The organism is Aeromonas aquatilis, assembly GCF_054052405.1.
On record NZ_JBSTYP010000009.1, the window covers coordinates 1 to 57,049 of the forward strand.

Consider the following 57,049-nt stretch of genomic DNA (forward strand, 5'->3'; position numbering starts at 1 on the left):
GTGTTGAAAGGCTGGGGTATCCATGATGGTAGACCTCAAGGTGATGGCCTACTTCAAGCTTAGCCTTTCAACACGTAATTGGGACATAGCCTTATTTATCGGTCGATAACTGACCAGATGTATAGCGCCGAGGGCGAAGATATGCGCATCGATCACTACGACCTCCAGGGGGAGGTGCAATACCGGCAACAACAGGCCCAGAGCCGCAAGGTGCGTAACCTTGGGCCCGTGCCACCCGTCGTCAATCCACCGGAAGGCAACAACACGGCAGCGGCCGGCGAACGCCGCAGCACCCTGACCCTCACCAGCGCCCTGACGCTGCAAACCGCAAGGCAATCCGCCGCCAGCCAGCAAGCGACAACACCTCCCGCCCCGCCCGCAGCGGACCTCGGCAAAGAGCAGGATGGCATTCCCGACGATGGGCTGGATAACCGCCAGCGGCTGATCAAGCTGATGATCGAGGCAATGCTGGGCCACGAAATCGAGCTGCCCAAGCCGATCAACCCCTCCGAAGAGGGGGGCGAAGGGGTGACCCAAGGAGAAGCCGCAGCTCAGGCCGCCGAGCCGGATCAACTGGTGGAGGTGACAGACACCCTGCTGCAACAGGAGCAGCTCAACGTGGTGGCATCGGCCAGCGTAGCGACTCGGGATGGTCAGACTATTCAGCTCGATCTCGGCTTTGTGCTCGACTGGCGCCAGCTGGAGGTGAGCCAGCGGCGCACCACCCTCAATGCCCTCAAGGATCCGCTGGTGCTCAGTCTGGATGGCAAGATTGCAGGTCTCACCGAGGCACGGGTCAACTTCGATATCGATCAGGATGGCAAAGAGGACAGCCTGCCGGGCCTGCGCGAAGGAAGCGGCTTTGTGGCGCTGGATCGCAACGGCAACGGCACTATAGACGATGGCGGCGAGCTGTTCGGGGCCCGCTCCGGCAACGGTTTTGGTGAGCTGGCGACGTTGGATGAGGATGGCAACGGTGTGCTGGATGAGGGGGATAGCCAGTTTTCAGCCCTGCAGTTCTGGCATCCCGAGCACGCCCCCATCGCGCTGGTCGAACTGGGGATCGGCGCCATCCTGCTACGCCCCCTCGACACCCCCTTCAACCATCTGGGGGAGAGCGGCAATCAGGGGGTGCTGCGCCAATCCGGCCTCTATCTCACCGAACAGGGTAAAGGAGGCTGGGTGCAGCAGATCGATCTGCGGGTCTGAGCCTTGAAATGAAATCACCCATCGGTCGCTGACGATAACTGCCAGCGACCGGCTCCGGTGCCACCATCAACTCAGCTCGGTGGGGTCGATATCCAGACTCCAGCGCACCTTTTTGGTCTCGGGCCAGCCTTCCAGCTCCTTCACCGCCCAATCCAGCAGTTGGGCCAGCGGTGCCCGATTCGGCCCCTGCACCAGCAACTGCATGCGAAACTTGCCCGCCTTGCGCTCCATAAAGCCGCTGATGGGCCCGAGCACCTGAACGTGGGGATAGCGGGCGCTGCGCAGGGTATCGGCGAGGCGGGCGAGGAACAGCTGCACCTCGTCACGACCGTTGGCCTCGGCGCGGAACAACCCCTGATAGCTGAAGGGCGGCAACCCCAGCAGGCGGCGCTCTTTCAACGCCGTATCGGCGAAGTGGCCGTAACCGTTCTGGGTCAGATCCTGCAGCAGGGCATGCTCGGGATGGTGGCTCTGCAGCACTACCAACCCGGGTTTGCTGGCGCGACCGGCGCGGCCCGCCACCTGGGTGTAGAGCTGGGCCAGTTTCTCGGCGGCGCGAAAATCGGCGCTGAACAGGGCACCATCCACATCCAGCAGACCCACCAGGGTCACATCCGGGAAGTGGTGGCCCTTGGCCAGCATCTGGGTGCCGATCAGGATCTTGTACTTGCCTGCCTTGATGTCGCCGAGATGGGTCTCCAGCTCCCCCTTGCGGCGGGTGTTGTCCCGATCGATGCGTACTACCGGATATTGCGGGAACACCGTCGTGAGCAGCTGCTCCAGCTGCTCGGTGCCCACTCCCGACCCGATCAGTTCGTTGCTGCCACATTCGGGGCAGTGGTGGGGCAACGGGCGCACGCTGTCACAGTGGTGGCAGTGCAGCCGTCGTCCGGCCTGATGCCAGGTGTACCAGGCATCACAGCGCTCACAGGCGGCGCTCCAGCCACACTGGTGGCAGATAAGAGCCGGGGCATAGCCACGGCGGTTGAGAAACAGCATCACCTGATTGCCCGCCGCCAGATGCTCCGCCATCAGCTGCTCCAGTTGAGGGGAGAGCCCGGCCTGCAACCGCACGTTCTTGATATCCAGGATCACCTGACGGGCGGTCTGGGCGTTACCGGCGCGCCGCGTCAGGCTGAGGTGGTGATACTTGCCGGTTCTGGCGTTGTGCAGCGTCTCCAGCGACGGGGTAGCCGAGCCAAGCAGGATGGGAATGCCGGCACGATGGGCCCGCATCACCGCCAGATCCCGCGAGTGGTAGCGAAAACCGTCCTGCTGCTTGAAGGAGCCGTCGTGCTCTTCGTCGATGATGATGATGCCGAGGTTGTGAAACGGGGTGAACACCGCGGAGCGGGTGCCGATCAGGATGGCGGCGCCGCCGTCGCGGCAGGCGAGCCAAGCGTCGAGCCGCTCCCGATCATTCATGGCGGAGTTCATCGCCACCACCGGCACGTTGAAGCGGCGTCGGAAGCGGTTGATGGTCTGCGGAGTGAGGCCGATCTCCGGTACCATCACCAGCGCCTGCTTGCCCGCCTTGAGCAGCGGCTCGAGGATGCTCAGGTAAACCTCGGTCTTGCCGGAACCTGTGATGCCGTCCAGCAGGAAGGCACCGAACTTGTCGCTCTGACTGGTAATGGCAGAGACGGCCAATGCCTGCTCGCCGTTGAGGCGCAGCCCCTCCCCCGGTTCAAAACGGGCAGCCCAGTCGCCGTCGTGACTCGGCTCCAGCGAGCGCTTCTCCAGCAATCCCTTCTTCTCCAGCGCGGTGAGGGCTGCGCTCTGGATCTCCTCCTGCTTGAGGGCGGAGGGGGTCTGCGGCCCCTTGCGCAGCAGAGCGAGCGCCTGCTGCTGCTTGGCTGCCCGCTTGAGTTCATTGAGATCGATGGCCATGCCGGCATCGGTCGCAAACCAGAACTCCAGCTCGCGATAGGCGGCCGGCTCCCCCTTGCGCACCAGCACTGGCAGGGCGTGCGGCAGCACCTCCCCCAGCGGGTGCTGGTAGTAGCTGGCGCTCCAGTTCATCAGCGCCAGAATATCGGGCCCCAGCACAGGCGTCCCATCGAGGACGCGCTTGATGGGTTTGAGCTTGTTGCGGGGCACCTGACTGTCGGCCGGGTGCTCCACCACCAGCCCGACCAGTGTCTGCGGGCCGAAAGGGATCTCGACCCGACAACCGGGAACAGGTAACGGCAGAGGGGAGAGATAGTCGAAATGACGGCGTAGCGGCACCGGTACAGCCACACGAACCAGATCCAGCGTTTGGGAAGAATTCACCAGAGGTTGCCTATTTTTTCTGCGAAGCCACTTGCCTGATCTCAGGCATTTCCTATATTATTCGCAGCCTTTGAAACTGTGTTCAACAATCGTGTGGTGTCCGACAAGAGATCGGATGGCGACACGGCCTATTACTTTGAGGTTGTCCATGAAAGCTGGTATCCATCCTGACTACGTAGCCATCACCGCCAAGTGCTCTTGCGGTAACGTCATCAACACTTTCTCTACCATCGGTAAAGATCTGAATCTGGACGTGTGCTCCGAGTGCCACCCGTTCTACACCGGCAAGCAGAAAGAAGTTTCTAGCGGCGGCCGCGTAGACAAGTTCAACAAGCGTTTCGGTGCGATGACCACCAAGAAGTAATTTTACTTCTGAAGAATTCTGAAAAAGGCGCCCAATGGGCGCCTTTTTTACGATCCCTGTTTTTCATCCTTCATGTTCCCGCAGCCAGACGCACTCTCCCCTACTGGCCAAACCCTTTGGAACGACGCAAATAGACATACCCCTCACCCGGGCTACCCCAGCGCGGGCTCCCTGCGTTGTCATAGGCGCGATCCAGCAATCTAACGCTGTCGGGGCCAATCCAGATATGCTGCACCAGCGTCGTGGCACCGCCAAAATCGGTGGAGCAGTGGCCCACCCGGGTGTGACCGGCATATTCGCCGGAGGGGGTACGTGTCAGCCAGATCTCGCAACCGTGGCGCAAGGAGAGCTGCTGCGGGGTCAGACTGTCGAGCAGGGCGGGATCATGCCAGGCACCGGCAAAATCGGTAGCCCGAGGCATGGTCAGTTCGGCCATCAGGATCCGCCCGTCAGGGGCGGGTGAGAAGCGATAAATGCGCTGACGAAAGGGGCGAATGGAGCGCATGCTCAGATACTGCTCGGCATAGACCCAGCGATAGCCCTGATAGCCGGGCCAGACCTCCATCAAGCGCAGCTCGGCACTGGTAAAGCGGCTGTCGTAACTGGCCTGCTCCCGGCTCGTAAAGGCCCCATTGAACCAGCTGAGTAGCGGCTCCATACCGGGCTTGAGTGGGGTAGCCTGAGGTGCCGATCCTGCCAACACCAGACAGGAACAGAGCAGCCCGAATACGGCCACCAGCAACTTTGCCATCGAATCCTTCCGAATCATCATAGTGGCGGCGATTATATGAGCGAATTACCCCAATAACAGCCATTACGATCAAATCATTGCCACTCTGGTGCAAAAACCTCACAAGGATGCCAGTCCGCTCACTAAACCCGATATTTTGCCACCGCCTTGTTGAGCAGCTGTGCCTGCTCGTTGAGACCCTCGCTGGATCTCGCATTTTCCTCTGCCATGATGCTCGACTCCTGGGCGATGTCGCGGATGTTGTTGACGTTGCGGTTCACCTCGTTGGCCACCAGACTCTGTTGCTCGATGGCTGCCGCAATCTGGGTGCTCATGTCCATGATGTGGGTAACATCCTGAGTGATCTGCCCCAGCAACTCCCCTGCGGTACTTGCCTGATCCGAGCTGCGGTTGCCCTGCTCGCGGCAGGTTGCCATCACCTCGACGATGCTGCCGGTCTGTTTCTGCAGCGAGCTGATGATGCCGGCGATCTCCTGGGTCGATTTCTGGGTACGGATGGCCAGATTGCGCACCTCATCGGCCACTACCGCAAAGCCGCGCCCCTGATCCCCTGCCCTGGCTGCTTCGATGGCTGCGTTGAGGGCCAGCAGGTTGGTCTGCTCGGCAATACCACGGATTACGTCAAGCACGGAGCCGATGATCTCGCTCTCTTTTTGCAGCTGGCTCACCTCGCGGGATGAACTCTCCAGATTGTCCGCCAGCAAGCGGATCTGCTCGACAGTGTTCTCGACCGCAGTCCGCCCCTCCATCGCCTTGTTGTTGGTCGCCTGCGCATTGTTGGCCGCCTGCTCGGTGTTGCGGGCGATCTCTTCGATGGTGGAGCCCATCTCGGTGGACGCGGTCGCCACCATGTCGGTCTCCTGCAGCTGGCGCGCCGCCCCTTCACTGGTGCGTTTGACGTTGGCCGAGAGGTGATCCGCCGCTTCAGTCAGGGTGTGCACGCTCTGCTTCACATCGCCGATCAGATCGCGAAACCCGCCCAGCATCACGTCGAGATTGCCTGCCAGCTGGGCCATTTCATCTGCCCCGCGCAGATCTATCTTCAGGCGCAGGTCATTATCCTTACGAATGCGGTTGACGGTATCATTCACCTGAGTAATGGGACGGTCGATGCTGCGCCCCAGCAACACGCTCATGATGCCGATCAGCACCACAATCACCCCGCCACAGACCAGCATCAGGCTGTTGAGGCGAGCGCTCTGTCGCTCCAGCTCAGCGACAATGTGCTGATCGACGGCGGCAAATCCCTGTTCGGTCTGATGCACCAGATCCCGCATCTGGTTGCGCAGCCCTTCATCCTCTTTCAGTCCCAGTACCTGCATCCCCTGCACCAGCGCCACAAAGTCCTGCCGGTACTGCTTGCTGGCCTGCTCCAACTTGCCGCGATCCGCCTCCGGCAAAGTGGCAAGACTATCCTGAAAAATCTTGTGCAAGGTCTCGAAACGCTCCAGATACTGGATATCGGAGCGCAGCATGAAGTCTTTCTCCGCCCGCCTCAGTTGCAGCATGGTGATGAGCAACCCTTGCTGATCCAGCTTTTTGAGGCCATCTTCCACTTCATGCACGGCAGTCCGCAGCTTGCCATAGAGCCCATCCTCCGGCCCCAAACCAATCTTCTGCTGCTGGGCAACCAGCTCCAGAAACGCCTTGCCGTAAGCCGCCATCTGCTGATCCAGCCTGGCCAGATCGGCATGTACCGCAGCCAGGTTGTCGTCACGGCCCAGGGTCTCGTCCAGCTGGTGGAACTGAGTCATGACCTCATTGAAATGGTTAACGAAACTCAGATCCTTGTGCAGCAGGAAATCCTTCTCGGCCCGCCGCAGGTTGAGCATGGCGATCTCCAACTGGTCGATATTGCGTCGGGCTTCGGTCAGGTGACGATGCACCTGGCTGGAGTAGAGAAACAGGCCGCTCAGTACCAGCATGGCAACGGCCACCAGCACAGTATTCAGAATCAATTTATGACGTATCAGCACGATGGACCTCTCGCAAACCAGGCAATGGACTGCATTGAGCTTATGCAGAAAAGCGGCGATGGATGATCTGTGCAAGGAATATTCATTGAAATGCCACACCCACTCCTTATACTGGTTGCACCTGTTTCCAGCCGTGGATTTGACACTATGGAATACAATACTTCTGAACTGTGCGACATCTATCAGGACATGGTTGATGTGCTTGAACCCATGCTCTGCTCCTTCGGCGGCCGCGCCTCTTTCGGCGGCGTCATCACCACCGTCAAATGCTTCGAATCGAATGGCCTGATCCGTGAACTCGTCAAAGAGAACGGGCTGGGACGCGTCTTGCTGATCGATGGCGGTGGCTCCATGCGCCGAGCTCTGATCGACAGCGACATCGCCACAACAGCAGCAGAGAACGATTGGGAAGGGATTGTCTGCTACGGCTGCGTCCGCGAGGTCGATATTCTGGAAGATCTGGATATCGGTATTCAGGCACTGGCAGCCATTCCGGTCGGTGCCGACAGCAAGGATGTAGGGGAGACCGATCTGCCGGTCAACTTCGGTGGGGTGACCTTCCTGCCTGACGACCACCTCTACGCCGATACCACAGGGGTGATCCTCTCCCCCGAGGCACTCGATATCGAGTAAGCCACAAACAGCGTGACGACGGGAGCCTTGGCTCCCGTTTTTTATGCCTGCAACTTGCTGAAAAATGACAAAAAAAGAGGGCCAGATAAACTGACCCTTAACTGGAAGCAATGTGAGCAATGTCGTGCCTTCACAAGAAGTCCATCACGTTGGAACGAATGAAGTCTTTCCCGGAAAACAAGTTAACAATAATCATTCTCATTTAACTAGGCAAGCGCTATTTGCAAAAAGTGCAAAAAAATTGACCACCGCGAAGGGTGGTCAATCTGGTCAGGCTTGCCGGGTGGCCGTGTGCAGGCTGGATAATCCGGCCTCGCCCACCAGCTTGCGGCTGAGGTAGCGCAACAAGACACCGTAGAGCGGCACGAACAAACCAAGACTTATCAGCAACTTGAATACGTAATCGACGGTTGCGATCTCGACCCAGTGCTCTGACATGAAAGGATCTGTGGTGCGCCAGAAGGCCACACTGAAGAAAGCGATGGTATCGACCAGATTACCGAACAGGGTGGAGGCCGCAGGTGCAATCCACCACTGCTTGAGCAGACGCAGGCGGTTGAACACCACCACATCCATGAACTGACCCACCAGATAGGCCATAAAACTGGCCAGCGCGATACGTGCCACAAACAGATTGAATTCGGCCAGATGACCAACGCCCTGGAAGCTCCCTTCGAAGAAGAGCACGGAGAGCGCATAGGAGACTGCCAGCGCAGGCAGCATCACGGTCTGGATAATCTTGCGTGCCAGACCGGCACCGAAGATCCGCACCGTCAGGTCGGTCGCCAGGAAGATAAACGGGAAGCTGAACGCACCCCAGGTGGTATGGAAGCCAAACACGGTGATCGGCAGCTGCACCAGATAGTTGCTGCTGGCAATGATCAGAATGTGGAACAACGACAGGCGAACGAGCGCCGTTTGGTACTGCGCAGGGGTCAGATTCATCTTGTGACCTTTTTGGTTAATGGGGTTAGGGAACCCATATCGCCACCATTGGCGATAATCGAGGGGCGAGATTATACGCCCCCAAACCGATAGTTCAATCTTTATGCGATTACGCTTGTCCAGGTTGGCCAGCGGCAGAGCAGGCCTTGTGGGCGATAGTCACAGCTTGTGCTGTCTGGCGAGCCAGAGCAGCGCCTCCCGATCCGCCGGGCGCACCGCTTCCAGCCAGCAGCCGCTGTAGTGTTCGTACTCCAGCCGAAACTGGCTCCCTTCAAACTCCAGCAACCAGCTATGGCGGTCGGCCCCCGCATCCTGCTCGAGCGGCTGCAGCTCCCACTCTCGCAGCAAGGCCTGCGCCAACAGCGGAAACGTGTCCCAGTCGAGTGCTGGGCAATCCAGCGTCACCACGCCAGCTTCGCTATCTACCTGTTTGATTTGCCAACTCATTCCCTGTCTCTCAGCTGCTGCAGGAGAGCTCACCACCGCAATACCATGCCGGAGTCGGGGTGGCGAGATCCTCATATTCGGGTTGTTCATCATAGGGGCGCTGCAAGGCGGCGAACAGCCGCTCGAACGGCTGCATATCCCCTGCGTCGGCGGCATCTATCACCTGCTGGGCCAGCGCATTACGCAGCACATACTTGGGATTGATGGCATCCATCTGCGCCTTGCGCACGGCATCCTCGCTTCCTTCGCGTATCAGTCGCCCCCGATAGCGTTCCAGCCACTCCAGCCAAAAACCAGGTTCAGGCAGCAGGGCCAGTAGGGATGCGGGCCACGCCCCCTCTTGCGTTACCTCACCGAGACGGCGAAGGAACAGGTGGTAATCCACCTTGTGGGCCGCCAGCAACCGGAACAGATCGCGGAACAGCGCCGGGTCATCCTCCTCCCACACCGCCAGCCCGAGCCTGGCCCGCATCAGCTCGGAGTAGTGCAGCATCAACTGCTGCTCGTACTGGGCCAACGTTGCAGCCAGCGCATCACTGTCTACATGGCCAGCCAACGCCTGCGCCAGCTTTTGCAGATTCCAGTAACCGACCGCGAGCTGCTGATCCAGCGCGTAGCGGCCCGCCGGATCCGAGTGGTTGCAGACAAAATCGGGCACGTAGGCATCGATAAAGCCGTATGGCCCGTAATCCAGCGTCAAGCCGAGCAGCGACATGTTGTCGGTGTTCATCACCCCGTGACAGAAGCCCGCCGTCTGCCATTTGGCAATCAGCCGCGCGGTACGACGCACTACCTCGGCAAACAGTTCGGCGCCATTCTCCAGCTCGGAGAAGTGGTGGCGCAGCAGATAATCGATAACCAGCGGGATCTTCTCCCCCTGCCCGCTCCAGGCGAAATACTCGATATGACCGAAGCGCAAGTGGCTCGGGGCGGTGCGCAGCACGGTCGCCCCCGTCTCCACCTGTTCGCGGTAAACGGGCTCTTGGCTGCCCACCAGCACCAGCGCCCGGGTGGTCGGTATGCCGAGGGCATGGAGCGCCTCGGAGGCCAGATACTCGCGAATGCTCGAGCGCAATACGGCGCGGCCGTCACCAAAGCGGGAAAACGGGGTTTTACCTGCTCCCTTCAGATGGAGATCCCAGCGCTGACCATCCGGCGCCTGCTGCTCACCCAGCAGCAGTGCGCGACCATCACCAAGCCGCGGGCTATAACCCCCGAACTGATGGCCCGCATAGACCTGCGCTACCGGCTGCATGCCTGGCAACACTTTTCCCTCGCCACAACAGGCGATCCAGTCAGCCTCGCTGACGCCTCCCAGCCCCAACTCATCCAGCAAAGCCCGGTTGAGATGAAGCAACCGGGGTTGCTGCAGCGGCTGGGGGGCCACCGGTTCACAGGCCCAGGGCAACTCGGTCGCAAAAGTGTTGATCAACTTCATGGTTGTACCATTCGTCCCTGCGTATGCTCGTGTCACTCTTTATACTGCCGTCAGCCATGCTTGCGCTAACTGGCGACCATCATTTTTCGATTCAAGGAGAAGAAGATGCAAAAATGGGTATATGCCCTGCCCTTGCTGGCACTGGCGTGGGGTCATCAGGCCAAGGCTGCCGATATTGAAGCCGGCAAGGCCAAGGCGGCGGTCTGTGCGGCCTGTCACGGGGTGGAAGGCAAGGCGATGATCCCCAACTATCCCCATCTGGCGGGTCAGAATGCAGCCTATCTGGTGAAACAGTTGAAAGCGTTCAAGGATGGCACTCGCAAAGAGCCCTTGATGGACCCCTTTATGGCGCCGCTGACCGATGCGGATATCGACAATCTGGCCGCCTTCTACGCCAGCCTGAAATAACCTCGCGTCTAACCCTTGGTTCTTCCGAGCCGCGCTTACCGTGGTCGATTAGGCTGCCTAATCGACCCTACCGCCGGCAATAGTCGATGATCAGGTCCATAAAGGCTTCACCGAAACGCTCCAGCTTGCGATGACCGACGCCGTTGACCGCCAGCATTTCCTCCTCGGTCATCGGCATCAGCTGTGCCATCTCCACCAGAGTGGCATCGTTGAAGACCACGTAGGGCGGCACCTCTTCATCTTCGGCAATCTGCTTGCGCAGGCCGCGCAGCTCCTTGAACAACCGCTTATCGTAATTGGCATTGTCGAGCAAGCCGTTGCGCTTCTCCTTGCGGCTGGAGATAGGCTGCAGGCGGGGCACCGCCAGCTCCAGCGTCACCTCGCCACGCAGCACGGGGCGGGCCGCTTCGGTCAACTGCAGCACCAGATTGCGGGTAATGTTCTGGGTCAGCAACCCCTTGTGGATCAGCTGGCGGATCACGCTCATCCAGTATTCGTGGCTCTGATCCTTGCCGATGCCGTAGGTCGAGAGCTTGTCGTGGCCGTGATCCTTGATGCGCTGGTTCAGCGACCCGCGCAGCACCTCCACCACATAGCCCACCCCGAAATTCTGCCCCACCCGCCAGACGCAGGAGAGCGCCTTCTGGGCATCTTCGGTGCCATCATAACTTTTGGGCGGATCGAGGCAGATATCGCAGTTGCCGCATGGCTTGTCGTTGTACTCGCCGAAGTAGTTGAGCAGCACCTGACGGCGGCAGGTCTGGGCCTCGGCAAACGCCGCCATCACGTTGAGCTTGTACTGCTCCACCTGCAACTGCTGGGGATTCTCGATGTTGTCGAGCAAGCGGCGCACCCGACCGATGTCGGCAGGATCGTAGAGCAGCAACGCCTCGGCGGGAGTCCCATCACGCCCGGCACGGCCGGTCTCCTGATAATAGGATTCGATGTTCTTCGGGATGTCGTAGTGCACCACGAAGCGCACATTGGGTTTGTCGATGCCCATACCAAACGCCACCGTCGCCACCACTATCTCGATGTCGTCCTTGAGGAAGGCATCCTGCGTCTGCTGGCGCTGCTCGAGCGGTAGCCCCGCATGATAGGGCGCGGCCTTGCAGCCGTGGCGGGATAACCGCTCGGCCACCTCCTCCACCCGGTTGCGACTGGAGCAGTAGACGATGCCGCAGTTGCCCTTCTGGCTCTGCACGTAACGCAGCAGCTGCTCGGCCGCCTTGAACTTCTCCACCAGGCTGTAGCGGATATTGGGGCGATCAAAGCTGGCGGTGTGAATAAAGGGATCGTTGAGTTCCAACCGGTGCAGCATGTCGCTGCGGGTCGCCTCGTCGGCGGTGGCCGTAAGCGCTACCACCGGCACCTGCGGGAACCACTGTTTTAGTCGCCCCAGCGCAGCATACTCAGGCCGGAAATCGTGGCCCCACTGGGAGACGCAGTGCGCCTCGTCGATGGCGAACAGCCCGAGCGGCAGCTCGGCCAGCCGATCCATAAACTCGTGCTGCAACAAGCGCTCGGGGGAGACATAAACCAGCTTGATCTCGCCGCGGCGCATGGCGGCGAAGTTCTGAATCATCTCCTCCCGACTGAGGGCCGAGTTGATGTAGACCGCAGCCACACCGTTGGCGCGTAGGCTGTCGACCTGATCCTTCATCAGCGAAATAAGGGGAGAAACCACCACCCCGAGCCCGGGCCGCAGCAGCGCCGGGATCTGGTAGCAGAGCGACTTGCCGCCACCGGTGGGCTTGAGGACTAGCGCATCGCGCCCCGCGACGATCTGCTCGATGATCTCGAGCTGACCCGGCCGAAACTGCTGATAGCCGAAGACCGCCTGCAGCAGGGCAAGCGGACTCTCTGGCTGAGGATCTGGCAGGGTTTCGGCAATCGCAGTCATGGGCTCTCCTTTGGGGTCGCCATTCTAAAGCAGCCGCCGCCCACAATAAACCTGCCATTGCGACTGTTAAAGAACTGTTGCAGACTGGCTGGAGTTTTTACTCGGCTTTGATGACAAGGATTGGGATCAGAGAATGAAACAGATGCTCAAGAAGATGGCGCTCAGTGGCATTGCCAACCTGTTTGCCGAGAAGATGCCGTTCAACAAGCTGATCGGCATGCAGGTGACTCACTACGACTTCGACAAGGTGGAGTTGCGCATCAAGATGGACGACAAGCTGATCGGCAACCCTTTCCACAACATCCTGCACGGCGGCGTCACCGCCACACTGCTCGATGTGGCGGGCGGCATGATCGTCGCCGCCTCCTGCATCGACGAGCTGGAGGAGTTCTCCCCCAGCTATCTCAAGGAGCGCTTCGCCCGCCTCGGCACCATCGATCTGCGGGTGGACTACCTACGCCCGGGGCGCGGTAACGAGTTTATCGCCACCGCCCACATCATCCGGGCTGGCAGCAAGGTCGCCGTTGCCCGGATGGAGCTGCACAACGAAGAGGGCACCCACATTGCCTTCGGCACCGGCACCTATCTGGTGGGTTGAACCAAGTTAGTGCATAAAAACCACGCGGCTAATCCACTTTTAATCATTAGATTCCTTACCCCCTCTGGCCGAACAAGGTCCATACTGATAGTCGGGATTGTGTGCAGAGGGAGGATTGCAGGCGATGAGTGCGAAACTGGCCATCAAACCATCCAGAGCCTTGTTGACACAGCTCGAGTCCATGCTCGACGAGGTGCAGACACCCGAGTGTCGCCACTGGTTGGAACAGGAGCTTGAGGGGTATTCTCTCTCCTCACCCCTGCCTTGGTATCGCATCGTACCCTGTCGGCAACGCGGTCACTTTCTGGACCTGAAAACGGGAAAATATTTGACCTGTCACATCAACAGTCAAACGCTATGCCAACGCGATCTGGCCCAAATTCAGTTCATTTATGCCCGTGAACCCGCCGCCCACTATTTACTGCAACGCAATTCCGGTATTGAACCCTGGCCAGAGCAGCTGCTGGAAGATTATCAGGAGCAGTTGATCCCCGGCCATCTATGCCTGCAAGCCTGGCATGAGCCCGTGATTTCATTACGTGCACAACTGATGGAGGGAATAGAACATTTCATTAGTGAGTACCCCAAGCACGCGGCCTTGCTGCCTCAACACAGTTTCAAGGCTTTGCGGCATCAGCACTGGCATATCTGAGTAAGCGCCTGGCGCGCAAGGAGGGCACCATAGACAAGACCCATAGCGAGATTGCCACAATCTAGAGTGCCGGAGTCAGGATCAGACTCCACCGATGGGCCACCGAGCGGTGGCCCTTTTAATGTCCGCAACCGCCACACTATCGACAACCCAACGCACCACAAACTGTTGTGGTCAACTAAGACCCGGACACCTGCTTATCTCTAATCTTTACCCGCCCTCTCATATCCCCCCAACTTATCACCCCTCTATCCCTTCCTGACCGGAATAAAAGTGGGTTGCCATCACAAGCTGAAAACCGATAGCGGATAGCGGATAGCGGATAGCGGATAGCGGATAGCGGATAGCGGATAGCGGATAGCGGATAGGCAAAGTGTGGCGCCGCGTGCCGTGAACCCGCAACACTAACAAGCAATAATTGCCCGTTGAATCTTGGGTTATCGGCAGGTCGGCAGGTCGGCAGGTCGGCAGGTCGGCAGGTCGGCAGGTCGGCAGGTCGGCAGGTCGGCAGGTAAAGTGAAGCGAGAAAGCAGGAAAGCGAAATGCAAAAAGGCCGCTCTATTGAGCGGCCTTTTCAAATTTGGTCGGTGTGAGAGGATTCGAACCTCCGACCCCTTCGTCCCGAACGAAGTGCGCTACCAAGCTGCGCTACACACCGATGTCTGCGGGACGGGAATTTACCGAAAGCCCCGACCCGACACAAGCCTTTTTTGCATTTGGCAGGAAAAAAGTGCCGTTTGCTCAACTATTCAGCACTCTTTTCACCCGTTTACCGGGCTGCAGCCGGATAGTGACATTCCGCTAACTCTGCCTCAAGGCAAGCGCAGCGATTCGGGCCCCAGCAGACGGCGCTGCCAATCAGCCACAGAGCCATGCTCCAGCCAGTCGGCTGCATGCTGGCGCCAGTTGGGGGAGAGAGCAGGATTCTCCAGCAACATCAGCAGATCCGCTTCATTGCGCACCTGATTGAACAGAATGTCCGCCGTGCGCTTCACCGTCAGTTCGGGATAGGGTCTGTCTACCAGCTCCATGGCCGTGTCAGGCGCGATCATGCCCTCCTCCAGTACCCGCAGCAGCCAGCCACAACGGCCATTCAGTTGCATCACCTGCGACATCTGGCCATAGCCAAAGCGCTGGTTGAGCTTGAAACAGGGGGATCTCGGCTGGCTGATCTGGATCAGCGCCTCACCGAGTCGATAGACATCGCCAATACAGGCTTGCGCCTCGGTCAGCCCGATACCGGAGAGGTTCTCGCCAAAGGCGGCAGGTTGCCAGGCTGTACGTGGCGCAGGCAAGCTCAGCGCGGTTTGCCAGGTCTGCCACCAGAGATAGTGATCGGCCGGATAGTAGTGGAGCGCCCGATCCGGGCCACCGTGGTGGCGCAGGTCACACTGCTCATCCCCTTCCAGACCGGCAAAGGTACAGCGAACTGGTGCAGAGATCGGTTGCTTGTGAATGGCGCTGGTGAGGCCGGGCACCAGCTCGGTGCCACGACCGCTAAAAAGGGAGATCCGCATACTCATCCTCCAGATTGACGAGAGTAGGCGGATCTTATCATGGCGTCAGACCACGGCCTGCATCTGGGTGGTCATGGCGATCTCGGCGCGACGGCGCTTCTCTGCCCTGGCCATCAGATACCAGCTGCCGAAGGTAAAGAGCGATACCGACAGCAGGATCAGGCTGGCCACTGCGTTGATCTCGGGTTTTACCCCGAGCCGCACCGCCGAGAAGACCTCCATCGGCAGGGTGGTGGAGCCCGGGCCGGAGACGAAGCTCGCCAGCACCAGATCATCCAGCGACAGGGCGAACGACATCATGCCGCCTGCCGCCAACGAGGGGGCGATCATCGGGATGGTGATCAGGAAGAACACCTTCCACGGCTTGGCGCCAAGATCCATCGCCGCCTCCTCGATGGAGAGATCCAGCTCCCGCAACCGCGCCGACACCACGATCGCCACGTAGGCGGTACAGAAGGTTGTGTGCGCGACCCAGATGGTCAGCATGCCACGCTCGGCGGGCCATCCTACCAGCTGGGCCATCGCCACGAACAGCAGCAGCAGCGACAGACCGGTGATCACCTCGGGCATCACCAGCGGTGCCGTCACCATACCGCCGAACAGGGTGCGGCCACGGAAGTGCGGGATCCGGGTCAGCACAAAAGCCGCCACAGTCCCCAGCGCCACCGCGGCGATCGCGGTGTAGAAGGCGATCTCCAGCGAGCGGAACACAGACCCGATCAGCTGCTTGTTGTCGAGCAGGCCGAAATACCACTTGAGCGACCAACCACCCCACACCGTCACCAGCTTGGAGGCGTTGAAGGAGTAGATCACCATGATGATCATGGGCAGGTAGATAAACAGCAGCCCCAGCCAGAGCATCAGTTTGGCAAAGCCGAAACGTCTCATCATGCCTTGCCCTCCAGTGCTCTGAACTGGTTACGGTTGCAGTGGATGGAGACAGGATTGAACAACGCTGTTTTCATCATGCTTTGCCCTCCAGCTCTTTGGCCTGGTTACGGTTGAAGAGGATGATCGGAATGATCAGCACCGCCAGCATCACCACCGCCAGCGCAGAGGCGACCGGCCAGTCGCGGTTGTTGAAGAACTCCTGCCACAGCACCTTACCGATCATCAGGGTCTCCGGGCCGCCCAGCATTTCCGGGATAACGAACTCCCCCACCACCGGAATGAACACCAGCATGCAGCCGGCGATAATGCCGTTTTTGGAGAGCGGCACCGTAATCTGCCAGAAACGGGTCAGGTTGCGGGCCCCCAGGTCGGAAGCGGCCTCCAGCAGGCTCTGGTCATGCTTGACCAGATTGGCGTAGAGCGGCAGTACCATGAAGGGCAGGTAGGAGTAAACGATGCCGATATAGACCGCCAGGTTGGTGTTGAGGATCTGCAGCGGTTCGTCGATCACCCCGATCCCCAGCAAGACGCTATTGAGCAGGCCGTTGTTGCTGAGGATCCCCATCCATGCGTAGACCCGGATCAGAATGGCGGTCCAGGTCGGCATCATGATCAGCAGCAGCAGAACGGTCTGGGTCTCCTTGTTGGCCCGGGCAATGGAGTAGGCCATTGGATAGCCAATCAGCAGGCAGAGCAAAGTGCTGACGAAGGCCATCTTGAGGGAGCCCAGATAGGCCGCGATATAGAGCTCATCCTCCTGCAGCAGCAGGTAATTGCCCATGTTGAGCAGGATGGTGAGCTGATTGTCGGCCCAGCTCACCACATCGGTGTAAGGCGGGATCGCCACATCCGCTTCCGCAAAACTGATCTTCACCACGATGACGAAGGGCAGCAGGAAGAAGAGGAACAGCCAGAAGAAGGGGATGCCGATCACCAATCGGCGCCCACCGACCCGCTTCAGTCGTTGCAAGATCGTCATGATTGCAGCACCACGCCGCTGTCATCTTCCCAATAGAGGAACACCTGGTCATCCCAGGTTGGCCGCTTGCCGTGGCGTTCGGCATTGGCGATGAAAGCCTGAACGATTTTGCCCGAGGGCAGCTGGATGTGATAAACCGAGTGACCGCCCAGATAAGCGATGTCATAGACCTCACCCTTGGTCCAGTTGAAGTCCGGGTGCTCGATCTCCTCCGGCTTTTGCAGACTCATCAGCAGTTTTTCCGGGCGCAGGGCGTAGGTCACCTTCTTGTTCTCGGCGCGGGAGCTGATGCCGTGGCCCACATAGATGGGCTGTTCCAAGTCGGCGCAGGCGATAGTAGCGTGGTCCTGCTCATCCTCCACCAGCAGGCCGTCAAACAGGTTGACGTTGCCGATGAACTCGCACACCAGCCGACTGGCCGGAGTCTCGTAGATATCCATCGGGCTACCGATCTGCTCGATGCAGCCGAGGTGCATGATGGCGATCCGCTCCGCCATGGTCATGGCCTCTTCCTGATCGTGGGTCACCATGACGCAGGTAACCCCGACCCGCTCGATGATCTCTACCAGCTCCAGCTGCATCTTGGAACGCAGCTTCTTGTCGAGCGCCCCCATGGGTTCATCCAGCAGCAACAGTTTGGGACGCTTGGCAAGGGAACGAGCCAACGCCACCCGCTGGCGCTGGCCACCGGAGAGCTGATGCGGTTTGCGACGGGCATACTGGGTCATCTGCACCAGCTTGAGCATCTCCTCCACGCGGGCATCGATCTCGGCCTTGGGCAGGCCATCCTGCTTGAGGCCAAAGGCGATGTTTTGCGCCACCGTCATATGGGGGAACAGGGCGTAGGACTGGAACATCATGTTGATGGGGCGTTCATAGGGGGGCATGTCGGTGATGTCGACCCCGTCGAGGAACAGCCGCCCCTCGGTCGGGCGTTCGAAACCGGCCAGCATCCGCAGCAGGGTCGATTTGCCGGAACCGGACCCGCCGAGCAAGGCGAAAATCTCCCCCTTGTGAATATTGAGAGATACGTTATCGACCGCCAGCGTTTCGTCGAACTGCTTGCTTACCCGATCAATCTTCACCAGCACTTCTTTGCGCTGCTGACTGCCCTCAAGGGCTTTCTTGTAGGCACTGGAGGCTATCGCCATTACCAAACTCCCCAACGTGATACCGACCTCGCGGCCGATCCATAAAAGCGATTTGGCGCCCCCGAAGGGCACCAAGGTTAGGTTCCGGACTTGATCTTGGTCCAACTCCGGGTGATTAGACGCTGTACCGAGCGGGGATGTGCTTCCTGCACATAGAGTCGCTCCAGCACGGCCTGAGGGGGATAAACCTCCTCATTGTTGCGCACCGCCTCATCCATAAACTCGCCCGCCCTTGAGTTGGGATTCGCGTAGCCCACATAGTCGCTGACCTTGGCGATCACTTCGGGCTGCAGGACGTAGTTGATGAGAGCGTGCGCCTCTTTGACATTGGTGGCATCGGACGGGATCGCCATCATGTCGAACCACAGATTGCCCCCCTCTTTCGGAATGCTGTAGGCAATTTCCACCCCCTTGCCAGCTTCATCGGCGCGGGCAGCGGCTTGCAAGATGTCGCCGGAAAAACCGGCAGCCACGCAGATGTCGCCATTGGCGAGATCGCCGATGTATTTGGAGGAGTGGAAGTAGGCCACATAGGGCCGCACCTTGAGCAGCAGCGCCTCGGCCTGCTTGATATCCCCCGTCGCATGACTGTTGGGATCGAGTCCGAGGTAGTTGAGGGCAGCAGGGATCATCTCGTCGGCAGAGTCGAGGAAGGCGACGCCGCAGCGAGAGAGTTTCGCCATGCTTTCCGGCTCGAAGATGGTGGCCCAGGAGTCAATCTTGTCGACCCCCAGCACCGCCTTGATCTTGTCGACGTTGTAGCCGATGCCGTTGGTGCCCCACAGATAGGGCACCGCGTATTGATGACCCGGATCCACCTTGTCGAGCTGCTTGAGCAGCACGGGGTCCAGGTTGGCCAGATTGGGCAGCAGGGATTTATCCAGTTTCTGGAAGGCTCCCGCCTGGATCTGCTTGGCCAGGAAATTATTGGAGGGCACCACCAGATCGTAACCGGTCCGCCCCGTCAGCAACTTGCCTTCCAGGGTTTCGTTGGAGTCAAACACGTCATAGACGGTCTTGATCCCGGTCGCCTGCTGGAAATCACTGAGGGTAGTCTCGCCGATATAGTCTGACCAGTTGTAGAAGTGCAGCACAGGGGCAGCCTGGGCCACATTCGCCAATCCCATGGTCAGCGCTATGGTTAGCAATCTGGTTGTATTCACGGTGTCAGTTCTCCTGTTCAGTGGTTGACCGTCTGCGCATCCATTCGCGCGGCCCATCCAGATGGATGGCATCACTACCCTCCCGGCCGAACTGCGGACCGGGAGGGGCATTCATTACTTACTTGCCGGACTTGATCTTGGTCCAGCTGCGAGTCATTACCCGCTGCACCTTGGCCGGTAGATCCGGGAAGGTGTAGATCTTCTGCAGGGTCGCCGAGTCGGGGTAAACACCCGGATCGGTGCTGATTGCCTTATCCACCAGCGGAGTCGCCGCCTTGTTGCCGTTGGGCGCATGCACCTGATTGGTGATGTTGGCAATCACCTCCGGCTTCATCAGGTAGTTGATGAAGGTGTGGGCTGCCTCAACGTTCTTGGCATCCGCCGGAATGGCGATCATGTCAAAGAAGCTGCCCGCCCCCTCTTTCGGAATGGTATAGGTCAGCGCGATGCCGTTCTTCGCCTCCTCCGCCCGCGCCTTGGACTGCTGTAAATCCATGGAGTAACCGACCGCCACACAGAGGTTGCCATTGGCCAGATCCGAGATGTATTTGGAGGAGTGGAAGTAGGCGGTATAGGGGCGAATGGAGAGGAACAGCGCCTCGGCCTTTTTCAACTCGTCCGGCTTCTGGCTATCCGGCTTGAAGCCCAGATATTGCAGGGCAGCCGGCAGCATTTCGGTCGGCGAATCGAGGAAGGAGACGCCACACTCTTTCAGCTTGGCCATGTTCTCCGGCTTGAACACCAGATCCCATGAGTTGACAGGCGCATCAGCCCCCAGCACCGCCTTCACCTTCTCGGCGTTGTAGGCGTAGCCGATGGTGCCCCACAGGTAGGGGATGGAGTACTGGTTGCCCGGATCGCTCGGTTCAAGCGCCTTGAGCAGGCTGGGATCCATATTTTGCCAGTTGGAGAGCTTGGACTTGTCCAGTTTCTGGAACACCCCTGCCCGGATCTGTTTGGCCAGGAAGGGGTTGGATGGCACCACAATGTCGTAACCTGAGCTACCCGCCAGCAACTTGGCTTCCAGCACCTCGTTACTGTCGAACACGTCGTAGACCACCTTGATCCCCGTCTCCTTCTGAAAGTTATCCAGAGTATCCGGCGCGATATAGTCGCTCCAGTTGTAGACGTGCAGCACCTTCTCTTCAGCCATTGCTCCGGCACTTGCCATGACCAGAGCCACAGAGGCAGCGATCACTCCTGTTTTGAAAGACATCATCCTTGTCTCCTAAGCAAATTGTATGCGCATGCCAACCTGCCCGACCTGCCTCAACCCTTCAGCTTCGCGGCTGTCAAATCCAGACTGCGCCTGGCCAGATCGACCAATTCATCAACCTGTTCCTCGGTGATGACCAAGGGGGGCGATATGATCATGGTATCGCCTACCGCCCTCATCACCAAGCCATTGTTAAAGCAGAACTCCCGGCAAGTCATCCCCGCATTTGCCTGAGCCGGAAAACGCCGGTTGGTCTGCTTGTCCTGCACAATTTCCAGCGCAGCCACCAGCCCGCGGCCACGGGTTTCCCCCACCAGCGGATGATCGGCCAGCTCGGCCCAGCGGCGCTGCAAATAGGGGCCGATAGTATCATGCACTCGCTTAACTATGCTCTCTTTCTGCATAAGCTGGATGTTGGCCACCGCCACGGCGCAGGAGACCGGATGGCCCGAGTAGGTGAAGCCGTGGTTGAACTCGCCCCCCTCCTCCACCAGCCCCTTGGCGACCCGGTCGCTCACCATCACAGCGCCGAGCGGCAGATAACCGGAGGTGATCCCCTTGGCCAGACACATCAGGTCCGGCTTGATGCCAAACCCTTCGCTGGCAAACCAGTGGCCGGTGCGGCCAAAGCCGCAGATCACCTCGTCGGCGATGAGCAGAATGCCGTAGTGATCGCAGATGCGCTGGATCTCTGGCCAGTAGCTGTCAGGCGGAATGATGACGCCACCCGCCCCCTGGATCGGCTCGCCGATAAAGGCGGCCACCTTGTCCACCCCCAGCTCCAGAATCTTCTGCTCCAGCTGACGGGCCCGCTCCAGCCCGAACTCGTGGGCGCTCATCCCCTGCCCCTCACCGAAGTGATAGGGCTGGTCGATGTGCACTATGCCGGGAATGGGCAGGCCGCCCTGGGCATGCATCCCCTTCATGCCACCCAGACTCGCCCCCGCCACGGTGGAGCCGTGATAGGCGTTATGGCGACTGATGATCACCTGTTTGGCCGGCTGACCCTTGCTGGCCCAGTAGTGGCGCACCATCCGCAGCACGGTGTCGTTGCACTCGGAGCCGGAGCCGGTGAAGAAGACGTGGTTGAGATGGGCTGGCGTCACCTCGGCCAGCAGGGTCGCCAGCTCGATCACCGGCGGGTGAGCAGTCTGGAAGAAGAGGTTGTAGTAGGGCAACTGCTGCATCTGGCGGGTGGCGGCATCCACCAGCTCCTGGCGGCCATAGCCCATATTGACGCACCACAGGCCCGCCATGCCGTCGAGAATGCGTTTGCCCTCGGAGTCTTCCAGATAGACGCTGCTGGCTTCGGTAATAATGCGCGAGCCCTTCTTGTTCAGGGCCTGAAAGTCGGTAAAGGGGTGCAGGTGGTGGCTGGCATCCAGTTGTTGCCACTCACGGGTTGTCTGCTGCATGTGTTGCTCCTCGGTTCCTTCGATTTAGCAAGATTCAGTCGTCAAATATTCAGGTGAGTCGGCACGTTCGCAGCCACAGTCACTCACGGCGTGTCTGCTGCATTCGTTACTCCCCTGCGCCTTCGATTTGGCATGATTCAGTCGTCAAACAGTCAGGTGGGTAGTCAGGCGGACTTGCATGCTCGCAGCCACAACCACTCACAGGTGGCTGCCGCCACCTGACTCGCGTTCAGGTCTCTTCGATACAGGGATCGGGGAGGCCGACTCCGACCTCCCCGTTACAGGGGGATCAAACGTTCAGCAGCAGGAACTCCCGCTCCCAGCGACTGATCACCCCGAAGTAGGTCTCGTACTCTTTACGTTTGACCGCCACGAAGGCGCGGGTGAAGCGCTCGCCCAGCATCTCCTTGATAGGCTCGCACTGTTCGAGATGGCTGAGCGCCTCCTCCAGCGAGCGGGGCAGGCTGTAGGGCAGGTCATAGGCGCTCGACTTCATCTCCGGCAGCGGCTCCAGCTTCTCCATCATGCCGAGATAGCCACAGGCCAGAGTGGCGGCCAGCGCCAGATAGGGGTTGGCATCGGCACCGGCGAAGCGGTTCTCCACCCGGCGCGCACTCGGGTCGGAGAAGGGCACCCGCAGGCCGCAGGTGCGGTTCTCTACGCCCCACTGGACATTGCGCGGCGCGCTCTCGCCAAAGGTAAGGCGGCGGTAGGAGTTGACGTTGGGGGCCAGCAGGGCGGTCACCGCCGGAGTGTATTTCTGCAGACCGGCGATGAAGTGCATGAACTGCTCGCTGTTGCCGCCGCTCGCGGTACCAAACAGGTTGTGGCCGTTCACATCTTCCAGGCTCTGGTGGATATGCATGGCTGAGCCGGGCTCGTCGCTCATCGGCTTGGCCATAAAGGTGGCGTAGATGCCGTGTTTGTGGGCCGCTTCCCGCATGGTGCGCTTGAACAGAAACACCTGGTCCGCCAGATCGATGGCATCGCCGTGCAGGAAATTGATCTCCATCTGGGCGGCACCCGACTCGTGGATCAGGGTGTCCACCTCCAGCTCCTGTGCCTCGCAGTAGTCATACATGTCTTCAAAGATGGGGTCGAACTCGTTGACCGCATCGATACTGAACGACTGGCGGGCGGTCTCCGGGCGGCCATTGCGTCCCACCGGCGGCACCAGCGGATAGTCGGGGTCTTCGTTGCGTTTGACCAGATAGAATTCCAGCTCAGGAGCGACTACCGGCTTCCAGCCCTGCTTCTCGTAAAATGACAGAACCCGACGCAGCACGGAACGTGGCGCGATGTCGATCAGCTTGCCGTTGATGTCAAAACAGTCGTGGATAACCTGTGCAGTGGGCTCCAGCGCCCAGGGGACAAAACGGATGGTGTTGGGGTCGGGATAGAGCTGCATGTCCCGCTCCAGCGGGTCGATCATGCTGTCGTCATCCGGATATTCGCCGGTCACCGTCTGGGTGAAGATCACCTCGGGCAGACGCATGCCCCCCTCGCGCAAAAACTTGTTGGCTGGGATGATCTTGCCCCGGGCGTTGCCGGTGAAATCCGGGAACAGACACTCCACTTCCGTGATGCGATTGCTCTCCATCCAGCCTTTGATACTGTCCATGTTAAACCCCGACTTTACGGTTGCCATTGGCAAGGGTGTCTAATATATGGAACACCCTTGTTATAAAATTGTAATCAACATCACCATAAAAGCCCGCCATCAAGGGCAATGTCAAGCGGATGTGTTTAAAAAACTATAAATAACGGCGCATATAATGACCAATGCGGCACCAAATACTAAACACTCAAGTCAGGACGAAGCCCGCCGATCCAGCCCTTGCAGAGCTTTGCAAAGCCGATGCCAACAGAGGGGGGAAGCAGGTGCCGGATCCTGACCGATCCCCCACCGGAACGGGCCATTTTTTTGCAAGGGCGCACAATCCTTATGCTATTTGCTTTGCTTGGCTGCATTTTTTTGGTACAAGGCCCGCCCTGATTTGCACTCTCTTGCATGAAACAGGTGCAAATCGGGATACAAGGGCTTGGTCTGTAGGCAGACAGCCCCCATAAACAGGGATAATTGGGTTAGTAAACTGACTGGTAGTTAATCGTATGTGTGATTTCATGACTGAAGACCAACTGGCCTTTTACAAGGGGCAGATCGAGCGACAGATCGTCGAGCTCGAAGAGCGCCTGAACTCCCAGGCCAGCCAGGCCATCGCCACCGACACCAACGAGATGGCTGATGAAATTGACCGTGCCAGTATCGAGGAAGCCCGCCGTCTGGAGCTGAACCGCATCGAGCACGACAAGCTGCACCTGCGCAAACTGCGAGGCGCATTGAAGCGAATGAACGAAGGGGACTTCGGTTACTGCGAATCTTGCGGTGACGAGATCTCCCTCAAGCGGCTGCAAGCCCGTCCGGAATCCCGTTTCTGCGTCGAATGCCAGAGCACCAAGGAATTTAACGATACCCACGTGTTCCGTCGCGTCGCCTGATCCTCCGAAGAACCGTCACCATGCTGGTGCAACAGGCGGCCAGCAAGGCAGGGCCTGCGCTCAAATCTTGCACACCGCCCTGCAGCAAGAGGGTGACAAGTTCTGTTAGACTCCGGACAGGTTCCGGAATCTACAGGAGAACAGAGAGTGAAATGGCTCATCAAGCTGTGTTTGTGCCTGCCGCTGCTGGCACAAGCACAGGTTCTGACGGTCAAGGTCCCCAGCCGTCCCGTCAACAATCTTGACCAGGAGTACCAGTACAAGCTGCTGGAACTGGCCCTGACCCGCGCCGGGCAACCCTTTCGCATCCAGCCTGTCGAACTCGACCTCAACCAGTTCACCCTCCAGCAGCAGCTGAGCAAGGGCAAGACCATCAACGTCTTCTGGATGGGCACCTCCAGCGCACTCGAATCCTCCCTGATTGCCGTCCCCATTCCGTTGTTTCGCGGGCTGGAAGGATTGCGGCTGTCATTCATCCACGCGGATGCACAAGAAAAGTTCAACCAGATCAATACCCTGGCCGACCTCAAACAGCTGAAGGCGGCGCAAGGGGTCGGTTGGGCCGATAACAAAATTCTGGAAAATGCGGGCATCCCGACCTACTCCGGTCGCTACAGCAGTCTGTTTCGCCTTATCAACGACGGCGACAAGATCGACTTCTTCCCGCGCGCCCTGGTGGAGATCTTCGCCGAGCGCAGCGAGCTGGTGGCGCAGTATCCCAACCTCGCCATCGAGCAGCATCTGCTGATCAGCTACCCCTTCGCCCAGTTCTTCTTCGTTAGCCCCGAATACCCCAAGCTGGCCAAGGCGATTCAGACCGGGCTGGAGCGGGCCTATGCCGATGGCAGCTTTATGAAGTTCTTCAAGGACAACCCCAAGATCCGCGAAGCGCTCGCCAGCGCCAACCTCGATCAGCGGGTCACCATCGCCCTGCCCAATCCGGATATGACCCCATTGCTAAAATCCATTCCGGCCCAATATTGGGAGTATCCACCGCAGGGATAATCATCCCGAGCGCCTGACCACGAAGGTCAGGCTGCGAGAACACAGTGCGCCAGGGAGGTGCCATGAAGGGAATCCAAGAGTGGTTTGCGCAGTACGGCTCGAGTCATCGCCATCCGGTCAACGTCGCCATCCACAAACTGGCGGTGCCGGGCATCTATCTCTGCTCGCTGGCGCTGCTCTGGTGTCTGCCACACGGGCCCTTGCCAGAGCCCCTCAACTGGGCGGCAGTGGCAGCCATTCCGGTGCTGCTGTTCTATTTGCAGCTGTCGTTTTCGCTGTTCGCGGGGATGGCCGGGCTGACCGCACTGGGACTGTGGATCTGCCACCAATGGCAGGGGCCGCTGCTGTGGCCCGCGGTGGCGGCGTTCGTGATTCTCTGGATAGCCCAGTTTGTCGGCCACAAGATCGAGGGCAAACGCCCCTCCTTCCTCGCCGACCTGCAATTTCTGCTGATAGGCCCCGCCTGGGTGCTTGCCAGCCTCTATCGTCGCCTGGGCATTCCCTATTGAGGAGTGCCGGGCCAACAGGAGAGACCATGACACATAACCACACGCGACATAATGCACTGCGCCGCGCCCTGCCCCTGCTGCTGGGGGCCCTGTTTGCCGGCCCGGCACTGGCCGACAAGGCCGACCCGGTCGGTGAAGTGAGCACCGCCTTCAAGCTGTTTGGCCCGAACCACAAGATCCTGGTGGAGGCGTTCGACGACCCGCGCATCGACGGCGTCGCCTGCTATCTGGCACGCCCCAAGACTGGTGGCGTCAAAGGCGGGCTCGGGCTGGCGGAAGATCCCTCTCACGCCTCCCTGTCGTGCCACCAGATTGGCCCCATCACCCTGCCCGCGAAGCTGAAAGCAGGGGAAGAGGTGTTCGACGTCAGCACTTCACTGGTGTTCAAGGAGCAGAAAGTGGTGCGCTTTTACGACCAGAAGCGCAATGTACTGGTTTACCTGACCTACAGCACCAAGCTGGTGGATGGTTCGTACAAGAGTGCAGTCAGCGCCGTTCCCATCATGCCATGGGGGCAATAACCAGCCGGTTTGTCCGGTGATAGTTAACAGGCTTTGTTGTAATTTGACGACAAATCATCTGAGGAGAGCACACCATGAAAGTCGCCGTATTCAGTACCAAGAGCTATGAAAAAGAGCATTTCGTTCATGCCAACAGCCAATTTGGCTTTGAACTGGAGTTTTTCGATGTGCGGCTGGAAGCCAAGACGGCAAAGCTGGCCCACGACTTCCCGGTGGTGTGTCTGTTCGTCAATGACGATGCCGACCGCGAGGTATTGACCGAGTTGGCCGCCAACGGCACCAAGGTGATCGCCCTGCGCTGCGCCGGTTACAATAACGTTGACCTGGCGGCCGTGAAGGAGCTGGGCATGAAGGTGGTGCGGGTTCCGGCCTACTCCCCCGAGGCGACGGCCGAACATTCGGTGGGCATGATGATGTGTCTCAACCGTCGTATTCACAAGGCGTATCAGCGCACCCGCGATGCCAACTTCTCGCTGGAAGGGCTGGTCGGCTTCAACATGCATGGCAAGACGGTCGGCGTTATCGGCACCGGCAAGATCGGTCTGGCCGCCCTGCGCATCCTCAAGGGCTTCGGGGTTCGCCTGCTGGTCAACGATCCTTACCAGAATCCGGCAGCCATCGAGCTGGGAGCCGAGTACGTGGACCTCGATACCCTGTTCCGCCAATCCGACATCATCAGCCTGCACTGCCCGCTATTCAAAGAGAACTACCACCTGTTGAACAAGGAGGCATTCGCCAAGATGAAGGACGGGGTGATGATCATCAACACCAGCCGTGGCGGCCTGCTCGACTCCAACGCCGCCATCGAGGCGCTCAAGACCTCCCGTATCGGCGCGCTGGGGCTGGACGTCTACGAGGAGGAAGAGGATCTCTTCTTCGCCGACAAGTCCAACGAGGTGATCACCGATGACGTGTTCCGCCGCCTGTCAGCTTGCCACAACGTACTGTTTACCGGCCATCAGGCATTCCTGACCCGCGAAGCACTGCACGCCATTGCCGACACTACCCTCGGCAACATCCAGGCCATCACCAACCAGGGTCGCTGCGATAACGAAGTGGAGTAATCCTCTCGCACCCGTAGCCATGAACGACAGAGGGAGCCATTCCCTCTGTTTTCCACACCAATATGCTCCCCCTGTGTATTTTCCCCTGCGCCCTCAATATCCGGGGTGCCGGGTTGTGAGACCCGGCGCCTTCGGGTAGGCTAGCCCCCCTTTTTTATTCAGGAGTCTGGCGCCCATGTTTATCGGATTTGATTACGGCACCTCCAACTGTGCCGTGGCCGTGATGGAGCAAGGTAGCCCCAGGCTGCTGAATCTTGGCGCATCCCGCTATCTCCCCTCCACCCTGCATGCCCCCCACCGGGATGCTATCGCCGGTCTGTTGGCCGAAGGGCTGGCCCCCGCCCAGCAGGCGGAGTACCTCAAGCTACGTGGCCCCGTGGTCACCCGCGCCCAGATGGTTCGCCGCCAGATGCGCGAAGAGGGACTGATCGACGAGCTGAGCTTTGGCGGTGCCGCGCTGGAGCGCTATCTGGAAGAGCCGGACGACGGCTACTACATAAAATCGCCGAAATCCTTCCTCGGCGCTTATGGCCTCAAGGCCCCCCAGATCGCCCTGTTTGAAGATATCGTCTGCGCCATGATGCTCCACGTTCGCCAGCAGGCGGAGCAGCAACTCGGCGCCCCGATCCGCCAGGCGGTGATCGGCCGCCCGGTCAACTTCCAGGGCCTGGCAGGGGAAGAGAGCAACCAGCAAGCTATCGCCATCCTGACCGAGGCGGCCCGTCTGGCCGGCTTCGAGCAGGTGGAGTTCCTCTATGAACCGGTGGCCGCCGGGTTTGAATTCGAGGCGCGCCTCACCGAAGACGCCGTGGTGCTGGTAGTGGATATTGGCGGCGGTACCACCGACTGCTCCATGCTGCGGATGGGGCCCAGCTACCGCGATCAGCTGGATCGCAGCGGCGATCTACTCGGCCACAGCGGCCAGCGGATCGGCGGCAACGACTTCGATATCCGCCTGACGGTAGAGGGGATGATGCCGCTGCTCGGCATGCACGAGACCCTGAAGACCGGCAAGCCGCTACCCCACCCGCTGTTCTGGGATGCAGCCGCCATCAACGACGTCAGCGCCCAGAGCCGCTTCTACAGCCTCGACACCGCCCGCCAGCTACAGGATCTGCAGCTCGACAGCCAGCCCGGCAGCAAGCTGGGGCGTCTGGCCAGCCTGCGGGCCCACAAGCTGAGCCACCAGCTGGTGTGGCGTGCCGAGCAGGGCAAGATCGCCCTCTCGGAGCAGGAGCTCAATCGCCAGTCGCTGGCCGAGCTGGAAAAAGGGCTGGAAGCGGAACTGACCCGTGAACAGCTGGCCGGTGCCTCGGCCCTGCTGCTGGAGAAGATTGGCGAGCTGATGGACGAAGCGATTGCCGCCGCCGGTGTGCAGCCGGATCGCATCTTCGTCACCGGCGGTAGCGCCCGCTCGCCGCTGATCGCCAGCTTTATCCGCCAGAAGCTCCCGTCCATCCCGCTTGAGGGGGGGGATGACTTCGGCTCGGTGGCCGCGGGTCTTGCCCGTTATGCCGAGCGGCTGTTCGCCAACTGAGCCCTGAGATAGCGTAAATCGATGGCAACATCACCAGGGTGTTGCCATTAAGCGACAGTCGCGCGGGACAAGGGGCGACAGAAGCGGTCGGTCGTCCCCTCTCCCGCCCTGCTCCCGACTGCCTAAAAAGGGTATTCTTGACGCTCCCCCAACCGGAGCCCCCTCATGCCCAGATTGCCCTTTTTGCTGATCCCCCTGTTACTGCTCGCTGGCTGCAGCTCGACCGCCTTTGTTCAGCAAGATCTGCAACATCACCACTGGGTTCTGAGCAAACTGGATGGCCAACCGATCGAGGCTCCCCGCGACAATCCCCCCGATTTCGAGATCGGCGAACACTTCACTGTCAACGGCATCGCTGGCTGCAACCGCTACTTCGGTCAGGGCCATCTGGAAGATGACAAACTGTGGGTCACCAGTCTGGGCAGCACCGAAATGGCCTGCATGCCGCCGCTCGACACTATCGAACAGGCCGTACTGACCACCCTGACCGAGGGTGCCACCCTGAGCGGCACCAGTCAGAACCTGATCCTGCAGGGCAAACAGCACCGTTTGGAATACACCTTGCGCGACTGGGTGTTCTAGCGCTCACAAAGCCGCATCACAAACAGGAACATGTTGTCCGGCTGTGGCACAATATGAGGCAGAGTTTGCAACGGAGGCTGCCTCAGCCATGTCGATGGATCGTCTGTTTGACAAGATCAAACAACTCCCCACTATTCCCAAGCTGCTGCACGAGTTGATGCAGAGCTTCAACGACGAGAATGCCCGCATCGACCAGATTGCGGCCAAGATCGCCATGGATCAGGTGATCAGCGTCAAGGTGCTGCGGATGGCCAACTCGGCCGCCCTGCGCCGGGGCAACGAAGTGACTTCTATTGAACAGGCGGTGATCCGGCTCGGCTTCAACCGGCTGCGCTCCGTGGTGGTCGCCTCAGGCATCATCGGCACCTTCAAGGCCCCGCCCAGCTTCGACAAGAACAAGTTCTGGACCGAGACCTTCCAGGTCGCCACCATCGCCAAAACCTTGGCCCAGGAGGCCAAGGTGATGGATCCCGAGACCGCCTTCACCTGCGCCCTGATCCACAACATCGGCGAGCTGCTTATCCAGAGCACCTTGCCGGAAGAGGCCGAGCTTATCAACATGGCGCTCCAGAACGGCAGCAGCCGAGTCGAGGCCCAGCGGGAGATGCTGGGCTACGACTATGCCCAGCTCGGTGCCGAGCTGGCGCGGCGCTGGAACCTCTCCGAGGCCTTCGTCGATGCCATCTCCCAACAGCTTGACCCGCTCTCCCACGATCCGGTCAGCAAGGAGGCGGTGCTGATCCGTCTGGCGGTCTTTATCTCCTTCGCCTGGAACGCGGGCGTGCCTGCCCAGGCCATCATCGCCCGCTTCCCCAAACCGCTCGCCGACCAGTTGGGACTGGATCCCAAGTCGCTGGCAGGCCAGCTCGAAACATTGCATGAACAGGGTAATGCCCTCGCCGATATTCTGACTCAATAAGCATCATGACCCATCCGTTTCTGTTTCATCCCCAGGTGGCGCCCTGGTTCAAAGAGAGCGCCGACGCACTGCAACTGACCCTGTTCACCGAACTGGATGCGCCGATCCGCAAGGTATGGCTGCGCCACGAGCCGGATAACGAGGAGTACCTGCTCCCGATGACAGCAGTCTCCACCCGCGATCGGCTGCAGGTGTGGCAGGCGACCTTGCCGCTCATCAAGGGACAGGATATCCACCTCTACAGCTTCAAGTGCCTCACCGACGAGGAGCAGTGGTGGCTGCACGGGGCGGGCGTCAGCGCGTCCATGCCGCCACGGGAGCAACATTTTCGCTTCAACAGCCTGCACCAGCCACCGGCCTGGGTGCAGGATCAGGTGTTCTACCAGATCTTCCCCGACCGCTTCTGCAACGGCGATCCGTCGCTCAGCGTCAAGCATCACGAGTACGAATATCGCGGCAAGGCCGTCATCAGCAAGGCGTGGGGCGAACCGGTCAGTCGTCATGAAGAGGGCCACGGCGCCTGCGAATTTTACGGCGGCGATCTGGCGGGCATCGATGCCAAGCTGCACTATCTGCAATCCCTCGGGGTGACGGCGCTCTACCTCAACCCCATCTTCGATTCGCCGAGCAACCACAAGTACGACACCCAGGACTACTTCAAAGTGGATGCCCATCTCGGCAGCAACGAACAGTTCGCCGAGCTGACCCGCAACCTGCACCAGCGCGGCATGAAGATCATCCTCGATGCTGTGGTCAACCACACCTCTACCGAGCATCCCTGGTTCTGCCCGCCACTGGGCGCCCAGAGCAACCCGGACTCCCCGTGGCGCAGCTTCTACACCTTTGACAAAGAAGGGGATTACGTCAGCTGGAAGGGCATTCGCAGCCTGCCCAAGCTCGACTTCTCCTGCGAGAAGGTGCAGGACGCCGTCTATCGGGCCGACGACGCCATCCTCCGTTACTGGATGCGCGCCCCCTACCAGATCGATGGCTGGCGCTTTGACGTCATCCACATGCTGGGGGAGCGCGGCACCGCCGAGGGCAACCGCAGCCATGTACGCGCCATTCGCGGGGCAGTGAAGCAGGAGAACCCGGACGCCTATGTGCTCGGCGAACACTTCTTCGAGGCGAGCCAGTGGCTGCAAGGAGATCAGGAGGACGGAGCCATGAACTACTACGGCTTCGCCCATCCGATCCGCGCCTTTCTGGCGGGGCAGGATATCGCCTACCACCCCATCAAGATCAGCGCCGAAGAGCTGGATCGCTGGCTCAAGCTGGCGCGGGCCCACATCCCGTTCAAGAACCAGCTGGCCCAGTTCAACCTGCTGGACAGCCACGATACCGCCCGTTTCCTCCACCTGCTGGGAGAGGACAAACCGCGGATGCAGCTGGCCGCCACCCTGCTGCTCACCTATATCGGCGTGCCCTCCATCTACTACGGCGATGAAGTGGGACTATCCGGCGGCAACGATCCGGACTGTCGCCGCTGCTTCCCGTGGAATACCACAGATTGGGATCATGTGCTGCACGACCACTATCGCCGGTTGATCCAGATCCGCCGCCAGCGCCCCTCACTGCGCCGTGGCGATATCCAGACCCTCTACGCCGGGCCCCACAGTTATGTGTTCGCCCGTACCCTGCAAAGCGATCAGGTGGTAGTGGCCTGCAACCGCCATCCGAGCGAGCCGCGCACCATCAGCCTGCCCCTGTGGCAGACCGCGAGCCCCGCCAGCCGTTTCACCGATGCCTTCAACGGCGAGAAGTTCGAAGTGGTGCAGGGCGAGGTACAGCTCACCATCCCCGCCAACTCGGCCCGGGTGCTGATCTCCAGCTGAGTGGGCAACTGACGCGCTGAAATGCAAAACCGGAGCAGCAAGGCTCCGGTTTTTTATTCCGTTCAATCCACCATGACGTCTGGCCCTTAGCCAGCCACCATCAGTAGTTGATGCTGACGTAGGGTACTTCCGGCACCTGCCAGCGCTGCTTGAGGTAGACGGTGAGCACGAAGAAGAAGTTGGCCAGCAGGTTGGCGAAGCGATAGAGAATGGGATCGAAGGCCACCTCGCTCTCTTCCAGCCGGACCAGCAGCCGCACCACCTTCTTGCTGCCACAGCGGCACAGATGGAGGGTGGGGATGGGCTGCGGCCCCTGTGGCAGCACAAAACCGGTGACGCTGCCGCGACTCGCCTCGTTGTAGTGGTCGTAACGGGCCTTGAGCCACTCAAGGTCTGCATCGAAGATCCCCAGCTTGCCGCGTACCGAGCCGTTTAGGTTGTAGATAAGTCGCTGCAACGCCGCGAGATCCACCAGCATGGGCTCGGTATCGGCATCCGGCGCAAGGTGTGACAGCACGGCTCCAACCTGACAGCAGAGCTCGTCGGTGGCGATTTCAAAATCACATTTGAGCGAGGTTTCGAAGATAAAGGGGTAGCAGAGCTCGCGCTTGTCTCTTGGCTTCTTGGGGTTCATGGGGCAACCGGATTGGAGAAAAGGCCAGTTTGCCAGCCCCGGGAAGGGCTGGCAAACGGCAGGTCATTACTTGCGTTACGCGCTGTGGCTCAGACGCGCTTGCTGGCGGGCTCGGTGGACGGCTGGAACTGGCCGATCATCCGCAGCGCCTCCAGCATCCGCTGGTTGAAGCTGGTGAAGCGATCGACCTGTGCCGGTTCTCCTTCCCCTCTCGCGGCCAGCACGGCCGGAGTCAGCGCCTGTTGCTGGGATGGTGGCAGCAGGCTATCTGCCTGTTTCTGCACCTGATCCAGCTTCGGCAGGTAGTCTGCAAACGGCTTGATCAGATCCTGCAGGGAGTGCGCCCCCTGATAGGTCTGGCTCAGCTTGACGCTCTGCTTGAGCTTGAGGGAGTAGGAGGCCAGCTGGGAGTCATCCAGTTTCAGCTCGCCCGCCTTCTCCAGCAGATCCTCGAAGTTGCCGGAGAAGAAGTTCCCCGCCAGTTCGTCGATCCCTTTGACCAGCTTGCCGATGGACTCCATCTCCTCGCTGTTCAGGTCTCCCTCCAGCGAGAAGCTGAAGCTCTGACTCGACTTGAGGCTGAACTGGCTGCCGCTCTCGCTGCTCTGGGACTTGGTCTGCCAGCTATCTTTGAAGCGCAGCACCACCTTGTCGCCATCCTTGGTCTGGATCTCCAGATAACCCTGCTGGCGACTGGCCATCTCGGCCTGTCCCATGTCGGTCGGAGAGACCTTGCCGAAGAACTCCTTCTCGAACTCCTCGAGCCCTTTCTGGATCAGCTTGTAGCTCTGATCGATACCGGTCTTGATATCTTCGTTGTCGGTCGCCCACTTGCCGAGCTGTTTTTTCGCCTCGCCAAAGCCCTTGTCGATCCCCTTGCGGGCCTGCTCCATCATCCCGGTCAGGTCGTCATCGGATTTGCCATCGGCCCGCGCGGCACCCAGCCGCCCGGTCACAAACTGCAGCACGTTGTCCGCCACCGACTGGAAGTCGAACAGGGTCTCCGGGGTGATCTCCTCGGGCTCCTTGACCTTCGGTGCCTGATAGCCCTGACCGTTGATCTCCAGCGAGAACTGCAGTGCCTGCTGGATCAGCACCTGCGCCCACTTCGGGGGCTTGTGCAAGGAGACCTCCTCCTCGCTCTTGACCTGTTTCTGCTCCGCCTGTTGGGGCGATTTGGGAGAAACACCCACTCCCTTGGGTTGGGCTGCGCCCACGCCTTCGATTTGCATAATGTGTCCTCCCACCATGCCTGTAGATCTACTATCGGCCTGACTGAACACTTCTTGACCACAAAATACTGGACAATCTGCGGTTGGCTTTTAAAATCGGGCCCCTTTGGGTGGCCTGTTGCCTTCCCCCGATTTCGACCCGGCCCGGCCGGTGTGCATGTGAGGTATTTATGACCCAGTCCCAACAGCCTTCCGCGAACGCTCCGGCGCCTCGAACCCCTGCCGATTATCAAGCCCAACTCGACGAAAAGAGCGCTCGCCTCACCGGGCTGTTTGCCGGCTTCACCCTCCCGGCGCTGGAAGTGCACAGCTCGCCGGCCGAGTACTACCGGATGCGCGCCGAGTTTCGCATCTGGCACGAAGGGGATGACCTCTTCCACTGCATGTATGCCCCAGCGACCAAAGAGATCATCAAGGTCGACCACTTCCCTACCGCCAGCCGCCTCATCAACCAGTTGATGCCGCTGCTGCTGGAGGGGCTGCGTCCCCATCAGGTGCTGCGTCGCAAGCTGTTCCAGATTGACTACCTCTCCACCCAGTCCGGCCAGATCATTGTCAGCCTGCTCTATCACCGCAAGCTGGAAGCAGAGTGGCAACAGGCCGCCGAAGCGCTGCAGGCCGATCTGCGCGCCAAGGGGTTCGAGCTGCAACTGATTGGCCGCGCCCACAAGCAGAAGATCTGTCTGGGGGATGACTTCGTCATCGAACAGCTCAACGTGGCGGGTCGCCAGCTCATCTACAAGCAGGTGGAGAACAGCTTCACCCAGCCCAACGCTGCCATCAACGAGCAGATGCTGGCCTGGGCGCTGGATGTGACCAAGGGGAGCGAAGGGGACCTGCTGGAGCTCTATTGCGGCAACGGCAACTTCTCCATCGCGCTGGCGCAGAACTTCCGCAAGGTGCTGGCCACCGAGATCGCCAAGCCGAGCGTCGACTCCGCCCAGTTCAACATCGCCGCCAACGGCGTCGACAACCTGATCATCCTGCGCATGTCGGCCGAGGAGTTCACCATGGCGATGCGTGGCGAGCGGGAGTTCAACCGCCTCAAGGGGGTCGACCTCGGCGCTTACCAGTGCAACACCATCTTCGTTGACCCGCCCCGCGCCGGTCTCGACGATGCTACCGTCAAGCTGGTGCAAAAGTACGACAACATCCTCTACATCTCATGCAACCCCGAGACCCTGCAGGCCAACATGGCCGTGCTGGGCGAGACCCACGAGATCGCCCGCTTCGCCCTGTTCGACCAGTTCCCCTGGACCCATCACATGGAAGCCGGGGTCTATCTGCGCCGCAAGGCTGGGTAATTCAAGCCGATAGCAACAGAAAAAACAGGGCCATATGGCCCTGTTTTGTTATTGACTGAACACCGGTCTCACTCCAGCCGGAAGTGACCCACGATCTCCCGCAGCCGGTCGTAGGTCTGCTGCATCGCCGCGGAGCTGGCGACCGTCGCTTCGCCATTGTGGGTCAGCTGGCGGATCACTTCGGCGATGGCACTCATGTTGCGGTTGATCTCTTCGGCCACCGCACTCTGCTGCTCCGCCGCCGTGGCGATATGGCTGATAAGATCGTTGATCTCCACCACTTCCCCTGCCATCAGATCCAGCGACTCGTTGACCCTGGTAGTGTTCTCGGCCGCCCCCTGACAGCTCTGCTTGGTGTTGCCCATGGCATCCACCACAGTTCGGGTGCCCCGCTGCAGACTGGCCAGCATGGTCTGGATCTCGGCTGTGCTCTGCTGGGTACGGGCTGCGAGGGAACGCACCTCGTCTGCCACCACCGCAAAGCCACGACCCTGTTCACCAGCGCGGGCCGCCTCGATGGCGGCATTGAGGGCCAGCAGGTTGGTCTGTTCGGCAATGCTGCCGATCACCCCGAGCACTGAGCCAATCTGCTGCACATCCTGCTGCATCGCTTCGATGGAGCGGGCAGTGGCTTCCACTTCGTCCACCAGCGCCATCACGCTGGCCATCGCCTGATCCACCACCTGACGGGACTGGCTCGCCAGCTGCTGGCTCTGGCCAGTGAGCTGGGCGGTGCTGGCCGCACTCTCGGAGACGGAGACCGCGGTGCGGCTCATCTCGTTGATGGCGGTCACCACCTGCTCGGTCTCGCGTACATGATCCGCCAGCAGGGACTGGGCGGCGCCGGTCTGGCTGGCCAATCCGGCAATGCCGCTGTTGAGTTGACCGCTCGCCTGCCGCACCTCCCCCATCATCTCCTGCAACCGTTCGATAAAGCGGTTGATCCCGGCCGAGATCTGGCCAAGGTCATCCTTGCTGGTTACCGCCAGCCGACGGGTAAGATCGCCGCTACCGCGGGAGAGCTCCAGCACCAGATCCCGCAACGAGAGAATGGGGCGATAGGCCACGTTGAGCGCCAACATCGCCAGCACCATCACCACGATCGCCACGCCGCACAGCGCCATGATGATCTGGCCGTTGAGAGCCCGGGTCATGGCCCGGATGTAGTCAAGATCGATGTAGCCGGTCAGCGTCCAGCTGCTGCCGCGAATATCCAGCTGGTTGGGGCGCGCTTCGCTCTCCCCTTGCGGCTTGCTGTCATAGAGGCTGTTGCCCTGACTGTCGACCAGCGAGAAGTAGCGGCCATCGCCACTCATCTTCTCCAGCAGGCTTTTGAACTCGCTCATATCGAGGTAGTAGAGATAGGCGGAATCGGCGCCGCGCGGCACCAGAATGGTGATGACCGGCTTGCCATCCACCTGTTGCAGCGGGCTGACGGTGATCTGGTTGTTGGCGGCGGGGATCAACTTGCGCAGGGCATCCACTTTGGCGCTGTCGTTGATGACCCCGCTCACGTCGAATGCCATGTCGCCGATCACCTTGACGATGTTGTGAAAGCCGGTCTCTTGCAGGGTCTTCTTGACGTTGGTCACCCCGAAGTTGAGGTTGGCGGCCAACAGGATTTTCTGATTGATGTCGCTGGCCAGCTTCTCTTTGACCAGGGTTATCTGCTCGGTGATGTTGTGGGTGGCCTGAGTGCGAATGTAGCCACTGATGAAGTGGTTGACACTGAGTCCGGCGGTGCCGATGGTGACCAGAATGGCCAGGAGCAGCAAGAGGTAAATCTTGACCTTGAATGGCATGGGTTCCCTCCAGAAGAGAGGGCTGGCAACGCCAACCCTCCCTGCCAATCGTTATTTCTTCTTGGCGTACTTCATGGAGTCCAGGGCCACCGCCAGAATGATGATGCCGCCCTTGATGATGAACTGCCAGTAAGGGCTGACGCCGATATAGGTCAAGCCATAGTTGATCAGGGTGAAGATAAGTACGCCGGTAATCACACCCGCGACCGTTCCCACCCCGCCAGCAAACGACACGCCGCCCACCACGCACGCCGCAATGGCATCCAGCTCGTACATGAAGCCGAGGTTGTTGGTGGCGCTACCGATCCGGCCCGCTTCCAGCATGCCGCCGAAGGCGTAGAAGACCCCCGCCAGCGCATAGATCATCACCAGATTGACCGCCACGTTGACGCCGGAGACCTTGGCCGCCTCGGGGTTGCCGCCGATGGCGAAGATGTTTTTGCCAAAGCGGGTCTTGTTCCACAGCACCCAGACAAAGACGCTGGCGATGGCTGCATAGAAGGTGAGATAGGAGAGCTTGAATCCTCCTATCCGGATAAACCCCTGCGCGAAGCTGGAGAAGCGGGGATCAAACCCGGCCACCGGCGAAGCCCCTACCGAGTCAAAGTAGAGGGAGTTGATACCGTAGACGATGATCATGGTGCCCAGGGTGGTAATGAACGGGGTGACGTTCAGGTAGGCCACGATCAGACCGTTGACCAGACCAATCAGCGCCCCCACCACACACACCAGCAGGATCACCGCAGGAATGGGCACCTCCCCCAGCGTCGGGAACACCTTGTTGACGTTGGTCAGCGCCTGCAACATGGTTGCTGCTATGAGTGCCGCCAGACCGACCTGACGACCGGCCGAGAGATCCGTCCCCTGGGTAATGATGATGCCCGCCACCCCCAGCGCTATGATGACCCGCACCGAGGACTGGGTCAGGATGTTGCTGAAGTTGGTGAGGCTCAGGAAGGAGGGCTCCTGGATCACGATGACCATGAGCAGCACCAGCAGCACCAAATAGATAGCGTTTTCCTTGAGCGCCTGCATCAGATTGAAATTTTTAGCCGACTCCATAAATGTCTTCCTGTCTCTAGAGGTACAGAGATGCCAGGCGCAGTATCTCGCTCTGGTCAGTTTCTTTGGTATTGACGATCCCGGCGACCCGACCATTGCTCATCACCATGATGCGGTCGGTGATCCCCAGCAATTCCGGCATCTCTGACGAGATGATGATGATCCCCTTGTCCTTCTTCGCCAGCTCCAGGATGAGCTGGTAGATCTCGAACTTGGCCCCGACGTCGATGCCGCGGGTGGGCTCGTCGAGCATCAGGATCTCCGGCTGGGTCAGCAGCCAGCGACCGATGATCACCTTCTGCTGGTTGCCCCCGGAGAGGGAACCGATCTGGGTCTGCTGGGTCGGCGTCTTGACCCGCATGGAGTCGATGACCCACTGGGTATCGCTCTTCATCTTGTTGTCGCTGAGCAGCCCCATGGAGCCTTTGTAGCTGTCCATGTTGGCGATCAGGGAGTTGAAGGCGATATCGAGCCGCGAATAGATGCCGGTGGAGCGGCGCTCTTCCGTCACCAGCGCAAAGCCGTTGCGAATCGCTTCGTGGGCGTTGTGGTTGGCCACCTCTTTGCCGTGCAGCTTGATGCTGCCCTGGCTGCGATCGCGAATACCGAACAGGGTCTCGACGATATCGGTGCGTTTGGCCCCCACCAGTCCGGCAATGCCGAGGATCTCTCCCTTGTGCAGGTTGAAGGTCACATCCTGAATGGAGGGCTGGTTCTTCGCCGTCAGGTGTTCGATCTCGAGGATCACCTCTTTCGGCTGGTTGGTTTTTTCCGGGAAGCGCTGGGTCAGTTCACGGCCGACCATCATCCCGATGATCTGATCCATGGTCATGCCCTTGAGCGGCTGGGTTGCCACCCACTGGCCATCCCGCAATATGGTGATCTCGTCACAGAGCTGGAAGATCTCCTCCATCTTGTGAGAGATGTAGACGATGCCGCACCCCTTATCCTTCAACTTGTTGATGATCTTGAAGAGGTGGTTCACCTCTTTCTCGGTCAGGGAGGAGGTGGGTTCGTCCATGATGACGATCTTGGCGTCGTAGGAGAACGCCTTGGCGATCTCGATCATCTGCATCTGGGAAACCGACAGGGTCGCGACCTTCACCTTGGGGTCGATGTCGATATCCAGCTCATCGAAGATGCGCTTGGTGTCGTCATACATCTTGCCGTGGTCGATAAACCACCCTTTGGTCGGGTAGCGGCCGAGCCACATGTTGTCCATCACCGAGCGCTGCAGCACCAGGTTGAGCTCCTGATGCACCATGGAGACGCCATTTTCCAGTGCCTCTTTGGAGGAGGTGAAGTTGATCTCCTGCCCCTTGAAGAAGATCTTGCCCTGATCCTTCTCGTAAATGCCGAACAGGCACTTGAGCAGTGTCGATTTTCCCGCTCCGTTCTCGCCCATCAACGCATGCACAGAATGAGGACGGACCCGTAAATTGACATTATCGAGTGCCTTGACGCCGGGAAAGCTCTTACTGACGTCAATCATCTCCAACAGCCATTCTGATTGTTGCTGTGTTGTCATATCAGCCATCACATCTGGTTGAAAAAAGGGCAAGGGGATCTCCCTTGCCCTGGAGGAGGGAATTACTCGAATTGGGACAGGTTGTCTTTATCCACACCGACGTAGGCAACACGCACGACCTTGTCGACGATATTCCACTTGGTGCCTTCACCGGCCGGTTTGCCTTCAGCCAGGTTCTTGGTCAGCTCGAAGGTGGCTTTGGCCTGGTTGGCCGCATCGTTCAGCACGGTACCCGCCATGGCACCGCTCTTGACCATGGCCAGCGCTTCCGGCAGCGCATCGACGCCGAATACCGGAATGGCAGTCTTGCCCTGGGCTTTCAGTGACTCGACCGCGCCCATTGCCATGCCGTCGTTGTTGGCGATGACCACTTCGATCTTGTTGGCGTTGGGGCCGGAGATCCAGGCATCCATCTTGTCTTTCGCCATGGCGGTATCCCACATACCGGTATCCATGTGCAGTTGTTCAGTCTTGACGCCGCCATCGTTCAGGGTCTTGACCACGTAGGAGGTGCGCGCTTCGGCATCCGGGTGGCCCGGCTCCCCTTTCAGCAACACGAACTGGATCACGCCATCCTTGTTCAGATCCCACTCCGGATGGGCTTTCCAGTGTTTGGCAATCAGTTGACCCTGGATGATCCCTGACTCCTTGGAGTCAGTGCCCACGTAGTAGGCCTTGTCGTAGCTGGCCAGATCGGTAGCACTCGGCTCTTTGTTGTAGAAGACCACCGGGATATCTTCGCCACGGGCTTTCTCAATCACCACCGGCGCCGCAGCCGGGTCAACCAGGTTGATGGCCAGCGCCTTCACCCCTTTGGCCAGCAGCACGTCGATCTGGTCGTTCTGCTTGGATTGGTCGTTCTGGGAGTCGTTCATCAGCAGCTCCACTCCCGGAGTGGCAGCCGCCTCCTTCTCGATGGCCTTGCGCACTACCGCCATGAAGTTGTCGTCGTACTTGTAGACGGTTACCCCGATACGGGTGTCAGCCTGGGCATTGGCTCCAGCCATCATGCCCATCAGCAGGGCGGCAACTGTGGTCAGTTTTTTCATTATGTGTGCTCCGATGTGTCTATCTGTGTTGTAGGGTGGCGAGCAATTGAGCAAGCGCCAATCAATGTAATCAGTTTGTTGTCATTTCTTCTGTGATCATGACGACAAAATGAAAACGATTACACTCTGTTACATTGAAACTTTATTTTTATTTTTCAAATACATATAAATTAAAATTAGATTTGAGACTCAATCTTTCCCACAGCATTGAGGCTAGTCGTTACTGGTCTGTTGTCAAAATGGCGTACTGGCTCGACAGTCGCCTCAATAGCTGGCTTAACGGAGAGTGCAGCCCCAACGGTAACGACGCTCGAGCAATTGATACTCGGGACGCACACTCTGGCTCCAGGAGTCATCCCCGCCCACCCCCATATGGGCGCCATCGAGGCAGACCCACAGCCCCTCTTCGGCCACCAGATCGCTCTGGTGACGAGCAGCGGCCAGCTGTTGCTGACTGAAGCGGCTGGCACTGAAATGGAAGCTGCCGCTCACCGTCGTGCTGCCCAGCTGCAGCTGACGAGTATCGCAGCGCAAGCCGTTGTCGCTCGGGAAAACATAAGGGGTATGCATCGCCTCCAGCGGCAAACTCCAGCGCCCCAGATCGGCGCCCAGCAGGCGATCGGGATAGTTCTCGTGAGGGCCTCGACCCAGCCATTCTGCTCGCGCCGGCACCTCGGCCAGATGGAGCAGCAGACCGATCCGCGGCAGCGATGGCAACGCCTGCGCCAGCTCGGTCTCTATCTCCAGGCTCATGGTGCCGTCGTCGGCAAAACGGTGATGCCAGTGACTCACCAGCAGCAGCTCATCGTGGTGGAAGTAGCCGTGACTGACCCGGATATCCGCTCCGGCGACCGCGATCCCCAAGCAGCGGTGCAGCCACTGACCGAGACCACAGCCCTGCCAGCGAGCAATCCAGGAGTTGGGGTCGGCGTGATCCGCTTCGCTGGTGCCGATGTCGTTGTCGAGTGGCGCTCGGTAGAAGTGATCCATGATCGGCGCCAGCAACTGCTCCTGCCCCGATTTTTGCCAACTGGTGATACGGCCGCTCAGCTTGTCGAGCCACCACTGGCTGTTTGCGGCAGTGACCAACCAGCCATCCGGCTGTTCGGTCAGGGTGGCGGCAGCGACCGGCGCTGGCAGGGCAAGGGGGGTCGGCAGGGTGAACTGCTGACGGGCGACCTTGTGATCCGCCTGCGACCAGAGGGTGGCCTGTGACTGAACGATGGCCAGATCGAGCCAGGCCAGTGAGCCTGCCGCAAAGGCGGGCAGCGTCCCGCTCAGGGTCAACTCGACCACCCCTTGCGGCGCCAGCTCAAGGGAAACCTCCCCTTGCTGCTGCACATGGCCGTTCTCGCAAAGCTGCCAGCTGAGCCGCTCGTTGTCGGTTTCCCGGAACAGGTATTCGCTCTCGATCCGCACCCGCAGCGGGGTGTGCTCAAGCAGGGTGAACTGGAACGGCTGCTGGGCACGTTTTGCCTCGAACAGGGTGGGATGGGGGGTGCGATCCGGGAACAGCAGGCCGTTGCAGCAGAATTGGCGATCGTTTTGCACATCACCAAAATCGCCGCCATAGCCCCAGTAATGGCGACCATCGGCGGTGTATTTGTCGAGCCCCTGATCGACCCAATCCCAGACGAACCCGCCTTGCAGACGAGGATGATCGCGAAACGCCTGCCAGTAGTGGCCGTATCCCCCCAGACTGTTGCCCATGGCGTGGGCGTACTCGCAGAGGATCAGCGGCCGGGTCTCTTCCGGCAGGCCGATCCACTTGGCCAGCGCCCACTTGGGCACCGCCGGGAAGGGTTGATCCTGATGGGTTCTGGCATACATGGGGCAGATGATGTCGGTGGCCGGGGTATCGGCCCCGCCCCCCTCGTACTGCACCGGACGGCTAGGGTCGCTGCGCTTGATCCAGCCATACATGGCATCGTGGGCCGGGCCGTAACCCGACTCGTTGCCCAGCGACCAGATGATGATGGAGGGGTGATTGAAGTCCCGTGCCACCATGCGGGTCGCCCGCTCCAAAAAAGCGTTGCTCCAGGCGGGATCCCGCGCCAGCCGCCCCATGGGGGTCATGCCGTGGGTCTCCAGATTCGCCTCATCCACTACATAGAGACCGAGTCGATCGCAGAGGCGATAGAAGTCTGGGTGGTTGGGATAGTGGGAGCAGCGCACCGCATTGAAGTTGTGCCGCTTCATCAGCAGCAGATCCCGCTCCATGGTAGTGCGATCGATGGCATAACCCTTGGCGGGGTGGTGTTCATGACGGTTGGCACCGCGAATAAGCAGCGGCTGACCGTTGACCCGCAGCAAGCCGCCACGGATCTCCACCACCCGGAAGCCCACATCGCACGCCTCGCTCTCGATGGCCTGGCCCTGTTCGTCCAACAGGGTCAACGTCAGGCGATAGAGATGGGGCGTCTCGGCGCTCCACTTGTGCGCCGCTGCCACGTCGAGCCACAGCTCGGCGCGATCGTCGTAAGCCCCTTTTTCATCAATAGGTTGGGTGCCGATCGGCTGGTGCAGGGTCGCGACCCGCTCGCTGCCGTCATAGAGATTGGCTTCTACCGAGAGGCCAGCAGCATTAGCGACTTGCAGGGCAATTTTGAGGCGGCCATCACGATAGCAGGCATCCAGCTCGGGGGTGACCCGGATATCCATCAGATGGCGGGACGGTTTGTGCAGCAAGCTGACGGAGCGGAAGATCCCCGACAGCCACCACATATCCTGATCTTCCAGATAGGAGCCGTCGGACCAGCGCAGCACCAGCACCGCCAGCCGGTTGCGACCGCTGTGCAGATAAGGAGTCAGATCGAACTCGGCGGGCAGCCGACTGTCCTGCGAGTAGCCGACCCAATGGCCGTTGCAGAACAGGTGGAAGGCGCTGCTCACCCCGTCAAAGATGATCCGGCTCTGGCCGCTGGCCAGCCAGTCGGCGGGCAGATCGAACTCGCGGGAGTAGCAACCGGTGGGGTTCTCTGCTGGCACTCGCGGTGGATCGCAAGGAAAGGGGTATTTGATATTGGTGTAGATGGGGCCATCGGTAAGCGGCCGCGCAGCCGGATAGGCGGCATCAAGCTGCCAGTTACCCGGCACGGTAATGGGGCAAGCATCCACCAGATCCTGCGCCGGCCAGCTCTCGGGTACCAATTCGGGAGCGGCAAAGAAGGAGAAGCGCCACTCGCCATCGAGCAAGAGACGGGAGGAAGAGGCCAGATCACCCCAGGCATCCGCTTCGCTGCGCCAGCTGAACATGGGGGTATGGGCAGCCAGCCGGTTTACCGACGTAATGGCCTGAGTCTGCCAATCCTGACGCGCCACTATCTCCCTGAGCATTCACTCTCTCCCTGCTGATTGGAAAACGTATTCAGTCTAGAGAAGTATGACGCAGGGAACGGCGATCTCGCTCACACAGATGTAAACGATTACACTGATTTTGTTAAGTAAAGCGGAGTAAAAATGATTAAAAATAGGTAAAACAATAACCGTGCAAGAAACGGCCCCGAACAGGGCCGCAAAAGGGGGCTATCCGGCCCGAACCGGTGCCACCGAGTGACGATTGATCAGGGTGGGGGTATAGATCCGACTCTGGGTCGCGTCACTCTCCCCCGCCGCCAGCTGAATGGCCAGCTTGGCCGCCTGGGCCGCCATCAACTCGATGGGATAGCGCATGGTGGAGAGCTTGGGGCGCAAATATCTGGCATAGATGATGTCATCGAAGCCCACTACCGAGACCTCCTCCGGCACTCGCAGGCCGTTGTCCGCCAGCACAGAGATGGCGCCCGCCGCCATGGCATCGTTATAGGCCACCACGGCGGTCACCTTGAGCCCCTTGGCCAGCAGGTTGAGCATGGCGCGCTCGCCCCCCTCCTCGTTCGGGGTGCCACTCTCGATAAGCTCGGGATCGGCTGCCAGACCGGCTTCCATCAGTCCATCCTGATACCCCTGCAGACGCAAGGTGGCATCCTCGATGGCGTGATCCGAGCTGATAAAGGCGATATGGCGGTGACCCAGCTCGATCAGATGACGGGTCGCCGTAGCGGCACCCAGCCGGTTGTTGAGGGCGATGCAGCGCCCCTTAAGGGCAGGAATATCGCGGTTGATCAACACCATGCCGGGCACCCGCATGGCGTAATCGCACAGTTCCTCGTCGCTCAGCGCCTTGCTGTGCACCACCAGCGCCTCGCAACGCTTGCCGATCAGCAGCTCGATCGCTTCACGCTCCTGACGCGCCTTGTGAAAACCGTTACCCATCAGCAGGTGGAGGTTCTGCTCGACGGCGATGCCGGAGACCCCCTTCACCAGAGCACCGAAGAAGGGATCGGCCACGTCACCGACCACTACCCCCATGGTGTCGCAAGTCTGGCTGACCAGTGCCCGCGCGTTGGCATTGGGGGTATAGCCCAGTTCGGCCATGGCCTTCTGCACCACTTCGCGAGACGCGGCGCTGGCCTTGGGGGAGTTGTTCATCACCCGTGAAACCGTTGCCACCGACACATTGGCCAAACGGGCGACATCCTTGATGGTGCTCATGCTGTTTTCACTTCTTTCACTGTGCAATAGAGCGCCATTATACCCAGCAAACCCATTGAAAACAGGGGTGAAATAATTATCTGCCGTCAGGATGATCACAAAAACAGTGTAATCGTTTACACTGTTTTGCAAGCAAGCTCACAGTTTGGTCGCCACACCCTCGGCTAGACTCCTTCCAGACACTTTTTCAGTGGAGAGCAAGATGAACGTTCTGGTCACCGGCGGCTGCGGATATATCGGCAGCCACACCTGTCTGGCCCTGCAAGCGGCAGGCATGAATCCCGTGGTGGTCGACAACCTCGGCAACAGCAAACGCAGCGTGCTGGCCCGAGTCGCGGCTATCAGCGGCCAGCAACCCCTGTTCTATCAAGGGGATATTCGCGATGCGGCCCTGCTGGACCGGATCTTCGCCGAACAGCAGATCGATGCAGTGATCCACTTTGCCGCCCTCAAAGCGGTCGGTGAATCAACCCGCATTCCACTGGATTACTACGAGAACAACCTCGGCGGCACCCTCACCCTGCTGCAGGCAATGAAGCGGGCCGGAGTACACAATCTGGTGTTCAGCTCCTCGGCCACCGTCTACGGTGATCCGGCCAGCCTGCCAATCCGCGAAGATTTCCCCCGCAGCGCGACCAACCCCTACGGCCGATCCAAGCTGATCATCGAGGAGATCCTAGAGGATCTGCAGCTCGCCGAGCCGCACTGGAGCATGACCCTGCTGCGCTACTTCAATCCGGTCGGCGCCCACGAATCGGGCACCATGGGTGAAGACCCGCAGGGCATCCCCAACAACCTGATGCCCTATATCACCCAGGTCGCCATCGGCCGTCGCGACTGCCTCTCGGTCTTTGGAAACGATTACCCCACCCCGGACGGCACCGGTGTACGCGACTACATCCACGTAATGGATCTCGCCGAGGGGCACGCCAAGGCGCTGCAGCACTGCGCCGGCAAGGACGGCGTGCACACCTACAACCTGGGCACCGGCCAGGGCCAGAGCGTGTTGCAGCTGGTCGCCGCTTTCTCTGCGGCCTGTGGCAAGCCGCTGCCATTTCGCATCGAACCGCGTCGCCCGGGCGACATCGCCGCCTGCTGGGCCGATCCGGCCAAGGCCGAGCGCGAGCTGGGCTGGCAGGCGGCCCGCAACATCGACGCCATGTGCGCCGACAGCTGGCGCTGGCAATCCGCCAATCCGAATGGTTACGAGGAGTAGGCCTGCCTGCTCCCTGTTAATAGACGACCCTATTTTTCAATACCTTATTCAGGAGAGATGATGTTCAACCCCGTCGATCATCCCCATCGCCGCTTCAACCCGCTGACCGGCCAGTATGTGCTGGTCTCCCCCCATCGGGCCAAACGCCCCTGGCAGGGACAGGTGGAGAAGGTGAGTCAGGCCCCCAAACAGGCCCACGATCCCGACTGCTTCCTCTGCGCGGGCAACACCCGGGTCACTGGCGACATCAACCCCGACTACAAGGGCACCTTCGTCTTTACCAACGACTTCGCTGCTCTGATGCAGGATACCCCGGCCGCCGATAGCGCCAGCGATCCCCTGCTGAAACTGGAGGCCGCCCGCGGCACCAGCCGGGTGATCTGCTTCTCGCCGGATCACGGCAAGACCCTGCCCGAGCTGCCGCTGCCCGCCATCGAAGGGGTGATCACCACCTGGATGGATCAGGTCGCCGAGCTGTCGGCCCAGTGGGAGTGGGTGCAGGTCTTTGAAAACAAAGGGGCCGTCATGGGCTGCTCCAACCCTCACCCCCACGGCCAGATCTGGGGCAGCGACTTCCTGCCCAACGAGATCGCCCGCGAAGAGCAGCACCAGCGCGACTGGCTGGCCGAGCATGGCCGCCCCATGCTGCTGGAGTATGTGGAGCGGGAGTTGGCGGATCGCTCGCGCATCGTGGTGGAGACCGAGCACTGGCTTGCCGTGGTTCCTTTCTGGGCCGCCTGGCCGTTCGAAACCCTGCTACTGCCCAAGGCGCACGTCCCCTCCATGCTCAACCTGACCCAGGCCCAGCAACAGGATCTGGCAGTAGCGCTCAAGGAGCTCACCAGCCGTTACGACAACCTGTTCGAGTGCAGCTTCCCCTACTCCATGGGCTGGCACTTTGCACCGCCCAAATCGGAGTGCCCCGAGGCGTGGCAACTGCACGCCCACTTCTATCCGCCACTGCTGCGCTCCGCCACCGTGCGCAAATTCATGGTCGGCTTCGAGATGCTGGCCGAAACCCAGCGCGACCTTACCCCCGAGCAGGCTGCCGAGCGGCTGCGTGCCCTGAGCCCCGTTCACTACACCCAGACCAGCCACACCAATGAGGAGGCCCTATGACCCCCAGCCAACGCGTCAGCACCGTTTTTGCCGAGCAATTTGCCAAAGCGCCCGATCTGCTGGTGCGCGCCCCCGGCCGCGTCAACCTCATCGGTGAACATACCGACTACAACGACGGCTTCGTGTTGCCCTGCGCCATCGACTACGAGACCTGCGTCGCCATCGGCCTGCGCGATGACCAACTGGTGCAGGTGTTCGCCGCCGACTACGACAACCAGCGTGACCAGTTCGACCTCGACCAGCCCATCGAACACCACCCCAGCCAGCGCTGGAGCGACTACATCCGCGGTGTGGTGAAATACCTGCAAGCCCGTGGTTACGCCCTGCGCGGCCTCGATTTGGTGGTCTCCGGCAACGTGCCGCAGGGGGCGGGACTATCCTCCTCCGCCTCACTGGAAGTGGCCATCGGTCAGGCCTTCAAAGAGGCGCTGGGGCTCGATATCAGCCAGGCGGAGATCGCCCTCAACGGTCAGCAGGCGGAGAACAAGTTCGTCGGCTGCAACTGCGGCATCATGGATCAGACGATCTCCGCCAGCGGCAAAACCGACCACGCCCTGCTGCTCGACTGCCGCTCACTGGAGACCCGCCTCATCCCCATGCCCACCGATCTGGCGGTGCTGATCGTCAACTCCAATGTGCGCCGCGGTCTGGTGGACAGCGAATACAACACCCGTCGTCAGCAGTGCGAAGCGGCCTCCCGTCACTACGGGGTCAAGGCACTGCGCGATCTCGATCTGGCGGCTCTCGATGCAGGCAAGGCCGGACTGGATGAGGTCTGCTACCGCCGTGCGCGCCACGTGGTAGGCGACAATACCCGCGCCCTGGCCGCCGCCGATGCGCTGGCGCAAGGGGATCTGGTTCGTCTCGGCGAGCTGATGGCCGACTCGCACGCCGCCATGCGCGATGACTTCGAAATCACCGTGCCCGCCATCGATGGTCTGGTGGAGATCATCAAGGCCAGGATCGACACCGAGGGTGGCGTGCGGATGACTGGCGGCGGCTTCGGCGGCTGCGTGGTCGCCCTGCTGCGCCCCGAGAAGGTGGCCGAGGTGATCGCCGCGGTTGAGGCCGAGTATCCGACCCGCTTCGGCCTCAAGGCCGACTGCTACGTCTGCTCTGCCAGCGCCGGTGCAGGCAAGCTATGAGCAGCGCCATGACCCCGTTCGAGCTGGAAAATGAAGAGGGGCTGCGCCTGCGCGGCCTCGACTTCGGCGCAACCCTCACCTCCCTCACCCTGCCGGTGGCGGGCAAACGGCGTGAAGTGCTGCTGGGCTGTGCCGACGACGCCTATCCTACCCAGCAGGTGTGGCTGGGTGCGGTGGCCGGGCGTTTCGCCAACCGCATCGGCGGCGCCGAGCTGGTACGCGATGGCGAGCGCTGGCCGTTGGATGCCAATCAGGCACCCAACTGTCTACACGGCGGGCAGGCGGGCTTTCATCGCCAGCCCTGGCAAATCAAGGAGCTGGAGGCAGATCGGGTCAAGTTGGTGCTGCTCTCCCGGGCGGGAGATCAGGGCTTTCCCGGCAATCTGCGGGTGACACTGGAGTACCGGCTGGATCAGAGCGATCTGGTGGTGGATTTCATCGCCAGCACAGATGCCGCAACGCCGGTCAGCCTCACCAGCCACGCCTACTTCAATCTCGATGGGCAAACCGATGGCGGCGATGTCCGTGACCACCTCATCAGCATCAATGCCGATCACTTCCTGCCGACCAACCCGAGCGGTCTGCCGATCGCCATCTCCCCGGTGGAGGGGCCGTTCGATCTGCGCCGCGAGCGCCTTGTCGGGCTGGATTGGCTCAGCCATCCCCAGCAACAACAGGCCAAGGGGTACGATCATGCCTTTGTGCTCAACGGCCCAACGCAAGAGTGGGCTGCTCGCGTGGTATCAGGTGACAGGCAGCTGGCGATGGAGGTCTATACCAACCAACCCTCGCTGCAGTTCTACAGCGGCAACTGGCTGGCCAATACCCTCAACCGCAGCGGCCTGACACATCGGGATCACGACGGCTTCTGTCTTGAGGCGCAACAGCTACCGGACAGCCCCAATCGCCCCGAGCTGGGCAACCCCTGGCTGCTGCCTGGCGAGCGTTATCACCACCAGACCCGCTACCGCTTTATCCGCGACTAACTTAAAGGTTTCATGATTTTTACATAGCCTCAGCAGTCACAATCGAGCAAGATATGCCGCCCCGAGACCCTTTCGGGGCGTTTTTACATCAACGAAGTTAAGGATTGTTTGTTCGATGACTGACACTTATAGCCTGCTGGTCGCCTTTATTCTGGGCGTCGTCGAGGGGCTGACCGAGTTCCTCCCCGTCTCCTCCACCGGCCACATGATTATCGTCGGCCATCTGCTGGGCTTTGAAGGGCCCAAGGCTGCCACTTTCGAAGTGGTGATCCAGCTTGGCTCCATCCTCGCCGTGGTCGCCGTCTTCTGGCGCCGCCTGTTTGGCCTGATTGGCATCCACTTCGGCCAGAAGCCGTCCCGGGATCACGCGACCCTGTCGCTGGTGCATGTCATCCTCGGCATGATGCCCGCCATCGTGGTCGGTCTGGCCATCCACAGCTGGATCAAGGCCAACCTGTTTGGTCCGCAGACCGTCATGTACGCGCTGGTCGCGGGGGGCATCCTGCTCATCATCGCCGAGAAGTTCCGCCCGGCTGTCACAGCAGAAACCCTGGATGACATCAGCTACAAGCAGGCGTTCGGCATCGGTCTGTTCCAGTGTCTGGCCCTGTGGCCCGGCTTCTCCCGCTCCGGCGCCACCATCAGTGGTGGCATGCTGATGGGGATCAGCCGTCACGCCGCCGCCGAGTTCTCTTTCATCATGGCAGTGCCCATGATGGTGGCGGCCAGCGGGCTTGATCTCTACAAGAGCCGCGATTTCCTCTCGATGGCCGACTTCCCGATGTTTGCCGTGGGCTTTATCACCGCCTTCGTGGTAGCGATGTTTGCGATCAAGACCTTCCTGACATTGATCCGCCGCATCGACTTTATCCCGTTCGCCATCTACCGCTTTATCGTGGCATTCGCCGTCTATCTGGTGTTTGTCGCCTGACACCAGCAATCAAATTAAAAAAGGGACCAATCTGGTCCCTTTTTCTATGGCGTCATGGTGCTCAGTAGAGGTGCTGGCTGATGCCATTCAGCAGCCGCGACAACCCCTTGGTGAACTGCACCGGCGCATCCTGCACCGTGTAGCAGAGGCAGCCATCGGGCGTATGCGGGCTGTGGGAGTGGCTGGCATCGCGCCAGATGAAATCTCCCGCCTTGTAAAGGGTATCGCCATCCTGAATATTGCCAGCCAGCAGCAAGGTCAGCTCATAGCCCTGATGGGTGTGCTCGGGGATGCGACCGCCCGCTTCGATATGGAGCAAGCTGGCGCGCGCCCCCATCTCGTCCAGCGGCAAACTCTGCTGACGAATAGCCCCGATATGGCGCCACTTGGGCGAACGATAGCGGGCCAGCACCCGTGGCAAACGGTAGGCGTGACCGGCCACCTCCAGCTCGCCGGGCTGTGCTCGGGGCTGGTCATGTGTTGGCTCGGAGAGGGGCTCTGCCAGCGGCTGCGCCAGAATATCCGCCAGCATGGCGTCGAATCCGGCATCCAGCGCCACTTCATCGCGGGAGTCCGCCTCGGGCTCTGCTGGCGAGGCAAGATATTGCTGCGCCAGCTCCTCTTCGAATGTCTTCAGTCGGGCAGCACAATCGGGGCAGAGTTCACAGTGAGCGGAGAGCCCCACCGCCAGCGGCAGAGGGAGCTCGTCGGCGGCGAAGGCGCGCAACATCAGGTCGGTCGGATGGGCTTTAATCATGGCCTTGCTCCACTTGCTCTTTCAATTTCTGTAACGCCAGTCTGAGGCGGGACTTGATGGTACCGAGCGGCACGCCGAGTCGCTCCGCCAGCTCCTGCTGGGAGAACTCCTGCAGATAGATGCCGCGCACCACCTGCTGTTGCGGCTCCGGCAGGGTGCCCAGATAGTGGGCCATCTGACGGGTCAGCACCGCATCCTCACCGCCGCTCAGATGCTCCTCTTCAGCCTGAAACTCCAGCACGGGCCACAGCTCCTCGGCACAGAGATCCTCCTTGCTAGCGCGACGACGACGCAGCATGTCGAAGCACTGGTTGCGCATCACGGTGTAGATCCAGGTGGTCGGCGCCCCCTTCTCGGGGTGGTAGAGGCGCGCCTTTTGCCACACCAGCAGCATGGTCTCCTGCACCAGCTCCATGGCGTTGGCTTCGCTGCCGAGATGGCGCAGGCCGTAGCTGCGAATGCGCGGCGCAAAGTGTTGGAACAGGCGGGCAAAAGCAGCCTTGTCGGCCTGCTCTGCCACCCTGATCAATAGAGATTTGAGGTCGCCATCCGGGTTATCCATCACGGGCGAAGTCCTGCGTATGGTCGAGTGTGGTTGGCCAGTATATGCCATTGCGCCATCCCTTCTAGGTGCTGTCGAACATGCTGTGGTGAGAGGTTGTACGACTGCGGTTACCGGTCGGATCATCCAGGCAGTAGAAATCAGTGACTCGCCACCAGCACCCCTTTGAGCAGGGCCATTGCGGGTTGATTGTCCCTGGCGGCCAGCAACAACTGCTTCTGTTCAACCGGGATTGGTAATATCTCGAGCCAACGCTGCGCCACCCAGTTGCCGTCATCCCAATGAGGATGGGGATAAAGCGCAGCATAGTCGGGAAAATCGGCAAACACCTCACGCAGCTCATCAACCAGTGGTTGCTGGTCAGGGTGGACTCGGCGAGGGGGCCATGCTGACAGCAGGCTTACCTCACCAATACGCAAACCATCAGACTCCTGCCAGAGGTCGTTGATTTGGACCCGATCCATCCCCTGAACCGTGATCCCCAGCATGCCATCCGGCAGCCGATCGAAATCGATGATGGTGACCCGGGTGGCGATAGGCAGCATGTTGCGCATGGCATCCGGTTGACGTGGATCCACCATGCACAGAGCAAACCCCGACTCCCCGGCCTCAGCGATCATCCGCTGATATCTCGGTTCGAAGATCCGCAGCGGCATGATGCCGCCGGGCAACAGGTAAGCTGAGAGGGGAAAAAGCGCCAGTCGCATCACAAACTCCTCGGTTGGGAACATCTGTTGATACGCCCGCCCCGAGAGAGGCGATCATCACCCTGCCCGGCAATTGGAAAAACCCTTAACAATCAGGGGAAAATAGCCTAGACAACGCGCTTTGATATGCAGTAAAAATGGATAAGCACCATATCGCGGTCAATCTTCCGGATAATGGCGCCAAAACCAGTGAAATATCCGCCCGACTGCGAGCGGCGGGTCATCCCTATAGTTTTCTCGAGCCGATGCGGGTAAAATTCACGCCCTTATATATCAGTCATTTTTCGACGCGCAACCTTGGTGGTCAGTTATGAAAGAGCATATTCATCATCTACTTGAACAAACGGTAGCCAATCTCAAGTCAGCAGGCGTCCTGCCGGCGGACCTGGAAGCCCGCGTGCAAGTAGACCGATGCAAGGAAAAAGCTCACGGTGACCTGGCCACCAACCTGGCCATGCTGCTGGCCAAACCGGCCCGCAAAAACCCCCGTGAGCTGGCTGCTGCCATCATCGAGCACCTGCCAGCCTCTGACCTGATCGCCAAGGTCGAGATCGCAGGCCCCGGCTTCATCAACTTCTTCTTTGACACCCGCTGGCTGGCCGGTCAGGTCGAAGCCATGGTCGCCTCTACCAACGCCAATGTGAAACTGCCCGCTACCCAGACCGTGGTGGTGGACTACTCCGCCCCCAACGTGGCCAAAGAGATGGCGGTGCACCACATCCGCAGTACCGTGCTCGGTGACGTGGCTGCGCGCGCCCTGGAGTTCCTCGGCCACAAGGTGATCCGCGCCAACCACATCGGTGACTGGGGTACCCAGTTTGGCATGCTGATCGCCTATCTGGAGAAGATGGCCAATGAACACGCCTCCGACATGGAGCTGCGTGACCTGGAAGCCTTCTATACCCAGGCCAAGCGTCACTACGACGAAGACGACGCTTTCGCCGAACGCGCCCGCAACTACGTGGTCAAGCTGCAGGGTGGCGATGAGTACTGCCGCACCATGTGGAAGAAGCTGGTCGACATGACCATGGAGCAGAACCAGCGCAACTACGACCGCCTGAATGTCTCCCTGACCAACAAGGACATCATGGGCGAGTCCATGTATAACGACATGCTGCCCGAGATCGTCACCGACCTGAAAGCCAGGGGGCTGGCGGTCGAGAGCGAAGGCGCCACCGTGGTCTTCCTGGATGAGTTCAAGAACAAGGATGGCGAGGCCATGGGCGTCATCATCCAGAAAAGCGATGGCGGCTTCCTCTACACCACCACCGACATCGCCTGTGCCAAATACCGTTATGAGACCCTGGGCGCCGACCGTGTCATGTATTTCATCGACTCCCGTCAGCACCAGCACCTGATGCAGGCCTGGACCATCACCCGCAAGGCGGGCTATGTGCCGGAATCCGTGCCCCTCGAGCACCACGCCTTCGGCATGATGCTGGGCAAGGATGGTCGTCCCTACAAGACCCGCTCCGGTGGCACCGTCAAGCTGGTTGACCTGCTCAACGAAGCAGAAGAGCGCGCCGCCGCCCTGCTGGAGAGCCGCAACAGCGACCTCTCTGCCGAAGAGAAGGCCAACGTGGTCAACGCCATCGCCATGGGCGCGGTCAAGTATGCGGATCTCTCCAAGAACCGCACCACAGACTACATCTTCGACTGGGATCTGATGCTGTCGTTTGAAGGCAACACCGCCCCTTACCTGCAGTACGCCTATACCCGTATCCAGTCCATCTTCCGCAAGGCCAACATCGATGCCGCGACCCTGACCGGCAACGTGACCCTGAACGAAGAGGCGGAAGAGACCCTGGCCCAGAAGCTGATCCAGTTCTCCGACGCGGTTAACGGCGTGGCCGACAAAGGCATGCCGCACCTGCTCTGTACCTACCTGTACGAGTTGTCCGGCAACTTCATGACCTTCTACGAAGCCTGCCCGATCAACAAGGATGGCGTGGACGAGGCAACCCGCCAGAGCCGTCTGCTGCTGTGCGCCGCCACCGCCAAGGTGTTGAAACTGGGCCTCGGCGTACTGGGCATCCACACCCTGGAGCGCATGTAATAGATGGCAACCCGGGATTATGTCGGCAGCCGCCCGCGACGTCGGGCGGGTGGCCGCAATACCAAGAAAGCGGCCCCTCGCCGCTTTCCTGTTATTCCAGTGCTGCTGGTGGTGGCACTGCTGGCAGGCTTTGGTGGCTTCCTTTACATGATCAATGGCAAGGGCAACGACGCCCCCACCATTGAGGAGCAGGTGAAGGCCAACAAGCCAAAAGCGCAGAATAACGGGCTGCCTCAGGAGAAGTGGAGCTACATCGAACGGCTTGAGAACAAGCAGGTCGATATCATAGAGCCACCGACCCAGCCGGGTGTGCTGCCGCCACCGCCGGCAGATACCCTGACCCTGCAGCCGGAAAAACTGCCACAGCCAGTGCCGACCGACATTCCCCAACCGGGTACCCCCATCGGCCAGGCCAAGCCCTACCTGCCCAATCCGGCCACGACCCCCTCCACATCAGGGGCTCCGGTCGCCAACGCCCAGGAACAGGCCATCGACCGCAAGGCCGAACGGGAGCGGATGGAGCGGGAGATCCGCGCCGAGCTGGAACGGGAGCGCGCCGAAGCGGCCAGGGCCAAAGCGGCCACCCCGCCAGCCCAGACAGCCGCCGCCGCCGACGGCGGTCGCTATATGATGCAGTGCGCCGCCCTGCGCTCGCAGGATTCCGCAGAGTCGCTCAAGGCGCGCATCGCCTTCACCGCCGGTCTCTCTTCCAGCCTGCAGGTGATCAATGGCGCCAACGGCACCGTCTACAAGGTGATGGTGGGCCCCTTCAACGGCAAGGCCGCCGCCGATGCGGCCAACAGCAAGCTGCAGAGCTCCGGCATCAGCGGCTGCATTCCCAAGAAAGGGTAATCCGCTTACCGATGACGCAGGGCCGGGTGGCAACACCCGGCCCTGTTCTTTTGGTGCCACTCGCACCCACGTTGTTTGCCACCTACTTGTCCCGACCAAAGGCAGGGTTGAAAAGCCCGTTTGCCATCCCCATCTTTCTTGCCATGCACAGTCAGGCCGTCATTCGGCTCAAGCGAGGTAAGTAAAGTGACTACCATAGTTTCAGTTCGCCGCAACGGTCAGGTCGTCATCGGTGGCGATGGCCAGGTTTCTCTGGGCAACACCGTCATGAAGGGCAACGCCCGCAAGGTTCATCGCCTCTATAACGGCAAGGTGCTGGCCGGTTTCGCTGGCGGTACCGCCGACGCCTTCACCCTGCTCGAGCGTTTCGAAGCAAAACTGCAGGCCCATCAGGGTAATCTGGAGCGCGCCGCCGTGGCGCTGGCCAAAGATTGGCGCACCGATCGCGCCCTGCGCCGCCTCGAGGCGCTGCTGGCCGTGGCCGACGAACACAAATCCTTCATCATCACCGGCAACGGTGACGTGGTGCAGCCGGAGCACGATCTCATCGCCATCGGCAGCGGCGGCAACTTTGCCCAGTCCGCCGCCATCGCGCTGCTGGAAAACACCGAGCTGGATGCCAGGACCATTGTCGAGAAGTCCCTCAAGATTGCGGGTGACATCTGCGTCTTCACCAACGGCAACCACACCATCGAAGTGCTGGACTATTCGGCGAAATAAGGCCGCCAAATAAGCCCACCAGCCAACCCCATTTCCCAAGGGGCGGACACTGCCCGCCCCGGATACAGGAACACCATCATGTCCGAGATGACCCCGAGAGAAATCGTCCACGAGCTGGACAGACACATCATTGGTCAGGCCGATGCCAAGCGTGCCGTTGCCGTTGCCCTGCGCAACCGCTGGCGCCGGATGCAGCTCAACGAAGAGATGCGCCATGAAGTGACCCCGAAAAACATCCTGATGATCGGCCCGACCGGTGTCGGCAAGACCGAGATCGCCCGTCGTCTGGCCAAGCTGGCCAACGCCCCCTTCATCAAGGTGGAAGCGACCAAGTTCACCGAAGTGGGCTATGTCGGCAAGGAAGTGGACAGCATCATCCGCGATCTGACCGATGCCGCCATCAAGCTGGTGCGCGAAACCGAGATGGAGAAGATGAAATACCGCGCCGAGGAA

Annotated in this window: 52 protein-coding genes and 1 tRNA gene (1 of these 53 cut by a window edge); 26 read left to right on the forward strand and 27 right to left on the reverse strand. The window is 60.2% G+C overall.

Features of this window, described 5'->3' with window-relative positions:
* Positions 1-141 precede the first annotated feature (141 nt).
* Positions 142-1,209: an SPM autocatalytic domain-containing protein gene (locus ACW5W8_RS04770; protein ID WP_498626666.1), complete on the forward strand. Its 1,068-nt coding sequence runs from the start codon at positions 142-144 to the stop codon at positions 1,207-1,209.
* Between the two features lie 66 nt (positions 1,210-1,275).
* Here ACW5W8_RS04770 and priA read toward each other — a convergent pair whose 3' ends face one another.
* Positions 1,276-3,483, reverse strand: coding sequence for a primosomal protein N' (gene priA, locus ACW5W8_RS04775; RefSeq protein WP_498626667.1), 2,208 nt, complete (start codon positions 3,481-3,483; stop codon positions 1,276-1,278).
* Positions 3,484-3,631: 148 nt separating this feature from the next.
* Here priA and rpmE point away from each other — a divergent pair, with 148 nt between their 5' ends.
* Entirely contained in the window at positions 3,632-3,847 is a 216-nt protein-coding gene (gene rpmE / locus ACW5W8_RS04780) for a 50S ribosomal protein L31 (RefSeq protein WP_005340673.1), read from the forward strand.
* Between the two features lie 100 nt (positions 3,848-3,947).
* On the opposite strand, the gene ACW5W8_RS04785 is transcribed toward rpmE, so the two are convergent.
* Positions 3,948-4,598, reverse strand: a complete 651-nt coding sequence (locus tag ACW5W8_RS04785) for a chromophore lyase CpcT/CpeT (RefSeq protein ID WP_440015457.1) — start codon at positions 4,596-4,598, stop codon at positions 3,948-3,950.
* A 122-nt stretch (positions 4,599-4,720) separates the two neighbouring features.
* The gene (locus ACW5W8_RS04790) at positions 4,721-6,574 is read right to left on the reverse strand and encodes a methyl-accepting chemotaxis protein (RefSeq protein ID WP_498626668.1); all 1,854 of its coding nucleotides are present in this window, start codon (positions 6,572-6,574) and stop codon (positions 4,721-4,723) included.
* Between the two features lie 147 nt (positions 6,575-6,721).
* On the opposite strand from ACW5W8_RS04790, the gene rraA reads away from it, so the two are divergent.
* Positions 6,722-7,207, forward strand: coding sequence for a ribonuclease E activity regulator RraA (rraA, locus tag ACW5W8_RS04795; RefSeq protein ID WP_005340678.1), 486 nt, complete (start codon positions 6,722-6,724; stop codon positions 7,205-7,207).
* Positions 7,208-7,477: 270 nt separating this feature from the next.
* Here the strand turns inward: rraA and ACW5W8_RS04800 are convergent, their stop codons facing one another.
* From ACW5W8_RS04800 to ACW5W8_RS04810, 3 genes are all read right to left on the reverse strand, one after another.
* Positions 7,478-8,152, reverse strand: a complete 675-nt coding sequence (locus ACW5W8_RS04800; protein WP_498626669.1) for a 7-cyano-7-deazaguanine/7-aminomethyl-7-deazaguanine transporter — start codon at positions 8,150-8,152, stop codon at positions 7,478-7,480.
* Positions 8,153-8,311: 159 nt separating this feature from the next.
* Entirely contained in the window at positions 8,312-8,599 is a 288-nt protein-coding gene (locus ACW5W8_RS04805) for a DUF3630 family protein (RefSeq protein ID WP_421263329.1), read from the reverse strand.
* Between the two features lie 10 nt (positions 8,600-8,609).
* The gene (locus ACW5W8_RS04810) at positions 8,610-10,037 is read right to left on the reverse strand and encodes a protein adenylyltransferase SelO (protein ID WP_498626670.1); all 1,428 of its coding nucleotides are present in this window, start codon (positions 10,035-10,037) and stop codon (positions 8,610-8,612) included.
* Between the two features lie 105 nt (positions 10,038-10,142).
* Between ACW5W8_RS04810 and ACW5W8_RS04815 the strand changes: the two genes are divergently transcribed.
* Positions 10,143-10,445 carry a c-type cytochrome gene (locus ACW5W8_RS04815; protein WP_005340687.1) on the forward strand — a complete coding sequence of 101 codons (303 nt, stop codon included), beginning with the start codon at positions 10,143-10,145 and terminating at the stop codon, positions 10,443-10,445.
* Between the two features lie 67 nt (positions 10,446-10,512).
* Here ACW5W8_RS04815 and recQ read toward each other — a convergent pair whose 3' ends face one another.
* Positions 10,513-12,348 (reverse strand): ATP-dependent DNA helicase RecQ, encoded by a 1,836-nt coding sequence (gene recQ, locus ACW5W8_RS04820; RefSeq protein ID WP_498626672.1) that lies wholly within the window; start codon positions 12,346-12,348, stop codon positions 10,513-10,515.
* Between the two features lie 133 nt (positions 12,349-12,481).
* Between recQ and ACW5W8_RS04825 the strand changes: the two genes are divergently transcribed.
* Entirely contained in the window at positions 12,482-12,946 is a 465-nt protein-coding gene (locus ACW5W8_RS04825; protein ID WP_042054246.1) for a thioesterase family protein, read from the forward strand.
* Positions 12,947-13,070: 124 nt separating this feature from the next.
* Complete coding sequence (locus ACW5W8_RS04830) at positions 13,071-13,598, forward strand: AbiTii domain-containing protein (RefSeq protein WP_005356927.1); 528 nt, start codon at positions 13,071-13,073, stop codon at positions 13,596-13,598.
* Positions 13,599-14,179: 581 nt separating this feature from the next.
* On the opposite strand, the gene ACW5W8_RS04835 is transcribed toward ACW5W8_RS04830, so the two are convergent.
* The 9 genes from ACW5W8_RS04835 to ACW5W8_RS04875 form a co-directional block, all read right to left on the reverse strand.
* Positions 14,180-14,256: transfer RNA gene (locus tag ACW5W8_RS04835), tRNA-Pro, on the reverse strand.
* 154 nt (positions 14,257-14,410) lie between these two features.
* On the reverse strand, positions 14,411-15,115 hold the full coding sequence (locus ACW5W8_RS04840; RefSeq protein WP_498626675.1) for an MOSC domain-containing protein: 705 nt from the start codon (positions 15,113-15,115) through the stop codon (positions 14,411-14,413).
* A gap of 45 nt (positions 15,116-15,160) precedes the next feature.
* Complete coding sequence (locus ACW5W8_RS04845) at positions 15,161-16,006, reverse strand: ABC transporter permease subunit (RefSeq protein ID WP_498626676.1); 846 nt, start codon at positions 16,004-16,006, stop codon at positions 15,161-15,163.
* Between the two features lie 73 nt (positions 16,007-16,079).
* Positions 16,080-16,985, reverse strand: coding sequence for an ABC transporter permease subunit (locus ACW5W8_RS04850; protein WP_498626678.1), 906 nt, complete (start codon positions 16,983-16,985; stop codon positions 16,080-16,082).
* Positions 16,982-18,136: a polyamine ABC transporter ATP-binding protein gene (gene potA, locus ACW5W8_RS04855; RefSeq protein WP_005340704.1), complete on the reverse strand. Its 1,155-nt coding sequence runs from the start codon at positions 18,134-18,136 to the stop codon at positions 16,982-16,984. Before potA ends, ACW5W8_RS04850 begins: the two co-directional genes overlap by 4 nt.
* Before the next feature lie 77 nt (positions 18,137-18,213).
* Entirely contained in the window at positions 18,214-19,299 is a 1,086-nt protein-coding gene (locus tag ACW5W8_RS04860) for a polyamine ABC transporter substrate-binding protein (RefSeq protein ID WP_498626679.1), read from the reverse strand.
* Positions 19,300-19,417: 118 nt separating this feature from the next.
* On the reverse strand, positions 19,418-20,515 hold the full coding sequence (locus ACW5W8_RS04865; protein ID WP_498626761.1) for an extracellular solute-binding protein: 1,098 nt from the start codon (positions 20,513-20,515) through the stop codon (positions 19,418-19,420).
* Positions 20,516-20,568: 53 nt separating this feature from the next.
* Positions 20,569-21,930, reverse strand: a complete 1,362-nt coding sequence (locus tag ACW5W8_RS04870) for an aspartate aminotransferase family protein (RefSeq protein ID WP_498626681.1) — start codon at positions 21,928-21,930, stop codon at positions 20,569-20,571.
* Between the two features lie 289 nt (positions 21,931-22,219).
* Complete coding sequence (locus ACW5W8_RS04875; RefSeq protein WP_498626682.1) at positions 22,220-23,551, reverse strand: glutamine synthetase family protein; 1,332 nt, start codon at positions 23,549-23,551, stop codon at positions 22,220-22,222.
* Positions 23,552-24,042: 491 nt separating this feature from the next.
* On the opposite strand from ACW5W8_RS04875, the gene ACW5W8_RS04880 reads away from it, so the two are divergent.
* From ACW5W8_RS04880 to malZ, 9 genes are all read left to right on the forward strand, one after another.
* Complete coding sequence (locus tag ACW5W8_RS04880) at positions 24,043-24,429, forward strand: TraR/DksA family transcriptional regulator (RefSeq protein WP_033136328.1); 387 nt, start codon at positions 24,043-24,045, stop codon at positions 24,427-24,429.
* Between the two features lie 147 nt (positions 24,430-24,576).
* The gene (locus ACW5W8_RS04885) at positions 24,577-25,434 is read left to right on the forward strand and encodes a type 2 periplasmic-binding domain-containing protein (protein ID WP_498626684.1); all 858 of its coding nucleotides are present in this window, start codon (positions 24,577-24,579) and stop codon (positions 25,432-25,434) included.
* A gap of 62 nt (positions 25,435-25,496) precedes the next feature.
* Positions 25,497-25,943: an Mpo1 family 2-hydroxy fatty acid dioxygenase gene (locus ACW5W8_RS04890; protein ID WP_498626686.1), complete on the forward strand. Its 447-nt coding sequence runs from the start codon at positions 25,497-25,499 to the stop codon at positions 25,941-25,943.
* A 26-nt stretch (positions 25,944-25,969) separates the two neighbouring features.
* Positions 25,970-26,464 carry a CreA family protein gene (locus tag ACW5W8_RS04895; protein ID WP_498626688.1) on the forward strand — a complete coding sequence of 165 codons (495 nt, stop codon included), beginning with the start codon at positions 25,970-25,972 and terminating at the stop codon, positions 26,462-26,464.
* Positions 26,465-26,538: 74 nt separating this feature from the next.
* Entirely contained in the window at positions 26,539-27,528 is a 990-nt protein-coding gene (locus ACW5W8_RS04900; protein ID WP_498626690.1) for a 2-hydroxyacid dehydrogenase, read from the forward strand.
* Positions 27,529-27,703: 175 nt separating this feature from the next.
* Positions 27,704-29,065 carry a molecular chaperone gene (yegD, locus tag ACW5W8_RS04905; protein ID WP_498626691.1) on the forward strand — a complete coding sequence of 454 codons (1,362 nt, stop codon included), beginning with the start codon at positions 27,704-27,706 and terminating at the stop codon, positions 29,063-29,065.
* A gap of 165 nt (positions 29,066-29,230) precedes the next feature.
* Positions 29,231-29,647 (forward strand): META domain-containing protein, encoded by a 417-nt coding sequence (locus ACW5W8_RS04910; protein ID WP_064339147.1) that lies wholly within the window; start codon positions 29,231-29,233, stop codon positions 29,645-29,647.
* A gap of 88 nt (positions 29,648-29,735) precedes the next feature.
* The gene (locus ACW5W8_RS04915) at positions 29,736-30,566 is read left to right on the forward strand and encodes an HDOD domain-containing protein (RefSeq protein ID WP_498626693.1); all 831 of its coding nucleotides are present in this window, start codon (positions 29,736-29,738) and stop codon (positions 30,564-30,566) included.
* A gap of 5 nt (positions 30,567-30,571) precedes the next feature.
* Positions 30,572-32,401: a maltodextrin glucosidase gene (malZ, locus tag ACW5W8_RS04920; RefSeq protein WP_498626695.1), complete on the forward strand. Its 1,830-nt coding sequence runs from the start codon at positions 30,572-30,574 to the stop codon at positions 32,399-32,401.
* 100 nt (positions 32,402-32,501) lie between these two features.
* On the opposite strand, the gene ACW5W8_RS04925 is transcribed toward malZ, so the two are convergent.
* Both ACW5W8_RS04925 and ACW5W8_RS04930 read right to left on the reverse strand, forming a co-directional pair.
* The gene (locus tag ACW5W8_RS04925) at positions 32,502-33,035 is read right to left on the reverse strand and encodes a cobalamin adenosyltransferase family protein (RefSeq protein WP_201937662.1); all 534 of its coding nucleotides are present in this window, start codon (positions 33,033-33,035) and stop codon (positions 32,502-32,504) included.
* A gap of 89 nt (positions 33,036-33,124) precedes the next feature.
* Positions 33,125-34,267 (reverse strand): DUF5610 domain-containing protein, encoded by a 1,143-nt coding sequence (locus tag ACW5W8_RS04930; protein WP_498626696.1) that lies wholly within the window; start codon positions 34,265-34,267, stop codon positions 33,125-33,127.
* A gap of 170 nt (positions 34,268-34,437) precedes the next feature.
* Here ACW5W8_RS04930 and trmA point away from each other — a divergent pair, with 170 nt between their 5' ends.
* Complete coding sequence (gene trmA, locus ACW5W8_RS04935) at positions 34,438-35,571, forward strand: tRNA (uridine(54)-C5)-methyltransferase TrmA (protein ID WP_498626697.1); 1,134 nt, start codon at positions 34,438-34,440, stop codon at positions 35,569-35,571.
* A 68-nt stretch (positions 35,572-35,639) separates the two neighbouring features.
* On the opposite strand, the gene ACW5W8_RS04940 is transcribed toward trmA, so the two are convergent.
* The 6 genes from ACW5W8_RS04940 to ACW5W8_RS04965 form a co-directional block, all read right to left on the reverse strand.
* Positions 35,640-37,373 carry a methyl-accepting chemotaxis protein gene (locus ACW5W8_RS04940; protein ID WP_498626698.1) on the reverse strand — a complete coding sequence of 578 codons (1,734 nt, stop codon included), beginning with the start codon at positions 37,371-37,373 and terminating at the stop codon, positions 35,640-35,642.
* A 51-nt stretch (positions 37,374-37,424) separates the two neighbouring features.
* Complete coding sequence (mglC, locus tag ACW5W8_RS04945) at positions 37,425-38,435, reverse strand: galactose/methyl galactoside ABC transporter permease MglC (RefSeq protein WP_005342585.1); 1,011 nt, start codon at positions 38,433-38,435, stop codon at positions 37,425-37,427.
* Positions 38,436-38,451: 16 nt separating this feature from the next.
* Positions 38,452-39,972, reverse strand: a complete 1,521-nt coding sequence (mglA, locus tag ACW5W8_RS04950; protein WP_498626762.1) for a galactose/methyl galactoside ABC transporter ATP-binding protein MglA — start codon at positions 39,970-39,972, stop codon at positions 38,452-38,454.
* Positions 39,973-40,025: 53 nt separating this feature from the next.
* Positions 40,026-41,012 carry a galactose/glucose ABC transporter substrate-binding protein MglB gene (gene mglB / locus ACW5W8_RS04955; RefSeq protein ID WP_005340747.1) on the reverse strand — a complete coding sequence of 329 codons (987 nt, stop codon included), beginning with the start codon at positions 41,010-41,012 and terminating at the stop codon, positions 40,026-40,028.
* Between the two features lie 276 nt (positions 41,013-41,288).
* The gene (locus ACW5W8_RS04960) at positions 41,289-44,348 is read right to left on the reverse strand and encodes a beta-galactosidase (protein ID WP_498626701.1); all 3,060 of its coding nucleotides are present in this window, start codon (positions 44,346-44,348) and stop codon (positions 41,289-41,291) included.
* Between the two features lie 189 nt (positions 44,349-44,537).
* Entirely contained in the window at positions 44,538-45,545 is a 1,008-nt protein-coding gene (locus ACW5W8_RS04965) for a substrate-binding domain-containing protein (RefSeq protein ID WP_088868202.1), read from the reverse strand.
* A gap of 202 nt (positions 45,546-45,747) precedes the next feature.
* Here ACW5W8_RS04965 and galE point away from each other — a divergent pair, with 202 nt between their 5' ends.
* The 5 genes from galE (at position 45,748) to bacA (ending at position 50,942) form a co-directional block, all read left to right on the forward strand.
* A complete protein-coding gene (galE, locus tag ACW5W8_RS04970) occupies positions 45,748-46,761 on the forward strand; it encodes a UDP-glucose 4-epimerase GalE (RefSeq protein WP_498626703.1) in 1,014 nt (337 codons plus the stop codon).
* A gap of 60 nt (positions 46,762-46,821) precedes the next feature.
* Positions 46,822-47,880 carry a UDP-glucose--hexose-1-phosphate uridylyltransferase gene (locus tag ACW5W8_RS04975; RefSeq protein WP_498626763.1) on the forward strand — a complete coding sequence of 353 codons (1,059 nt, stop codon included), beginning with the start codon at positions 46,822-46,824 and terminating at the stop codon, positions 47,878-47,880.
* Positions 47,877-49,025, forward strand: a complete 1,149-nt coding sequence (gene galK, locus ACW5W8_RS04980; RefSeq protein WP_498626705.1) for a galactokinase — start codon at positions 47,877-47,879, stop codon at positions 49,023-49,025. Before ACW5W8_RS04975 ends, galK begins: the two co-directional genes overlap by 4 nt.
* Positions 49,022-50,011, forward strand: a complete 990-nt coding sequence (gene galM, locus ACW5W8_RS04985; RefSeq protein WP_498626707.1) for a galactose-1-epimerase — start codon at positions 49,022-49,024, stop codon at positions 50,009-50,011. Before galK ends, galM begins: the two co-directional genes overlap by 4 nt.
* A gap of 115 nt (positions 50,012-50,126) precedes the next feature.
* Positions 50,127-50,942 carry an undecaprenyl-diphosphate phosphatase gene (gene bacA, locus ACW5W8_RS04990; protein ID WP_005355537.1) on the forward strand — a complete coding sequence of 272 codons (816 nt, stop codon included), beginning with the start codon at positions 50,127-50,129 and terminating at the stop codon, positions 50,940-50,942.
* A gap of 61 nt (positions 50,943-51,003) precedes the next feature.
* Here the strand turns inward: bacA and ACW5W8_RS04995 are convergent, their stop codons facing one another.
* The 3 genes from ACW5W8_RS04995 to ACW5W8_RS05005 all read right to left on the reverse strand — a co-directional run bounded on the left by ACW5W8_RS04995 (position 51,004) and on the right by ACW5W8_RS05005 (position 52,968).
* A complete protein-coding gene (locus tag ACW5W8_RS04995; RefSeq protein WP_498626710.1) occupies positions 51,004-51,699 on the reverse strand; it encodes a ChrR family anti-sigma-E factor in 696 nt (231 codons plus the stop codon).
* The gene (locus tag ACW5W8_RS05000; RefSeq protein WP_005355542.1) at positions 51,692-52,261 is read right to left on the reverse strand and encodes a sigma-70 family RNA polymerase sigma factor; all 570 of its coding nucleotides are present in this window, start codon (positions 52,259-52,261) and stop codon (positions 51,692-51,694) included. The genes ACW5W8_RS04995 and ACW5W8_RS05000 overlap by 8 nt, the downstream gene beginning before the upstream one ends.
* Positions 52,262-52,401: 140 nt before the next feature.
* Positions 52,402-52,968 (reverse strand): LON peptidase substrate-binding domain-containing protein, encoded by a 567-nt coding sequence (locus tag ACW5W8_RS05005; protein WP_498626712.1) that lies wholly within the window; start codon positions 52,966-52,968, stop codon positions 52,402-52,404.
* Between the two features lie 137 nt (positions 52,969-53,105).
* Here ACW5W8_RS05005 and ACW5W8_RS05010 point away from each other — a divergent pair, with 137 nt between their 5' ends.
* The 5 genes from ACW5W8_RS05010 to hslU all read left to right on the forward strand — a co-directional run.
* Positions 53,106-53,282, forward strand: a complete 177-nt coding sequence (locus ACW5W8_RS05010; protein WP_498626713.1) for a hypothetical protein — start codon at positions 53,106-53,108, stop codon at positions 53,280-53,282.
* Complete coding sequence (argS, locus tag ACW5W8_RS05015) at positions 53,279-55,024, forward strand: arginine--tRNA ligase (RefSeq protein ID WP_498626715.1); 1,746 nt, start codon at positions 53,279-53,281, stop codon at positions 55,022-55,024. Before ACW5W8_RS05010 ends, argS begins: the two co-directional genes overlap by 4 nt.
* A gap of 3 nt (positions 55,025-55,027) precedes the next feature.
* Positions 55,028-55,876, forward strand: a complete 849-nt coding sequence (locus ACW5W8_RS05020; protein ID WP_498626716.1) for an SPOR domain-containing protein — start codon at positions 55,028-55,030, stop codon at positions 55,874-55,876.
* 186 nt (positions 55,877-56,062) lie between these two features.
* Complete coding sequence (gene hslV / locus ACW5W8_RS05025) at positions 56,063-56,596, forward strand: ATP-dependent protease subunit HslV (protein ID WP_005340772.1); 534 nt, start codon at positions 56,063-56,065, stop codon at positions 56,594-56,596.
* A gap of 78 nt (positions 56,597-56,674) precedes the next feature.
* Positions 56,675-57,049 carry the 5' end (the start) of an ATP-dependent protease ATPase subunit HslU gene (gene hslU / locus ACW5W8_RS05030; protein WP_498626718.1) on the forward strand. It continues 954 nt past the right edge of the window, so 375 of the gene's 1,329 nt are visible here — the first part of the coding sequence; its start codon is at positions 56,675-56,677; its stop codon lies beyond the right edge, outside the window.

What these genes read in the sequence shown, in the direction of transcription:
- ACW5W8_RS04850 (WP_498626678.1), bottom strand. Translation starts at nt 16,985, where the DNA reads ATGACGATCTTGCAACGACTGAAGCGGGTCGGTGGGCGCCGATTGGTG.
- ACW5W8_RS04800 (WP_498626669.1), bottom strand. Translation starts at nt 8,152, where the DNA reads ATGAATCTGACCCCTGCGCAGTACCAAACGGCGCTCGTTCGCCTGTCG.
- mglA (WP_498626762.1), bottom strand. Translation starts at nt 39,972, where the DNA reads ATGGCTGATATGACAACACAGCAACAATCAGAATGGCTGTTGGAGATG.
- recQ (WP_498626672.1), bottom strand. Translation starts at nt 12,348, where the DNA reads ATGACTGCGATTGCCGAAACCCTGCCAGATCCTCAGCCAGAGAGTCCG.
- ACW5W8_RS05010 (WP_498626713.1), top strand. Translation starts at nt 53,106, where the DNA reads ATGGATAAGCACCATATCGCGGTCAATCTTCCGGATAATGGCGCCAAA.
- ACW5W8_RS04805 (WP_421263329.1), bottom strand. Translation starts at nt 8,599, where the DNA reads ATGAGTTGGCAAATCAAACAGGTAGATAGCGAAGCTGGCGTGGTGACG.
- ACW5W8_RS04845 (WP_498626676.1), bottom strand. Translation starts at nt 16,006, where the DNA reads ATGATGAGACGTTTCGGCTTTGCCAAACTGATGCTCTGGCTGGGGCTG.
- ACW5W8_RS04930 (WP_498626696.1), bottom strand. Translation starts at nt 34,267, where the DNA reads ATGCAAATCGAAGGCGTGGGCGCAGCCCAACCCAAGGGAGTGGGTGTT.
- ACW5W8_RS04810 (WP_498626670.1), bottom strand. Translation starts at nt 10,037, where the DNA reads ATGAAGTTGATCAACACTTTTGCGACCGAGTTGCCCTGGGCCTGTGAA.
- ACW5W8_RS04840 (WP_498626675.1), bottom strand. Translation starts at nt 15,115, where the DNA reads ATGCGGATCTCCCTTTTTAGCGGTCGTGGCACCGAGCTGGTGCCCGGC.
- ACW5W8_RS04995 (WP_498626710.1), bottom strand. Translation starts at nt 51,699, where the DNA reads ATGATTAAAGCCCATCCGACCGACCTGATGTTGCGCGCCTTCGCCGCC.
- ACW5W8_RS04825 (WP_042054246.1), top strand. Translation starts at nt 12,482, where the DNA reads ATGAAACAGATGCTCAAGAAGATGGCGCTCAGTGGCATTGCCAACCTG.
- ACW5W8_RS04870 (WP_498626681.1), bottom strand. Translation starts at nt 21,930, where the DNA reads ATGCAGCAGACAACCCGTGAGTGGCAACAACTGGATGCCAGCCACCAC.
- ACW5W8_RS05005 (WP_498626712.1), bottom strand. Translation starts at nt 52,968, where the DNA reads ATGCGACTGGCGCTTTTTCCCCTCTCAGCTTACCTGTTGCCCGGCGGC.
- malZ (WP_498626695.1), top strand. Translation starts at nt 30,572, where the DNA reads ATGACCCATCCGTTTCTGTTTCATCCCCAGGTGGCGCCCTGGTTCAAA.
- ACW5W8_RS04910 (WP_064339147.1), top strand. Translation starts at nt 29,231, where the DNA reads ATGCCCAGATTGCCCTTTTTGCTGATCCCCCTGTTACTGCTCGCTGGC.
- ACW5W8_RS04815 (WP_005340687.1), top strand. Translation starts at nt 10,143, where the DNA reads ATGCAAAAATGGGTATATGCCCTGCCCTTGCTGGCACTGGCGTGGGGT.
- ACW5W8_RS04830 (WP_005356927.1), top strand. Translation starts at nt 13,071, where the DNA reads ATGAGTGCGAAACTGGCCATCAAACCATCCAGAGCCTTGTTGACACAG.
- argS (WP_498626715.1), top strand. Translation starts at nt 53,279, where the DNA reads ATGAAAGAGCATATTCATCATCTACTTGAACAAACGGTAGCCAATCTC.
- ACW5W8_RS04960 (WP_498626701.1), bottom strand. Translation starts at nt 44,348, where the DNA reads ATGCTCAGGGAGATAGTGGCGCGTCAGGATTGGCAGACTCAGGCCATT.
- yegD (WP_498626691.1), top strand. Translation starts at nt 27,704, where the DNA reads ATGTTTATCGGATTTGATTACGGCACCTCCAACTGTGCCGTGGCCGTG.
- ACW5W8_RS04975 (WP_498626763.1), top strand. Translation starts at nt 46,822, where the DNA reads ATGTTCAACCCCGTCGATCATCCCCATCGCCGCTTCAACCCGCTGACC.
- galE (WP_498626703.1), top strand. Translation starts at nt 45,748, where the DNA reads ATGAACGTTCTGGTCACCGGCGGCTGCGGATATATCGGCAGCCACACC.
- ACW5W8_RS04965 (WP_088868202.1), bottom strand. Translation starts at nt 45,545, where the DNA reads ATGAGCACCATCAAGGATGTCGCCCGTTTGGCCAATGTGTCGGTGGCA.
- rpmE (WP_005340673.1), top strand. Translation starts at nt 3,632, where the DNA reads ATGAAAGCTGGTATCCATCCTGACTACGTAGCCATCACCGCCAAGTGC.
- galK (WP_498626705.1), top strand. Translation starts at nt 47,877, where the DNA reads ATGACCCCCAGCCAACGCGTCAGCACCGTTTTTGCCGAGCAATTTGCC.
- ACW5W8_RS04880 (WP_033136328.1), top strand. Translation starts at nt 24,043, where the DNA reads ATGTGTGATTTCATGACTGAAGACCAACTGGCCTTTTACAAGGGGCAG.
- ACW5W8_RS04900 (WP_498626690.1), top strand. Translation starts at nt 26,539, where the DNA reads ATGAAAGTCGCCGTATTCAGTACCAAGAGCTATGAAAAAGAGCATTTC.
- bacA (WP_005355537.1), top strand. Translation starts at nt 50,127, where the DNA reads ATGACTGACACTTATAGCCTGCTGGTCGCCTTTATTCTGGGCGTCGTC.
- ACW5W8_RS05000 (WP_005355542.1), bottom strand. Translation starts at nt 52,261, where the DNA reads ATGGATAACCCGGATGGCGACCTCAAATCTCTATTGATCAGGGTGGCA.
- ACW5W8_RS04925 (WP_201937662.1), bottom strand. Translation starts at nt 33,035, where the DNA reads ATGAACCCCAAGAAGCCAAGAGACAAGCGCGAGCTCTGCTACCCCTTT.
- mglC (WP_005342585.1), bottom strand. Translation starts at nt 38,435, where the DNA reads ATGGAGTCGGCTAAAAATTTCAATCTGATGCAGGCGCTCAAGGAAAAC.
- ACW5W8_RS04875 (WP_498626682.1), bottom strand. Translation starts at nt 23,551, where the DNA reads ATGGACAGTATCAAAGGCTGGATGGAGAGCAATCGCATCACGGAAGTG.
- ACW5W8_RS04890 (WP_498626686.1), top strand. Translation starts at nt 25,497, where the DNA reads ATGAAGGGAATCCAAGAGTGGTTTGCGCAGTACGGCTCGAGTCATCGC.
- ACW5W8_RS04865 (WP_498626761.1), bottom strand. Translation starts at nt 20,515, where the DNA reads ATGTCTTTCAAAACAGGAGTGATCGCTGCCTCTGTGGCTCTGGTCATG.
- ACW5W8_RS04940 (WP_498626698.1), bottom strand. Translation starts at nt 37,373, where the DNA reads ATGCCATTCAAGGTCAAGATTTACCTCTTGCTGCTCCTGGCCATTCTG.
- galM (WP_498626707.1), top strand. Translation starts at nt 49,022, where the DNA reads ATGAGCAGCGCCATGACCCCGTTCGAGCTGGAAAATGAAGAGGGGCTG.
- ACW5W8_RS04785 (WP_440015457.1), bottom strand. Translation starts at nt 4,598, where the DNA reads ATGGCAAAGTTGCTGGTGGCCGTATTCGGGCTGCTCTGTTCCTGTCTG.
- ACW5W8_RS05020 (WP_498626716.1), top strand. Translation starts at nt 55,028, where the DNA reads ATGGCAACCCGGGATTATGTCGGCAGCCGCCCGCGACGTCGGGCGGGT.
- ACW5W8_RS04895 (WP_498626688.1), top strand. Translation starts at nt 25,970, where the DNA reads ATGACACATAACCACACGCGACATAATGCACTGCGCCGCGCCCTGCCC.
- trmA (WP_498626697.1), top strand. Translation starts at nt 34,438, where the DNA reads ATGACCCAGTCCCAACAGCCTTCCGCGAACGCTCCGGCGCCTCGAACC.
- potA (WP_005340704.1), bottom strand. Translation starts at nt 18,136, where the DNA reads ATGGCGATAGCCTCCAGTGCCTACAAGAAAGCCCTTGAGGGCAGTCAG.
- ACW5W8_RS04770 (WP_498626666.1), top strand. Translation starts at nt 142, where the DNA reads ATGCGCATCGATCACTACGACCTCCAGGGGGAGGTGCAATACCGGCAA.
- ACW5W8_RS04915 (WP_498626693.1), top strand. Translation starts at nt 29,736, where the DNA reads ATGTCGATGGATCGTCTGTTTGACAAGATCAAACAACTCCCCACTATT.
- mglB (WP_005340747.1), bottom strand. Translation starts at nt 41,012, where the DNA reads ATGAAAAAACTGACCACAGTTGCCGCCCTGCTGATGGGCATGATGGCT.
- rraA (WP_005340678.1), top strand. Translation starts at nt 6,722, where the DNA reads ATGGAATACAATACTTCTGAACTGTGCGACATCTATCAGGACATGGTT.